The sequence below is a fragment of the Streptomyces venezuelae genome, assembly GCF_008642315.1.
Lineage (GTDB): Bacteria > Actinomycetota > Actinomycetes > Streptomycetales > Streptomycetaceae > Streptomyces > Streptomyces venezuelae_D.
Genome location: NZ_CP029192.1, coordinates 7,443,238 through 7,498,548, shown reverse-complemented (window position 1 = coordinate 7,498,548; position 55,311 = coordinate 7,443,238). Strand labels below are relative to the sequence as shown.

Sequence of the window (55,311 nt, the reverse complement as noted above, 5' to 3'; positions counted from 1 at the left end):
GGGCTTCTGTATGTCGGCGATTTTCAGCGGCTTCGGCTCGTTCCTCAGCGAGTTGTACCCGGCCGCCGTCCGCGGCACAGGGCAGGGCTTCACGTACAACACGGGACGCGCGATCGGTGCCGTCTTCCCCACCATGGTCGGATTCCTCGCCGACAGCTGGGGCGTCGGCGGAGCGCTGGTCTTCGGAGCCATCGGTTACGGACTTGCCGTCCTGGCACTCCTCGGTCTGCCGGAGACGCGCGGAAGGGAACTCCTGTGAACCGCGAGACGCGCGCCACGCCGTCGATCCGCAGCGCCAAGAAGGCGCGCGCCGCCTTCCGCGCGGGCGACACCAGCCCCACCTCGGGGTGGGCCGCGGGCTTCACGCAGGCCAACCTCATCTCGGTGCCCGCCGACTGGGCCTACGAGATGCTCCTGTTCTGCCAGCGCAACCCGAAGCCCTGCCCGGTCCTCGACGTCACGGACGCGGGCTCCTGGGCCACTCCGCTCGCCCCGGGCGCCGATCTCCGCACCGATCTGCCGCTCTACCGTGTGTGGGAGCACGGCGAGATGACCGCCGAGCCCACGGACGTGGTCGACCACTGGCGCGACGACCTGGTGACGTTCCTCATCGGCTGCAGTTTCACCTTCGAGTGGGCGCTCGCCGACGCCGGCGTCCCGCTGCGCCACATCGAGCAGGGCCGCAACGTCCCGATGTACGTCACCGACCGCCCCTGCCGCCCCGCAGGCCGCCTGCACGGCCCGATGGTGGTGTCGATGCGCCCCGTGCCGCCGGGGAGGCTCGCGGACGCCATCAGGGAGAGCTCGCTGATGCCCGCGGTGCACGGCAGCCCGGTGCACTGCGGCGACCCCGGCGGGCTCGGCATCCAGCACCTGGACCGCCCCGACTTCGGCGACGCGGTGACCGTCGAGCCCGACGACATCCCGGTGTTCTGGGCGTGCGGGGTGACCCCTCAGGCGGCGGTGATGGCATCACGGCCGCCCTTCGCGATCACCCACGCGCCGGGCCGGATGTTCGTCACCGACGCCCGGGACGAGCAGTACCGCGTGGTGTGACCGCCGAAAGCATTGGAGGCTTACGTCAAGCACTGGAGGCTTACGCCATGAACGCGCCCCTGATCGATCTCAACGCCGACCTCGGCGAGGGCTTCGGCCGCTGGCACCTGACCGACGACGAGGAACTGCTGTCCGTCGTCACCAGCGCCAACGTGGCCTGTGGGTTCCACGCCGGGGACCCGGCCACCATGCGCCGGGTGTGCGACCGCGCCGCCGAGCGCGGGGTGCGGATCGGTGCGCAGGTGTCCTACCGGGACCTGGCGGGCTTCGGGCGGCGTGCCATGGACGTGCCCGCCGCGGAGCTGGCGGCCGAAGTGGCGTACCAGATCGGCGCCTTGGAGGTGTTCGCCCGCGCGGCGGGCACGCGCGTGTCGTACGTGAAACCGCACGGCGCGCTCTACAACCGCGCCGTCCACGACGAGGAACAGGCCCGCGCGGTCGTCGAGGGCGTACTGCTCGCCGACGCCGCGCTGCCCGTCCTGGGGCTGCCCGGATCGTCTCTCCTGAAGACCGCGGACAAGGCCGGGCTGCCCGTCGTCACCGAGGCGTTCGCGGACCGCGCCTACACCGACGAGGGCACTCTGGTTCCACGCACCCAGGAAGGGGCGGTCGTCACGGACGCGGACTCCGTCGTCTCGCGGTCCGTCAAAATGGCCCGCTCCGGTGTCGTCACCACCCTCGGGGGCCGCCAGATCGAGGTCCGCGCGCGGTCGCTGTGTCTGCACGGCGACACCCCGGGCGCGGTGGAGCTGGCCCGTCGGGTGCGGGCCGAGCTGGCGGCGGCGGGCGTGCGCGTGGCGGCGTTCGCATGAGGGCCCTGCCGGTCGGCGAGCGGGCCCTGCTCGTCGAGCTCTCCGACGGCACCGAGGCCCAGGCCCTCCACGCGGAGCTGCTGCGCCGCCGCGCGTCGGGCGCCCTGCGGGTCCGGGAGATCGTTCCCGCGGCCCGTACGGTGCTCCTCGACGGTCTCGACGAGCCCGGCCGCGTCGGAGCGGAGCTGCCCGGCTGGGAGATCCCGCCGCTGCCCCCGCGCGCGGGAGACGTCGTGGAGATCCCGGTGAGGTACGACGGACCGGACCTCGCGGACGTGGCGGCGCACTGGGGCGTGCCCGTGGCCGAGGTGGCGCGCATCCACTCCGCCGCCGAATTCCGCGTCGCCTTCTGCGGCTTCGCACCCGGCTTCGGCTATCTCACCGGCCTGCCCGAGCGCTACGAGGTGCCGCGCCGGGCCACGCCCCGCACCGGCGTCCCCGCGGGCAGCGTCGCCCTGGCGGGCCCGTACACGGGCGTCTACCCGCGTGCGTCGCCCGGCGGCTGGCAGCTCATCGGCTCCACGGACGCCGTGCTGTGGGACCACGCGCGCGTGCCCGCCGCGCTGCTCTCCCCCGGCGTCCGCGTCCGCTTCGTGCCCCGTCCGGTAGTGGGGACGTGATGACCGACCACGCCCTCGCCGTCGTGCGCGCCGGAGCCCTGACCACCGTGCAGGACCTCGGGCGCCCCGGGCACGCCCACCTCGGGGTGCCCCGCTCCGGCGCCCTCGACCCGCCCGCCGCCCGCCTGGTCAACCGCCTGGTGGGCAATCCGTCCGACGCTGCCGTCCTGGAGACCACTCTCGACGGCTGTGCCGTGCGGCCGCGCAGGACCGTGACGGTCGCCGTCGGCGGCGCCCCCTGCCCCGTGGCCGTCGACGGCAGGCCCGCGCCCTGGGGAGCGCCGGTGCGCGTGCCCGCGGGCGCCCTTGTCGACATCGGATCGGCTGTCTCCGGAGTACGTTGCTACGTCGCGTTCGACGGCGGCGTGAGCGTCGACCCGGTGCTCGGCAGCCGCTCAACGGATCTGCTCTCCGGCCTCGGCCCGCCCCCGCTCGCGACCGGCGCCGTCCTTCCCCTGGGCCGGCCAGGCGGCATCCACGCACGCGTGGACGTCGTCCCGCAGCCCGCGCCGCCCCGGGAGCTGGTGCTCCGGGTGACGCTCGGGCCGCGCGCGGACTGGTTCACGGCGGCCGCGCTGGACACGTTCACCACGCGCGCGTACACGGTGTTCTCGGCGAGCAACCGGATCGGCCTGCGCACCGAGGGCCCGGCGCTGGAGCGGGCGTTCGAAGGGGAGCTGCCCAGCGAAGGCATGGTGCTCGGCGCCGTGCAGGTCCCGCCGGACGGCCGGCCCGTCGTCTTCCTGGCCGACCACCCGACCACCGGGGGCTACCCGGTGGTCGCCGTGGTCCGCGAGAGCGACCTGGCCGCGGCGGCCCAGGCCCGGCCGGGAACGCCGGTGCGTTTCGTCGCCGCCACGCGGCGGCAACCCCGGCCGAGTCCGTAGGCCGCCCGCTACACGGCCGCGTCCGGGCCGATCCTGCTGCGCACCGCGGTCTGTACCTCGTCCTCCTCGGCGGGGTCCGCGGCGAGCCTCCTGAGGCGGTTGACGACGCGGGCGTCACCGGTCTCTGCGTGCCGTGCGGCGACTTCGCGGGTGGACTCCTCGCAGTCCCAGAGGCACTCGACGGCGAAGCCGGAGGCGAAGGAGGGATCGGTGGCGGCCAGCGCGCGTGCCGCGCGGCCGCGGAGATGGGAGGAGGCGGTCTCTCTGTAGACGTGCCGCAGCACGGGGGCGGCGCAGGCGATGCCTAGGCGTCCCGCGCCGTCGACGAGGGTCCACAGCGTCGGCGCGTCCGGGCCCTCGCCGCGGACGGCCTCGCGAAGGGCGGCGAGGACCAGCTTGCTGTCCTGCGCGCCGCCCCGGCAGGCGAGCATGCGTCCGGCGGCGGCACCCAGGTCGTCGGGCCGGTAGGCCCAGCGTCGGGCGCGCTCGACGGCGGCGACGCTGCGCATCCGTTCGAAGGCGTCGATGGCGGCGTCCGTCACGGTCCGTGAGAGGCCTTCCGCGGCGAACTCGATGAGGTCGAGGGCGGCGGGGTCGTGGGTGTCCGCGAGGTAGCGCAGGGCAGTGCCGCGCGCCCCGTCCGAACCGTTGCGGGCGGCCTCGACGATCTCGGCGCGGTCCTCGGGTCCGGCGACCGCGGTCAGGCAGCGGGCGGCGGGCACGTACAGGACGGTGCCCCGTTCGAGGCCCTCCTGCGCCCAGGCGAAGACGGCCTGGACGCTCCAGCCGGGGCGCGGCCCCGAGGGCCGCATCTGGCGCTGCCACCGGTCGAAGGAGCCCTGTTCCCGCGCGGCTCGCACGCGGGCGCCGATGTCGGCGCGGGGGTCCTCCTCCCAGAGGCGCCAGGGCCGCGGTTCGTAGGCGTCGCGGACGGCGGCGGCCAGCTCGGCCTCGCCCTCCGCGTCGGGGCCGAACCTGGCGAGCACGGGGGCCGCGAGGGCCCGCAGGCCCGCGTCGTCGTCGCGCAGCGCCAGCTCGTCGAGGGCCCATGCCCAGTTGGAGCCGAACGCCGCGTACCTCCGCAGGAGTTCGAGGGCGTCCTGCCTGCCGTACGAGGCGAGGTGCCCGAGGACAGCGAGGGCGAGTCCGGTGCGCGAGTCGTCCGTGTTCAGGACGTCCTCGGCATCGAAGAGGTGGCGCTCGATCTCGCCGAGCCCGCCGTGCAGGTCGAGGTAGAGCCGGGCGTAGTACAGCGAACGGTTCTCCACCTGCCAGTCGTGGCGGGGATCGTTGAGCACGCAGTGGTCGAGGGCGGTGAGCGCCTCGGACCGTGGGGCGGTGAGCGCGTGCAGGGTGCCGTCGCCGCGGCCCCTCTGCAGCAGGCCGAGCAGCGTACCGCTGGGCGCTATGACCGGATCGAACATGGGAAACAGCCTCACATCAAGCGTCGACGCAACCGGGAATCACGCATTACCTGGCCGTGCGCCAACACGTCGGGCCGCCCGCCGTCTTTTGCTTGTCGAAGACCATCTTCCTCTGCCTCTCGTCGGTGGCCCGAGGGTTCCCGGACGGGAGGTCCGGGGGCGGGCCGCTCACGGTCCACGCGGTGCGGCAACATCTGCCCCACCGTCGCGTCCGTGAATCACGTCGTCATGATGACCCGGCGGTCAGGTCCGCCGCGACCACATTTCCAGCGCCCCCGTTGTTGCTGGTCAGGTACCCGGTTCAGGCGGCCCCGAACAGCTGCAGCAGCTCCGCCTTTCCGAACATGCGGGCCGTGTCGACCGCCGAGGGAGTGCCCGCGGCGGGATCCGCACCACCGTCGAGGAGGGCCCGGATCACCGCGTCCTCGCCCTTGAAGACGGCTCCGGCGAGCGGGGTCTGGCCCCGGTCGTTGGCGCGGTTGGTGTCGGCGCCGCGCTCCACGAGGGAGCGGACCGCGTCGGCGTGCCCGTGGTAGGCCGCCAGCATCACCAGCGAGTCGCCGCTGTCGTTCGTGAGGTTCGCGGGGACGCCCGCGTCCACGTAGGCGGCGAGCGCCGCGGCGTCGCCCTGACGTGCCAGATCGAAGATCTTGGTCGCCAGCTCCACGACCTCGGGGTCGGGGGCTTCGCTCATGGGGGCGTTCCGCCTTTCTGGCTTGCTGGTTATCCGAGTGCGTCTGCCTGTGCAGCCGTACGAGTGAATCGACAGGGTACTGCCCCGCCGGGCACATGACCCGGACCGCCCGAGGCAAAGATCACGCAGAGGCGCGGAGGTCTCCCCGAGGCGTCCGTCATGGCCCAACCGGACTCCACCGTTAGAGGGAAATCTCAAGAAATTGACCCATTTGCACCTTTTATCGTATGGATACATGCTGTGAACCTGGAAGAACTCATGGTGACTGTCCCCACCAAACCAGGAGAACCGTCATGGTCCTTTCCATCTCGGGCGTCGTACTGCTCGGAATCATCGTCTTCCTCTTCTTCCGCAAGGACGGACTCAAGGCGTCGCACGCGCTGGTCTGCGCCCTCTTCGGCTTCTTCATGGCGGGCACGGCGATCGCCCCGAGCATCAAGGCCGGCAGCGCGAGCCTGGCGAGCCTCCTCGGCGGGATCAAGTTCTGACCGTCCCGCTTTCGTACGCACCTCCAGGAGACAGACGTGGCCAGGCGCCCACTCCCCCGCATTCTGAGCAACGGCACCGCATCCATCGCCCGGAGCAGGGAGCTGGCACGGTCGGCGGCCGACAGCGCCACGGATGTCCTCCATCCGCTGATCACGATCACCCGCGGACTGCGCCGGCTGGCCGCCGCCGGACGGCGCAGGTGGGCCGACACCCCCAAGGACAAGCGCGGGCCGCTGCTGTTCCTTGCGGCCTCCGTGGTCCTGGTCGTGGCGCTCGTGCCGTTCGGACCGCTGCTCGCCCTCATCTCCCTGATGGCGGCGGCGGCCTGGACGGGCCGCGAGCGCACCGCTCCGGAGCCGACAGGACCGGACGAGGCACAGGTACAGCGACTTCAGTCCCTCTACGAAGCGCTCGTCCCGTACTTCTCGGTCCCCGAGGACCCCGCCCCGCTCTTCGCGCACGGCGGTGAATGGGACAAGGCGTTCGTCGAGCACGACTTCGACGACACCGGGCGGATCTCCCGGCTCGTGGTGCGCTACCCCGCGTACTTCACGGACGGCGAGGCCGAGTCCCGCGCGCGGATCGAGCAACTGCTGCACGCCAAGGCGGGTCGCGGCCGCGAGTACCACTTCCTGTGGGACGAGGAGGGCAACCAGCTCACCGTCACGGTGCTCTCCCCGCTCCCCACCGACATCGCGGCCCAGCGTTTCGTCACCGCCCCGGGAGAGACCGTCCTCGGCTTCACCGACGAGACCGGCGTCCAGCGCACCCTGCCGCTGTCCGACGGCGCGGAACAGCGCGACGTACCCCCCGTCGTGTGGCGCACCGGCATCCGCTCCACCGAGCCCCACCTGCTGATCGCCGGTCAGCCGGGCAGCGGCACGACGACACTGCTGCGCTCCATCGCCCTCCAGGCGCTGCAGTACGGCGATGTGCTCATCGTCGAGGGCAGCGGCACCGGCGACTACGCCTGCCTGACCGGGCGCGACGGGGTCCTCGCCATCGAGTGCGGGCTCACCGGGGCGCTCGCGAGCCTCGAATGGGCGGCGCACGAGACCGAACGCAGGCTCATCGCGGCGAACCGCGCGCGGCAGGCGGGCCACCCGCCGCCGGAGGACACCAAGCGCCCCCTGTGGCTCCTCCTCGACCGGCCGAGCGCGCTCGGTCACCTCGCCGCGGCCGACGGCCGCACGGACCCCCAGTCGCTGCTGCAGGTCCCGCTGCGGCACGGCAGGGCGGCGAACGTGACGGTCGTGGTCGCCGACCAGCTGGACGGCCTCGACGCGCTGAGCGAAGCCGTGCACCAGCACACCCGCGCGCGCGTGGTGCTGGGGTACGCCACGGTCGACCAGTTGGAGGACGTCCTCGGGGCGCCTCCCCACACGACGCCCACGACGGACGTGCCGCCCGGCCGCGGCTACGCCAGGCTCGGCGCGGGTCAGGTGCACCGCCTCCAGGTGCCCGCGACCCCCGATCCGTACGACGACGCGACCAGCGAGGCACACCGCACGGCCGTCATGGAGCTGCTGCCGGAGCGGAGCACTCCGCCTGACGAGACGGAGGCCGCCGCCCCGGAGGCCACGGAGGCGGAGCCGGTCCCCGCCGAAAACTGACCGCCGCCCTTGGGGAGCCGGTGCCCGACTACGGAGAGGCGCGTCAGGCGACGAACGGGTGCGCTGCCTGCGCGCCCGCGCCGACGCCCGTCTCGACCAGCCGGGCCGCGGCCGCGAGGCGCACCGCCGCCTCGTCGGCGAGCGCGCCCCCCACGGTGAACGGCAGCCGCACGTACCCCTCGAAGGCTCCGTCCACTCCGAAGCGCGGCCCGGAGGGGACCCGGACGCCCACCCGCTCGCCCACCTCGGCGAGCCGCGACCCGGACACGCCCCCGGTGCGCACCCACAGGGTGAGGCCGCCGCGCGGCACCTCGAACTCCCAGTCGGGCAGCTCGCGGCGGACCGCGGCGACCAGCGCGTCACGGTTCTCCCTGGCCTGCTCCCTGCGCACGTCCACGGCGGCCTGCCAGCCGCCGGTGTTCAGGAGCCAGTTCACGGCGAGCTGTTCGAGGACCGGGGTGCCGAGGTCGGCGTACGCGCGCGCGGCGACCAGGCTGCGGATCACGTCGGGGGCGGCCCGCACCCAGCCGATGCGCATGCCGGCCCAGAAGGCCTTGCTGGCGGAGCCGACGGTGATGACGGTCGATCCCGCCGGGTCGAAGCCGCAGACCGGGCGCGGCATGGCCAGGTCCTCGTCGAGGCCCAGCTCGCTCATCGTCTCGTCGACGACGAGGACCGTGCCCGCGGAGCGGGCCGCCTCGACGAGCTGCCTGCGCTGGTCCTCGTCGGCGAGCGCGCCCGTGGGATTGTGGAAGTCGGCGACGACATAGGCGAGCCGGGGCGCGGCGTCGCGCAGGACCTGGCGCCAGCGGTCCATGTCCCAGCCCCTGAGGCCTTCGTCCATGGCGACGGGGACGAGGCGGGCGCCCGCCTCGCGCATCAGCTGGAGGATGTTGGCGTACGACGGCGACTCCACGGCGATGCGTTCGCCGCGGCCCGCGAAGAGGTGACAGATGGCGTCGATGGCGCCCATCGCGCCGGTGGTCACCATGATCTGTTCGGGCATGGTGGGGATCCCGCGCGCGGTGTAGCGCTCGGCGAGCATCTCGCGCAGGGCGGGCAGGCCCGCGGGATAGTCGCCGTGCGTGTGGGCGTACGGCGGGAGGGCTTCCAGGGCGCCCTGGACGGCGCGGGTGAGCCAGGGTTCGGGCGCGGGCAGCGCGGCGCAGCCGAGGTCGATCATGGAACCGAGCGCCTCGGGGGGCAGCGGTTCGAGCCCGCGCGCGGGGAGGGGGTTTCCGGCGGGGACGGCGGTCCAGCTGCCCGCTCCCCTGCGGGACTCCAGGAACCCTTCGGTGCGCAGCGCTTCGTAGGCGGCGGCGACGGTGGTGCGGCTGACGGCGAGGGCGAGGGCGAGTTCGCGCTCGGCGGGCAGGCGCGCGGCGACCGGGACGCGCCCTTCGAGGACGAGGAGCCGGATGCCGTCGGCGAGGGCGCGGTAGGCGGGCGGGCGGCGCGAGCCCGTGCCGAGGGGGCGGTCCTGCTGGGAGGCGAGGAGACGGGCGAGCTGCGTCGACCCCATCGCCGAAGTCCACTGAGCCATGATTCCCAGTCCACCTTCCCCGGATTGGCCATGGTTGGCTGCTCTGTACAAGCCACAGAGTGTCATGCGTCAGGCCACTACCACCACCGACGGGGGCACCTCTTGTCCGGCACGGCATCCGGGGCGACGCCCGGCACGGCACCGCGGGCGATCCGGCGGCGACTGCCGCGGAGACTCACGCAGCTCTACGCGGGCCTCACCCTGTACGGCGTGAGCTCCGCGCTCCTCGTGGTGTCCGGCCTCGGCCTGGAGCCGTGGAACGTGCTGCACCAGGGGCTCGCCGAGCTCACCGGTCTGTCGATCGGCGCCGTGTCCATCGTCGTGGGCGCCGCGGTCCTGCTCCTGTGGATCCCGCTGAGGCAGCGTCCCGGCCTCGGCACGGTCTCCAACGTCTTCGTCGTCGGCCTGGCGATGGACGCCGCGCTGGCGCTGCTCCCGGACGCCGAGGGCTGGGCCGTGCGCATCCCGCTGATGGTGTGCGGGATCGTCCTGAACGGCGCGGCGACCGGCCTGTACATCGCGGCCGCGTTCGGGCCCGGCCCCCGGGACGGACTGATGACGGGCCTGCACCAGCGGACCGGGCGCTCCATCCGGCTGATGCGGACGCTCATCGAGGTGGCGGTGGTCGTGACCGGCTTCGCGCTCGGCGGCACCGTGGGGGTCGGCACGGTCCTCTACGCGTTGGCCATCGGCCCGCTCGCCCAGTTCTTCCTGCGCCGGTTCGCCGTCCCCGCGACCGCCACAGGTGGCGTCGTGGCCTCCGGCGGCCCGCCGGAGCAGGCGATACTGCAGCCGTGACCACGCGCGTACGCCACCCCTACCTCGATCACCCCGGCCCGCTCGCCCTCGCCCACCGAGGCGGCGCGGCGGACGGCCTGGAGAACACCGCGGCGGCCTTCCGGCGCGCCGTCGACCTCGGCTACCGCTACATCGAGACCGATGTGCACGCCACCGCCGACGGCCGCCTCGTCGCCTTCCACGACACGACGCTGGACCGGGTGACGGACGCGGCGGGACGCATCATCGACCTCCCGTGGAGCGAGGTGCGCCACGCGCGCGTGGCGGGCAGCGAACCGGTGCCCCTCTTCGAGGAGTGCCTCGAAGCCTTCCCCGACGTGCGCTGGAACGTGGACGTGAAGGCGGAGCCCGCTCTGCTGCCGCTGCTCGACCTGATCCGCCGCACCAACTCCTGGGACCGCGTCTGTGTCGGCTCGTTCTCCGAGGCGCGCGTGGCCAGGGCCCAGCGCCTCGGAGGCCCGCGCCTGGCCACCTCCCTGGGCACCCGGGGCGTGGCGGCGCTGCGGATGCTGTCCTACGGAGTGCCCGCCGCCCTGCGCCGTTCCGCGGTCTGCGCCCAGGTGCCCGAGACGCACGGCAGGATCAGGGTGGTGGACCACCGCTTCGTGCGCGCCGCCCACGCGCGCGGACTGCAGGTCCACGTGTGGACGGTCAATGACGCGGACCGGATGAGCGCCCTGCTCGACCTCGGGGTGGATGGCATAGTTTCCGATCACATCGAGACGCTGCGCGGGGTGCTGAAGGACCGGGGGACCTGGGTCTGACCGCTCCGGGTCGGCGCCGCACCACGGGGAACAGCGAGGTCACGGGTGAGCACCGACACCGTGAGGAGAACAGCGTCCGACGACTCCGACGCCGCGGAACGGCGGCGCGAGCAGCGGGGCTGGTACGTCTACGACTGGGCGTGCTCGGTCTATTCGACGAGCGTTCTGACCGTGTTCCTGGGGCCCTATCTGACCGAGATCGCGAAGGCGGCCGCGGATCCCGAGGGTCATGTGCATCCGCTGGGCCTCCCGGTCCGCGCGGGCTCGTTCTTCGCGTACACGGTCTCCTTGTCGGTGCTCGTGTCGGTCTTCGTCATGCCGCTGGCGGCTGCCGCCGCCGACCGGACGGGCCGCAAGAAGCCGCTCCTCGCCGTCGCCGCGTACCTGGGGGCTGCGGCCACGGCGGGCATGTTCTTCCTGGAGGGCGAGCGGTATCTCCTCGGCGGTCTCCTGCTGATTGTCGCCAACGCCTCGCTCGCCGTCTCGATGGTGCTCTACAACTCCTACCTGCCGCAGATCGCGCCTCCTCAGGAGCGTGACGCGGTCTCCTCGCGCGGCTGGGCCTTCGGATACGCGTCGGGCGCCCTGGTTCTGGTGGCGAACCTCGTCCTCTTCCTCGCGCACGACAGCTTCGGCGTCTCCGAGTCGACCGCGGTCCGCATCTGTCTGGCGTCGGCGGGGCTCTGGTGGGGCGCCTTCACCCTCGTCCCCCTGAAGCGGCTGCGGGACCGCGGGACGCCCGCGCACGAGGCCGGCACGGCACCCCGTGGCGGGTGGCAGCAGCTGCGGTCGACCGTGCGGGACATGCGGCGCCACCCCCACACGCTCGCGTTCCTGCTCGCCTACCTGGTCTACAACGACGGCGTCCAGACGGTGATCTCCCAGGCCTCCGTCTACGGCTCCGAAGAGCTGGGCCTCGGTCAGTCCACGCTGATCGTCGCGGTCCTGCTGGTCCAGGTGCTGGCGGTCGCGGGCGCCCTCGCCATGGGGCGCCTCGCCCGGACGTACGGCGCCAAGCGGACCATTCTCGGGTCGCTCGTGGCCTGGACGGTGACGATCGGGGCCGGGTACTTCCTGCCCGCCGGCGCGCCCGCGTGGTTCTTCGTCCTGGCCGCGGGGATCGGCCTGGTCCTCGGCGGCACCCAGGCCCTGTCCCGTTCGCTCTTCTCGCACCTGGTGCCGCACGGCAAGGAGGCCGAGTACTTCTCCGCGTACGAGATCAGTGACCGCGGGATGGCGTGGCTGGGACCGTTGATCTTCGGCCTCACCTACCAGCTCACGGGCAGCTACCGGGACGCCATCGTGTCGCTCGTGGCGTTCTTTTTGCTCGGTTTCGCCCTGCTCGTACGGGTACCCGTACGGCGTGCGGTGCGCGACGCGGGAAATCCCGTACCCGACAGGATTTAGCAACTGAAGCCAAAGGCCGGTAGTGTACGCCTTTGGCCTGCCAGGCGGACCGTTACTGCGAGCTGAAGAATCAGAAACGCTGGGTGACATCTGCTGCCAGATGTGACAAACCGGGCACTGGTGGGTACAACAAGGGGCGGCATACGACGGCGACGCATAACCCTGAACGGGAATCTTTACCGCCGACCGGACGTTGACCGGATGACGACGACAGCGACACCTGTCCTGTGGGCGACAAGCCCGGGAGGCACGATTCATGAGTGAGCGAGCTCTTCGCGGCACGCGCCTCGTGGTGACAAGCTACGAGACCGACCGCGGCATCGACCTGGCACCTCGCCAGGCCGTGGAGTACGCATGCCAGAACGGACATCGTTTCGAGATGCCGTTCTCGGTCGAGGCGGAGATCCCGCCGGAGTGGGAGTGCAAGGTCTGCGGGGCCCAGGCACTCCTCGTGGACGGCGACGGACCTGAGGAGAAGAAGGGCAAGCCGGCGCGTACGCACTGGGACATGCTCATGGAGCGCCGCACCCGAGAGGAGCTCGAAGAGGTCCTCGAGGAGCGTCTCGCGGTTCTCCGGTCCGGTGCCATGAACATCGCGGTGCACCCGCGTGACAGCCGCAAGTCCGCCTGACGGCGAACGCTGCGGCACACCGCACAACGCAGTACACAGCGCAACGCAGTACAAAAGGGCCGGGGCCACTGCTCAGCAGTGGCCCCGGCCCTTTTGTGTCTCGTCCCGTCCCCGTGTCTCGTCCCGCTCTCAGTGCGGGAGCTGCGGGTCGTCCCGACGCGGGTCGCGCCTCGGCGGCTCGTCGTCCCTGATGACCTCGCCCTGCACGACCTTGCCGTCGGGGCGGTGCATCCGCGCCTGCTGATAGGCGTCGCCCAGCCCGCCGGGCGTCGCCTCGCGCACCTTGCGCTCGAAGGTCCGCTCCGCATACCTGCTCAGCGCCTTCTGCACCGGCGGGACCAGCAGGATCAGCCCCAGGGCGTCCGAGATGAGCCCCGGCAGGATGATCAGCAGGCCGCCCAGCATCGTCAGGGCGCTGCCTCCCCCGGTCTCCCGGGCGGGCGTCTCGCCGCGCTGCTGCTGTTGCACCGCCTCGCTGAGCTTGCGGAACGCCCGGCGCCCCGCGCGCTTGATCACCGCGGAGCCGAGCAGCAGGCCGCCCACCAGGAGCAGGAAGACCACGAGCCCGCTCGTGGCTCCCGCCACGACGGTCAGCAGCCAGATTTCCAGGACCAGCCACGCGGCGATGCCGAGCGGCAGGAACCTCAGGGGCCCGGAGCGCCGGGGCCGGGCGGGTCGGATGGGAGGCGGTGCGCCAGTCGTCATGCTCCCAGTGTGCCTGGGCCCGCCTCAGTCCGGCATAAGGGGATGATCAAGACGGCGCCCGGCCCGGTCCCGGCGGACGGCCGCCACCGGACCCCACGCTCAGTCCTGCTTGCGCCCGATGGCCTTGCCGACCTTGCCGACCCGCTCGCCCACGCCCCAGGCGGTGACCCGCCACAGCGCCTCGACGACGATGTTCTGGCTCATCTTGCTGTCGCCGAGCTCCCGCTCGACGAAGGTGATGGGCACCTCGACGACGTGGTAGCCCGCCTTGACCGCGCGTCGGGCCAGGTCGACCTGGAAGCAGTACCCCTGTGACTCGACCTCGCCGAGTCCGAGGCCTTCGAGGGTCTCGCGGCGGAAGGCGCGGTAGCCGCCCGTCACGTCGCGGATCGGCACGTCGAGCAGGAGGCGCGAGTACGTGCTGCCGCCGCGGGAGATGAACTCGCGGTGCTTGGGCCAGTTGACCACCCGTCCGCCCGGCACCCAGCGCGAGCCGAGCACGAGGTCGGCGCCCTTCAGGGCGGTGAGCAGCCGGGGCAGCTCCTCCGGCTGGTGGGAGCCGTCCGCGTCCATCTCGACGAGCACGCCGTAGTCGTTCTCCAGGCCCCAGCGGAAGCCCGCGAGATAGGCCGCGCCGAGCCCCTCCTTGCCCTTGCGGTGCAGGACGTGGACCTGCTCGTCCTCTGCCGAGAGCTCGTCGGCGATCTTGCCGGTGCCGTCGGGGCTGTTGTCGTCGGCGACCAGAATGTGCGCGTCCGGCACGGAGGCGCGCACCCGGCCGACGATGGCCTGGATGTTCTCCGCCTCGTTGTAGGTCGGAATGATCACCAAGGCCGTGCCGAGCGAGCCGAACTGCCTCCCCTGGTCCCCTGCTTCGGAGACCCCGCCGCCGTCGTTCACTAATGCCCCTTCGTTCGTACGCAGAGGACCACCATAATGGCCGCTGCCTGCGACGCCGCGACGGCACGGGACGTACTGCGGATCGGGGCCCGGCGCCCTTCGGGCCGGCCCGGGACCCGCTGGCTGCGGATCGACCGAAAGCCGTTGTCTACTGAGCGTCCGGGCCCCACCCGGGTCACACCTGCCGAGTCGGCTGATACGTTCCCTCGCCTCCGCGTCGCGGGCGCTGGACCTGGCTCCCAGTGGTGGTGCGCCGGTGCGGCACACCACCCGTGACCCAGCGGCGTTCGACGACTGCGTGGAGGTTCGCCGGTCGGACGTCCTGTGGTGGACCCGGCCGAACCTACCGGCCCACGGCGGCTCTCTGTCAATACCCGGCTGAGCTGCGGCGACTTAACGGACCGCCAGGTCAGTGCAGAGGATTCCCAGGTCGTACGGAGCCGTGACCGGCCACGATCGGCTGCGCGCACCGCCGGGACATCACTCGTCCGGCCCCACGAACACGGCCCTTCCGCCCACCACCGTGCGCAGACAGACGGGGAGTTCGGCCCCCGGCGAGAGGTCCGGCAGGCCGGGCGTGCCGGACCGCGGATCGGTCGACCAGCGGGCCACGCGGTCGTCCGGGGCCTGCACCACCAGATCGGAGGTGCGCCATACGGCGTAGTCCGCGGGTGCGCCCGGCACCAGGATGCCCGCGTCGTCCCTGCCGACGGCCCGCCAGCCGCCGCGGGTGTGGGCGGTGAACGCGGCCCGTACGGAGACCCGGTGTTCCGGCGTCCGGTGGAAGGCGGCGGCGCGGACGGTGCCCCACGGGTCGAGGGGCGTGACGGGGCTGTCGGAGCCGAAGGCCAGCGGCACACCGGCGCGCAGGAGGGCCGCGTACGGATTGAGGGTGCGCGCGCGCTCGACGCCGAGGCGCTGGGCGTACATGCCGTCCTCGCCGCCCCACAGCGCGTCGAAGGCCGGCTGGACGGACGCGGTGAGGCCGAACTCGGCGAAGGCGGCGATCGTCTCCGGGGCGAGCATCTCGGCGTGCTCGACGCGGTGCCGTGCGGCGCGGACGCGGGCCGCACCGACCTTCTCGGCAGCCTGGCGCATGCCGTCGACCACGGAGGCCACCGCGGCGTCCCCGATGGCGTGGAAGCCCGCCTGGAGGCCTTCCTCCGTGCACGCCACGACGTGGGCGGCGACGGCCGCGGCGTCCAGGTACGCGGTGCCGGTGTGCGCCGCGTCGGCGTACGGCTCGTGCAGGCAGGCCGTGTGCGAGCCGAGGGCGCCGTCGACGAAGAGGTCACCGGCGGCGCCGACCGCGCCGAGTTCCTTCGCGCGGCGCACGTCCTGCTCGGCCCAGTAGCCGACGACGCGCGGGCCGGGCTCGTCGGCGGCGAGCCGCAGCAGCCCGGTGAAGTCGTCCTCGTCGGAGATCTCGGGGCCCGCGCACTCGTGGACGGAGCCGATGCCGAGCGAGACGGCGTGGCGGAGCGCGGCGCGCTGGGCCTCCGTGCGCTGCTGCGGGGTGATCGCGCCGAGCGCCGCGGCGCGCACGCCGTGGTGGGCGTCGGCGGTCAGCGGGGCTTCCGGGTGGTATCCGGCACGGTCGGTGACGCCGGGCACCAGGTCGAGCAGCGCGGTCGTGACGACCGCCGAGTGGACGTCGATGCGGGAGAGGTAGAGGGGCCTGCCGCCGGCCGCCTCGTCGAGTTCCGCGCGCGTGGGCGGGCGGCCGCCGGGCCAGCGGGCCGCGTCCCAGCCGTGGCCGAGGAGGACGGTGTCGTGCGGCCGCGCGGTGGCGTGTTCGCGTACGAGAACGAGTGCGTCGGCCAGCGAGCGGGCCCCCGTGAGGTCCAGGCCCGTCAGGGCGAGGCCGGTGGCCGTGGTGTGCACATGGGCATCGGTGAACGCCGGGGTGACCAGGGCACCTTCGAGGTCGACCACGTCGTCGACACCGTCGGCGAAGGCGTCGGCAGCGCCCTCGGAGCCGACCCAGGCGACATGTCCGCGCTCGACGACCATTGCGGTGGCGAACGGGTCGGCGGGGCTGTGGACGTCGCCGCCGCGCAGCAGCACGGTGCGGTGGTTCGATGGATCCTGGGGGTCGTTCCCGGGGGCGGTGCTCTGGCTCATGGGACCAGTCTCGCCCCTGCCGGCGGGCGGCCGGCGCGGGGGTCACACCTGGGGCGGGCGCGCCTCGTACGGAGTGGAGAGGACGACGGTCGTGCGCGTGGAGACACCGGCGAGCGCCCGCAGGCGGCTGAGCAGGTGCTCCAGCTCCAGCGGGGTGGCCACCCGGACCTTGAGGATGTAGTTCTCGTCGCCGGCGACGCTGTGGCACGCCTCGATCTCCGGGACGCCCGCGAGGCGGTCGGCGATGTCGTCGGGGGCACTGGGGTCGAACGGTTTCACCGAGATGAAGGCCGTGAGCGGCAGCCCGACGGCCTCGGGGTCGACCACCGCGGCATAGCCGCGGATGACACCCCGCTGCTCCAGCCTGCGCACGCGCTGGTGCACGGCCGAGGTGGACAGGCCCGTGGCCTTGCCCAGGTCGGTGTAGCTCATCCGCCCGTCCTTGACGAGCAGCTGCACGATCTGTCGGTCCAGCTCCTCCATGCGCCGAACCTACAGGGCTCTTGATCCGTTCGGGTAGCCGACTCGTCTCCCCGCTCGGGGGCAACTTTATTTGGCATGTGACGAACGACACACCCCTGTGGCCGTGTCCGACGGGATGCAACGATTACCTCCACGACGGGACGGGAAGTGCTTGCTGTGGTCGAGGCCGCAGCGCCTTGTCGGCCCACCCGAGGGGGAGATTCCCATGCAGAATTTGAAGCGCCCCGGCCGGTCTGCCCGCGCCAAGCAGCAGCCGGTCGCCGAGCCCGAGCCGGAGGGCGTCGAACCGGCTGACGCCTTTCTCGACTCCTACGACACTTTCGAGATGTACCGGGTGAACTGCCCCGACTGCGGGCAGCCCATCGCGCTCCTCGCGGACGAGGACGTGCTGCCCGAGCACGCACTGTGCCCCACGCCCTGGAACCCGTTCGGGCTCACGGTCTGTGTGGGCACCGGCCGCGCGGCCACCGACGCCGTGCCCGCCGACGAGTCGATGGAGGCTCAGGAGCAGGACACCGCCCTGCTCCTGACGCTCCCTCAGGGCCTCGACTGGCGGACGCAGCCCTTCTCGCACGTGGGCGGTCCCGGCTCGCGCCCCATCCGGGTGCCGCAACAGCACCGGCCCGCCGCCTGATTCACCAGTAGGTGCCCTGCACCATGGCGGCCAGGCTGTCGTGGTGCAGGATCAGCGTGTCCGCGGCCTTCTCGTCCGCCGGAACAGCCGCCTCCCCGAAGTGGACCTGCCGGTAGGCGACGCGCAGCATGACGATCGCGTGCCGCAGGGCCGCGTAGAGCGTGTAGAAGTCCATGTCGCGCGGCGTGTGCCCGGTGAGCCCGGCGTACGCCGCCTCGACGCGGTCTCGGCGCTGGAACTCGGGCAGCCCCGGCTGACCGAAGCTCACCGTCAGGTCCTGGAAGAAGCGGTGGAGGTAGACCGTCCAGCCGAGGTCGACCTCGCGCGGGGCGAGCGCCGCCATCTCCCAGTCCAGGACGGCCGCGGGTTCGAAGCCGTCGTAGATGATGTTCCCGATGCGTGCGTCGCCCCAGTTGAGCACGGCGTCGCCCTCGTGACGGGGCCACATCTCCTCGAGACGGTCGAAGGCGCTCTCGATGAGTGGTGAGCGGGGCAGTCCGTCCACCACCCAGGCGTAGTAGGCGCGTTGGGCGGCCACATGGCGTCGCAGCGGGCTGCCTTCGCCCGGCAGCGCGAGGAAGGCGGCGGTCTCCGGTGGTGCTTGGTCGTGCAGGTGGGCGAGGACGCGGACCGAGGCCTCTTCGAGGCGCGCCCGTTCGGCGTCCGACGCCGCGTGCAGCCAATTGCCGTCATACGTATAGGGCATGACGTCCGGCGGTACGCGGCCCTCGATCCGTTCCATGACGAAGAACGGCGCCCCGAGCGGACCCGGGTCCTCCTCGAGCCACAGCACCCGCGGCACCGGCACGTCGGTGTGTTCGGCGACGAGCCGCATCGTGCGGTACTGACGCGGCATGTCGTAGACAGGGAAGATCGTGTACGCCGCGGGGTCGGCCGCGAGCCGCAACGCGCACTTGCCGAGCGGCGGTTCGGGGTGTTCGACGGTGAAGAGCAGGGTCTCGCTGGACATGCCGTTGGACTCTGGGACGGTCATGTCGGCCGCCTTCGCGCCGGGCAGCCGGGCGTCGAGCCAGGTGCTGAGGCGGCGGGCGAGGTCTTCCGGGTCGCGCGTGGTGGTGCGGGGGCGGGGTGCCGTTGCCATGTCCGTGCTCCTTCCTCCGGGCAGGCCGCGCTCTCAGGGCGCCACGGAGTCGAATCCGGTGAAGCCGCTCGGGTCGTGGCGGCCGAAGCTGCCGTGCTCGAAGATGCCGTAGCCGGTGCGGCCTTCGAGGGTGAAGCGTGCGGCGTGGTCGATGACGCCGTACGCGGCGAGGGGGTGGGCCGCGGGGTCCGACAGGTCGTAGCTGCGCCGGTCGGTCCACTCGCGGCCGCGCCAGGTGCCGTGCTGCCAGTCGTCGGCGGGCGGGTATCCGGCGCCCACGGCCAGGGGCAGCGAGGCGAGCACCTGCACGCCGACCTCCACGGGCTTGTGGCCGTCCGGGTCGGTGAGGTGGATGACGGCGTGGTCGGGGTGGCGGGTGCCGGAGCGGTAGGTGATATCGGTGCGGGGCCAGCCGAGTTGGCGGTCGGGCCGGCCGGGACGGACGAGGGTGGCGTCGTTGAGGGTGCGGTAGCCGTCCGCGTCCTCCTGGGCGATGACCATGAGGAAGCGGTCCTCGAAGTGGACCGGGCACCAGATCCAGTGGAAGCCCTCGGTGGCGAACTCCTCCTCCAGACGCCCGCGTTCCTCGCCGGGTACTGGTCGTACGCCCCAGCTGCGGTCGCGGGTCGCGGTCCACTCCCCCGCCGTCACGGCGATCTCCTCGCCGCCCGCCCGGATCACTCCGGCGGGCCGGCCCGCCTGCACGAAGCGGCGCCCTTCGAGGGTGAGCCGGTCGCCGCGGCGCTGGACGTGGTGCGGCTCCCACAGGGCGGGGAAGTCGGCGGTCCAGGTCAGGTCGTACGAGAGGGACGCGGGGTCGTCCGGGTCGGCGGCGCACGAAAGGCGGATGCGGTGCAGCGGCTCGTCGACGGTGATGCGCAGCGGGCCGACGCCGAGGTCCATCCGGTCCTCGCCCAGGGCGTCGCTGGCGCGTACGGCATGGAGCGTGTCCCCGATGCGCAGGGTGGCGTACGCGTCGATGACGCCGAGGTTCGGATAGACGCCGAGCCCGAGAATGAGCAGGGCGCGGCCCTGGTGGTCGAAGAGGTGGAAGATGCACCGGTCGTAGGCGTTGCGGTCGCCCGTCGCGACGTACTTCATGGAGAGGGGGACCTGGTGCACGGGGTACTCGTCGAGCGGGACCGGACGGTCGTCTGCCACGGCAAACCTCCCTGGTCGCACGGCAGTTCAGGGTGGCGGGAGGCAGGTGACCCTCCGGCGCGGAGTTGACGGTACGTCAGTTCGCGAGGCGGAGCCAGACACATGTCAGACCCGGAACAGACGCACGATTCCTCGCGGCGGTGTCCTGTGGGGGGTGAGGGGCGTTGCCCCTGTATGACCCCCACGGACATGGGACCGGCGCACTTCCCCACCGGACATCGACGGCGCACCCTCGTGACGGTGCCCGCCTCCGCAGAATCGGTTCCCCAGAACTCCCAGAGACCTCAGGAGCCCCAGCAGCACCAGGCTCCGTACCCGTACGCACACCACCCGCAACACGCGCACCAGCAGCATGCACATCACCAGCAACAGCAGCCGCACCAGGCCTACGCGCAGCCGTACCAGCAGCCGCCCGCGCCCTACCAGCAGCCCCACGTCCAGGACCCGCCGATCTACCGCGCCCTGATCCGCCACTGGGCGGACCGGGGCCGCACGCTGCCGGGGCACCACGACGCCGAGTGGGTCAGGCTCGTGGCGCCGCCGGTGCGGCACGGCCAGTTCAGCGCGAGTCGGGACCCGCGAGGTGACGTGCGATGACCATGCGCTGGATCTGATTCGTGCCCTCGACGATCTGCAGCACCTTGGCCTCGCGCATGAGGCGCTCCACCGGGAAGTCCGCCGTGTAGCCGTACCCGCCGAGGACCTGCACGGCGTCCGTCGTCACCTTCATCGCGGCGTCCGTGCACAGCAGCTTGGCCATGGCCGCCTGCTTGGCGAAGGGCCGTCCCGCGTCCCGGAGCCGGGCCGCGGAGAGGTAGAGCGCCCGGCCCGCCTCGATCTGCGTCGCCATGTCCGCGAGCATGAAGCGCAGGCCCTGGAAGTCCGCGATGGGCCTGCCGAACTGCCTGCGCTCGGTCGCGTACCCGACGGCCTCGTCGAGAGCCGCCTGGGCCACCCCGATCGCGCAGGCCGCTATGCCGAGGCGGCCCGAGTCGAGCGCGGAGAGAGCGATGGCAAAGCCCTGGCCCTCGTCCCCGAGGCGACGGGAGTCGGGAATGCGTACGCCGTCGAAGTTGATCTGGGCGGTGGGCGAGCCCTTCATGCCCATCTTCTTCTCGGGCACCGCGGCGCTCAGCCCCTTCGCGTCGCCCGGCACCAGGAAGGCCGTGATGCCGCGGGCGCCGTCCGCGCCCGTGCGGGCCAGCACGGTGTAGAAGTCGGCGACGCCGCCGTGCGTGATCCAGGCCTTGGTGCCGCTGATCACCCAGTCGTCGCCGTCACGGACAGCCTTGGTGCGCAGCGACGCCGCGTCCGATCCGGCCGCGGGCTCGGAGAGGCAGTACGCGCCGAGGAGACCGCCGCCGAGCATGGCGGGCAGGTGGTCCTTCCGCTGCTCCTTGGTGCCGTACCCGGCGAGGGCGTGACAGGAGAGGGAGTGGACGCTGACGCCGAGACCGACGGTGAGACGTGCGGCGGCGAGCTCCTCCAGGACCTGGAGATAGACCTCGTACGGCTGGTCGCCGCCGCCGAACTCGGAGTCGTAGGGCAGTCCGAGCAGGCCCGACTCGGAGAGCAGCGTGAAGAGCTCGCGGGGGAAGCGCCCGGCGTCCTCTTCCTCCGCCGCCTTCGGGACGATCTCGCGCTGGGCGATGTCCCGGACCAGCGAGAGCAGATCCCTGGCCTCATCCGTGGGCAGCTGACGCTCCACCGACTGCGTGATGTGGTCGGGCATGACGCTCTCCTCCCTGTGGGGCTGCGGCGGACGCCCGCGCTGGGTAGGGGCGGCGCCGCCGGGAAACGTGCCGAGCCGTGGTGGTCTTCCGGGTCACGAAAGCAGCTGACCAGCGGCTCCGGCGCGTTGAGTATGCCCGATCGGCGGCGACCCGTCACTAGTTAACGACCGCTTACTCGAAAGATAGCTGAAGATCGCCGGTGACCGCCGACGGCCGCGGCCGGGGCGGGCCGACGGGTACGGCTGATTGGTACGAACCATTGACCGCACTGGTCTAGTCCTCCTACTGTTCCCCCGAACGTCTTAACGCGTTCATGCCAAGTCGCACTTCGCAGGTCCACAGCAGCACTTTCCCCCTCCCGGTTTCCCCCCACGAGGAGTCACGATGCTCAGACCGCACACCTCCCGCGCCTCCTTCAGGGCGCTCGTCGCCACCACCTGTTGCGCCGTCCTCGGCGCCGGCCTGCTGGCGGGCGCGGGCTCCGCGTCCGCCGAACAGGACAAGGGCACCGCGACGAAGGCCGCCGCCGGCTCCAAGGTCGTCGGATACTTCACCGAGTGGGGCGTCTACGACCGGAACTACCACGTCAAGAACATCGAGACGTCGGGTTCGGCCAACAAGCTGACGCACATCAACTACTCCTTCGGCAACGTCCAGGGCGGCAAGTGCGCGATGGGCGACGCCTACGCGGCCACGGACAAGGCCTACACCGCCGACCAGTCCGTGGACGGCGTGGCGGACACCTGGGACCAGCCCCTGCGCGGTAACTTCAACCAGCTCCGCAAGCTGAAGAAGAAGCACCCGAACCTCAAGGTGCTGTGGTCCTTCGGCGGCTGGACCTGGTCGGGCGGGTTCACCGAGGCGGCGAAGAACCCCGCGGCCTTCGCCCAGTCCTGCTACGACCTGGTCGAGAACTCCAAGTGGGCCGATGTCTTCGACGGCATCGACATCGACTGGGAGTACCCGAACGCCTGCGGTCTGACCTGCGACACCAGCGGCCGTGACGCGTACAAGAAGCTGATGTCCGCGGTCCGTTCGAAGTTCGGCAGCGGCAACCTGGTGACCTCGGCGATCCCGGCCGACGCCTCGGCCGGCGGCAAGCTCGACGCCACCGACTACGCGGGCGCCGCCCAGTACGTCGACTGGTACAACCCGATGACGTACGACTACTTCGGCGCCTGGGACGCGAAGGGGCCGACCGCCCCGCACTCACCGCTCACGTCCTACACCGGCATACCGAAGGACGGCTACAACTCCGACGCCACCATCAAGAAGCTCAAGGGCCTCGGCATCCCCTCGAACAAGCTGCTGCTCGGCATCGGCTTCTACGGCCGCGGCTGGACGGGCGTCACGCAGAAGGCGCCCGGCGGCACCGCGACGGGCCCGGCGGCGGGCAAGTACGAGCAGGGCATCGACGACTACAAGGTGCTCAAGACCAAGTGCCCGGCCAACGGCACGGTCGGCGGGACCGCGTACGCGCACTGCGGCAACAACTGGTGGAGCTACGACACCCCGGCCACCATCGCGGGGAAGATGAACTACAAGAACCAGCAGGGCCTCGGCGGCACGTTCTTCTGGGAGCTCAGCGGTGACACGTCCAACGGTGAGCTGATCAAGGCCATCAACTGACGTTCCGCACGCGCGGGTCGGGGCGGGAGCCGATGCGGCTCCCGCCCCTTCGCGTACGCCCTGCCACGCACGCCCCGCCACGCAAGCCCCGCCGCATGAGCCCGTTCAGGGCCTGGCGGGCGCCGGGTACGACGGCTCGAAGTCCTCGATCACCCGCAGCGTGTCCCCGAGCGTCCGCACCAGGAGGCAGCCGACCGTCTCCCGCGTCAGGCCGGGGCGGTCGATCCAGTCCAGCGTGATGCCCTCCACGCTGCACAGCCAGCCGATCAGCGCCGTGCGCGCCAGCTGCGGGATGTCCTTGCGGCCGTACGCCCCCTCGGCGATCGCACCGATCAGCGCCTCGCGCACACCGTCCCGTATCGCGTGCACCTCGGCGTCGAAGCCGACACCGCCGCTGATGATGGTGCGGTACGCGGCCTGGTGGTGCTCGGCGTAGCGGAGGTAGCCGTCGACGGTGCGCTGCACCCGCTCCACGGGCGGCAGGTCGTCGTGCCGGCCCGCACGGGCCACCAGGTCGGCGACGGAGTCCTCGATGATCGCCAGGTAATAGCCGCGCTTGGACTTGAAGTAGTAGTAGATCAGCCCCTTGGCGACGCCCGCGTGCTTGGCGATGTCGTCCATCGACAGCGCGTCGTAGGACGTGTCGGCGAACAACTTCCGTCCGATGGCGATGAGTTCGGCACGGCGCGCCGCCGAGCGGTCGGTGCCGCGCTGTTGACTATTATTCAATTTGAGCCCTAGTCTCCAACTGCCTCGGAATCGTCCGCAGTATGGCAGAACGGTGCCACCCTCCGGCCGCCCTCCGACGGCTCTTCACGCACTCCCCTTACGCACGCTTGGCGACGCGGAACGACGTACGGGAGGAAGACAGTGAGCGCAGCACGCACCGCGTTACGCGAAGGCAGAACGTCCTGGAAGAAGACGGCCGCGATGGCCCTGCCGGCCGTCCTGGCCGTCGGTGTGATGGCCTCCGTGATGGCCGAGGGCGCGCTCGCCGCGTCCTTCGCGGTCTCCGGGACCAGCTTCCAGGTGTCCTCCGGAAAACTGACCAGCCAGGGCCTCTCCTCCTACGTACAGACGGACCGGGACATCGACGGCAAGGGGCACCCGGTGGCGCTCCTCGGGATCGGTGACGCGACCCTCTCCGACATCTGCCAGGCCGCCGAGGTCAAGACCCCGGTGGGCACAGTCGTCTTCAAGCTGACCGCGGGCGGCGACGCGGGCAACGTCACCGCGAGCAACCTCATCATCGACGGCGAGGACCTGGTGGGCGACGCCCGCTTCGGCACCGCACAGATCGGCCGGGACGCCTCGACGCTCGACGAGGTGCCGGGCGTCAAGGGCGAGCGGGGCAAGTTCGGACTGCAGGCCGGGGACATCACGGTCTCCGGGGTGAAGTCGCACGCCTGGTCGGCGACCGGCGGCAACTTCCGGCTCAAGGGCATGCGCCTCGATGTCAGCCTGGGTGGCAAGAAGTGCTTCTGACCGGCGGCGGCAGGAGCGGCGTCCGACCGTTCCGTACGGACGGCGGCGGCTGGCTCGACCGGCGGCTGCCGTGGCCCGACCAGCGCCGCGTCGTCCGCAGATGGCGGCGCACCCGGCCGTTCTGGGCCGGGCTGCTGCTGCTCCTCGGCGGCGCCGAGCTGCTCCTCATCCCCCTCTCCCCGCTGACCGTGCTCGTCAGCCTGGGGCTCGGCGGCATCGCGGCCCTCGGCATCGGGATCGCGCTGGTCGTGGCGGGCCTCTTCCTCTGGCTGCTGCCGCACACGCACCACTACGTGAGCGTCAACGCCATGATCCTCTCGGTGCTCTCGTTCGCGGCCACCAACCTCGGCGGGTTCCTCGTCGGCATGCTGCTCGGCATCGCGGGCAGCGCCATGGGGTTCGCCTGGACTCCGGTGCCGCGGGACGCCGAGGAGGATCCGGCGCGGCCCAGGGTGCGCGACGGGCAGGGCACGCGGACGCTGGCCGTCCTGCTGCCCGTGGCGTTGGCCGCCGGGCTCGTCTCGCACGGCGGCCGGGCGGAGGCGGTCCCGGCGGACGCGGCCGCCGCGGACGCGATCGTGGCGCCGCGCGTGCCGCCGACCGTCACCACGACGCTCTTCGCGCCGCAGGGCTTCCTCCTGGCCGGGGTCCGGGAGATCCCGACCGCGGACGGGCCGCTGAAGGTGATGGTGCTGCGGATGAAGGCCGCCTCGCTCACCGACTACCGGCTGAAGACCCGCGACGGCAGCAACGAACTGGCCCTCGGCGCCGACACGTTGGACCTCAGCGGCGAGGTCACCCTGTACCTGACCAAGTTCCGGGGATGCCTGGAGGGCATCCTCTGTCTGACCTTCACGCCCGACAAGCTGCCGGTGCCGCCCGTGGTGCCGCCCTTCGTCTTCATGACGGACGTGAGCGCCGAGCAGGCGCTGGTCACGTCGGACTCGATCGTGGCGGGCGGTCTCAGTCTGCGGGCGTCGGCGTGAAGGGCGCGCGCCACCCGGGGGGCATCGGGTGATCCAGATCCAGGCGGCGCTGTTCTGGGCGTACGCGATCGGCGCGACGTTCGCCCTCTCCGCCGGGCGGCAGCTCCAGGTGTGGGAGCGGATCAACGCGGGCGAGGGCCCGCGCACCCGCAGCCGAGCCGCCAACCCGTACCTGGCGCTCACGGCGCTCTTCGCCTCCGTCCTCATGGTGCCGACGGGGCTCTTCCTGCTGTGGCAGAACCCGTCCTGGTCGACCATGCACGTGGCGGACGGCCACGACGGCGTGTGGGCGGGGTTCGTCCTCTTCTACGCGGGCGGGATCCCCGTGGCCGCGATCCTCGGGTTCCTCGTGGCGCAGGGCCTCATGCTCGTGGGCGCCGGCTACTGGGCGTACCTGAACTGCGTCGGAGGGTACTTCCTGCTGTTCGGGACGCTGATCCACGGGTGGGACGGCAGGGGGTACGAGCGCCTCTTCTCGTCCGGCACCGGGGACTTCGCGGACTGGCGGCGGGACAGCGTCGTCAACCACGTCCTGGACTTCGTGACATCCGGGACGTTCCTCGCGCTGCTGCTCTTCGGCGCCGCCGTGATCGGCGTCATGCTGATGACGGAGATCGGCTGGCTCATGGAGGGCTGGTCGCTGCCCGGCGCGGACGAGGACCGCAAGGTGCCGCGGCTGCTCGCCGTCGCCATCGCGGGGGCGGGGGTGTACGGCCTGCCGTTCGTGGGCGCGCTCTTCGCGAGCGTCCTGGTGCGGCTGGTCGGCGGGTGGCTCGGGCTCCCGCTGTTCGCGGTCGTGGCGGGCCTGACGCTGCTGCACGGGCGCTCGCCGGTGCGGTGGCTGTACGGCCTGGTGGGCGTGCCGGGGCGGCACTGGCGGGCCGGCCTCGAGGAGACCGGCCGCGATCAGGAGACGGGCGTCACAACAGACCGGTCTGCGTGACGAGCATCGCGAGGACGACGACGAGGGCCCAGCCGGCGAAGTGCTCCAACAGGTTCGGCCCGTCGTCCTCGGGGCCGCCGGTGCGGGCCTTCGCGCGGATGGCGGTGGCAGAGGTCGCGGTCATGTCCTTCTCACTGACGTTCGTCCGGCATGGCTCCCCCACGAGGCCCCGGTGACGATTCCACCCCACGGGACCCCTCTACCTTGCCAGCAGAAAGCGCCCTCGCGGGCGAGACCTTGGTCACCCCGGCCCGCCCCACAACTCCGCCGTCGCGCCGCGCGTCTAAGTACCGACGGCGGGGTGTCCCCCTGTCCGTCCGCCCGTGCACCGTACGACCGAGAGGTTCCCGATGAGCACGAACCGGACGATGCCCCGCCGCAGGGCGCGGCTCGCCCTCGCCGCCGCGATCACCGCGACGGTCGCCCTCAGCGCCCCGGTCTCGCAGGCCGCCCAGTCCCCCGCGGAGAAGCCGACGCCGGGTGCGCCGGGACTCGGCGACCCGATGTTCCCGCTGGACGGGAACGGCGGATACCAGGTGGAGCGCTACTACCTGGACTTCGACTGGCAGGCACCGAAGACCCCCTTCGAGGCGACGACGACGATCAAGGCCCGGTCCACCCAGGCGCTCTCGCGTTTCAACCTGGACTTCGGCGGCAACACCCTGCACAAGGTCACCGTCGACGGCTCCGCGGCGGCTGCGTCGCGCGAGGGCGACGAGCTGACGGTCACCCCCAAGGCGCCGATCGCCAAGGGACGTTCCTTCACCGTCAAGGTCACCTACACCGCCGACCCGACCCAGACCCGGCACCGCGACGACGCGATCGAGGACTACGGCTGGATACCCACGCCCGACGGCACGGTGGTCTATCCGCAGCCGAACGGCGCGCGGCTGATCTTCCCGGCCAACGACCACCCCAGTCAGCGGGCGCCGATCACCTTCCGGATCACGACGCCGGCCGACCGCACGGCCGTCGCCAACGGGAAGCTGGTCTCGCGCGCGGAGCGCCCCGACGGCCGGGTGCGCTGGACGTACGACTCGGAACAGCCGCTCTCCACGCAGCTGGTGCAGCTGGCCGTCGGCAAGTTCCAGCTGGTCGACGGCGAGGGCCCCGGCGGCATCCCGCTGCGCGACGTCGTCCCGGACGCGCTGGTCGAGCCGACGGCCGCGTACCGCAAGCTCACCCCGGACCACCTGAAGTGGCTGCAGGACAAGCTCGGCCCGTACCCCTTCAACCGCTACGGCCTGCTGGTCGGCGACACCGACCTGGGGGTGGCGCTGGAGACGCAGACGCTGTCGCTCGTCCCGAAGGCGGACCTGCTCGGCACGAAGGTCGACGCCGAGCGGAACATGGTGCACGAACTGACCCACCAGTGGTTCGGCGACAGCGTGGCCCTCGACAGCTGGTCCGACCTGTGGCTGAGCGAGGGGCACGCCCGCTTCTACGAGAGGGAGTACTCCGAGCAGCACGGCGGCGACAGCTTCGAGGCCGCCATGAAGACCGCCTACCAGGCCCACGACCAGTGGCGCAGGGACTACGGCGCCCCCGCCGAGCCGACCGAGCCGAACCTCTTCAAGCGCATGCGGTACGACGGTTCGGCCCTGGTCCTGTACGCGCTGCGCGAGAAGGTCGGCGACACGACGTTCCAGAAGATCGAACGTGCCTGGGTGAGCGGGTTCAAGGGACGCACGGCGAGCACGCGGCAGTTCGTCGACCTCGCGTCGAAGGTGGCGGGCGAGGACCTGGAGGGCTTCCTGCACCCCTGGCTGTACGGCAGCAGGACGCCGCCGATGCCCGGGCACCCCGACTGGGTGGTGGATCCGGCCGCGTGACCCCGCATGTCGCCCGAGATGCGCCCTTCGTCCCCCGCTCATAGCGTGGAGGCATTCCTACCGAAGGAGTTGTCATGGGCGAGAACGCCATGGACAAGGCAAAGGGCAAGGCCAAAGAGATGATGGGCAAGGCCTCCGGCAACGACCGCATGGCGGCCGAGGGCAAGACCGATCAGGCCAAGGGCAAGGCGAAGGACGCCGCGGACGGCATGCGCGACAAGGCCGAGGGCATGCGCGACTCGTTCCGCGAGGACCGCTGACCCCACGCCGTGTGCCCGCCCCCACGAGGGGGCGGGCTCACACGTGTGCGATCCAGGGCGACTCCACATGCCCTACAGACGCGGTGGAGAGCGCGTCAGGGCACCGGCCACCTCCGTACGAACGCTGGTTAGGCTTGCGTCACGAGTGGTGATCGCGTTGGGGCCGACCTGCGGGCGACACGAAGGGGACGGGCAAGTGCAGCCGGACGAGCGGGACTTGGATGGTTGGACGCCGATGGGTGCGGTCTGGCGGACGGTCGTCGAGGGAGTCACCGGTTCAATGGCCTACCTCGCCGACAAGCACTGGAACGTCGTGGCGTGCAACGACGAGTTCAGAGCGCTCATCCCGGACGGCAGACCGCCGTCCAACATCATGCGGTGGATGCTCCTGGACGACCGGGCCCGCCACGACGTCCTGATGAACTGGACCGAGGACTGGGCGCGCGGCGCCTGCCCGGCCCTGCGGCGGGCCGTCACGAACCACCCGGCCGACCCGGCGCTCATCGACCTGGCGAGCGACGTGCGGAGCGATCCGCTCGCGGGGCCCATCTATCTGGCGACCGCGAGCTCCCACCCCCTGCACCCCGACGGCGTCGTGCGGCAGGTCAACCACCCGACGAAGGGCCCCGGTTGGGTCACCGCAACGGCCGCGAGCCCCCTTCCCACGATCGACGCCATGTTCGTGATGATGCGGTACCGGCCGGGCGAGGTCCGCCCGCACCAGCCGCCACCGCTGAGCACGAACGCCCTCTGACGGACGCGCCCGGCACGACCGGGCGGTCAGCGGATCCCGACCGCGGCCAGCGCGGCGCGCTGACGCTCGGAGAGTTTCGTCGGGAAGTACAGGTAGCAGACGCCACCCGTGCCCGAGACGACCTTGCCCGAGGCGTTGTAGCGCTTCGTCCGCAGCCAGATGTTCTCCCACTCGCGCCGCTTGTAGACGCGTCGCACCGCCTCGTTGCTCGACGACGCCGGGTCGTTGGCGATCACGTCGCCGTCCGCGGTGAACCCGATGACGGTCATCAGGTGGCCCGCCGTGCCGTAGCCCGCGCCGGTCAGCTCCTCCTTGAGGAACGACTGGGACGTTATGGCCGGCAGGCCCGCCGCGATCAGGGCCTCCAGCTCCGTGAGCGAGGCGAGGCGGGTCACCACGCCCTGGAGGTCCTTGTACGTCGAGGCGTACGCGGCGTTGAAGGGCCAGTTGCCGCAGCCGTTGTACTGGTAGTCGAACGTGTACCGGGCCGCGTGGCACACCTGCGGGTCCTCGTAGGAGGGGTCGACCCAGGACAGGTCGTCCGCCGTCGGCTCGCGTCCCCAGAACTCGATGATCATCTGTGACGACGTGGGGCTGCACCAGGCCTCGCCCCCGTTGTCGTACTCCGGGTACTGGCCCGCGTGGATCTCCTGCGAGTACCGCGGGACGGCCAGCTCCTTGGCCAGGCCCGGCTTCGACGCCGGGACCGTGAAGCGGTCGGGGACCGCGGAGGCCATCGCGCCGATCCGCCACACCGTGGGGGTATGGGCGGAGCCGGGCTTGCGGTAGAGGGTCAGGCGCAGCTGGTACGAGACGACGCGCAGGCCCGTGGTCGTGTCGTCGAGGGAGAGCGTGTCGGTCCAGACCGTGGACTTGTCGTCGGTCTGGTCGTCGACCGAGGTCCGCCTGATGTCGGCCTCCTTGTCGTCCCCCGAGGTCCAGCGGCCCATCACGTACCACGGCGTCTTCGTGTCGTCCGAGTACGTGCCGCGCAGCTCGACCTGGAGCCAGGTGCCGGTCGGGGTGCGTGCGTTCCAGGACGCGATCAGCTCCGTGGCGGGGACGGTGGAGCGGTGCGTCGGCGTGGTCCAGCGGGCGTACTCCCAGGTGGCGGTCTTGCCGGTGTGCGGGTCCGCGTAGTCGGTGCGGCCCGCGGGCTTCGCGATCCGCAGGCCGGGGCGGGCTCCCGCGACGACGGACGTGCCCTGGTGGGTGCCGGAGCTCCAGTCCTTGTGCGAGGTCCAGAAGCGGTTGTCCACGAGACGGTCCGCCTTGGGCCCGCGGGCCGCGGAGCCGGTGGCGGCCAGGGCGGGCGCGGCGGCGGTGGCCGCGAGGGCGGCTGCCGCGGCCGCGGTGGCGAGCACGGTTCTGCGGGACATGTCATCAGCTCGGTCTGATCGCTGCGGTCGGTCGGTGCGGCCGGTGCGGTCGGTCTGTCCGGTGCGGTCGGTTCGGTCAGCTCGGTCCATGGAGGGGACCCCCAGTCGACATGGTTTCCGGCGGGATCCGGAAAGTCGGGTCAGGTGCACGGAAGTGGGCCAACTATGGCCGGTCCCCGCCGACTTCTGCCAGCGCTTCGGGCACTGCCGTACGCATCAATATTGGCCTCAACCAATGGCATGACCTGCGACGGCGCGCGGAACACATCGTTCCGTGAGCCGTACCCTTGCCGTGATGACCGCACACCCGCACACCCCGCTCCCCCGCCTCGCCGACACCCTGCGCCGCCTGCCGCCCTCCTGCGGCCCCGTCCGGCTCGTCGCCGTCGACGGGCACGCGGGCTCCGGCAAGTCGACGTTCGCCGCCCGCCTGGCCGAGGCGCTCGGCGGCGCGCCCGTCCTGCGCCTCGACGACATCGCGAGCCACGACCGGCTCTTCGACTGGACGCAGCGGCTGCGGGAGCAGGTCCTCGAACCCCTCTCCCGCGGCGAGAGCGCGCACTACGCGGCGTACGACTGGCACGCGCGCCGCTTCGGCCCCACCGACCGGCCGCTGCCGCCCGCCCCCGTGGTGATCGTCGAGGGCGTCGGCGCCGGCCGCCTCGCGCTGCGCCCGCACCTCGCCGCCGTGCTGTGGATGGACGTGCCGCACGAGGAGGCGTGGCAGCGGGGACGCCGAAGGGACGGAGCGGTCCAGCGTGATTTCTGGGACGGCTGGGAACCGGAGGAACTCCAGCACTTCACCGGGGACCCCTCCCGGCCCTTCGCGCACCTTTTGGTGCGCCAGTGTCCGGAGGGGTACGAGGTACTTCCGGGGCCCGATGTGACACTTACAGAGGCCTGAATCATCACGCTGAGTGAGCGATCATCGGCGGTCCGCTGAACCTCCGGAAACTCGCTTCCACTGGGCCCGACGAGTTTTGTCGAGTGCCTCAACTCTGCTTGACCCAGGGCCCGTACAGGACTTACGTTCTGAATGTGCGGTCTTGCGATACCGCCCGCAGACGCGAAGCCCCCGGTTGTTCCCCCGTGATCGGGGGCTTCGTTCTGCCTTCCTGGCCCCAATTCCGGCCGCTGCGCGCCCCCGTCCGCTCACCGTCGGTCACCAACGGGTGGATCCCTCACCGTCGCTTTCCGGCCGATCGTCCGGTGCGGCACCCTACGGCCGACCGCTCCCCCGCAGGTACGATGCATCTCGGTGCGCCTTTTCGGACGAGTGCTCTGCGCATCGGAACAACTGCCGTCCGCAGCACGATGGTTCAGCGCAGTCGCCGGCGGGCACCGGTCCGGCGGTACGCAAACGGGGGCACGGTTTGTGGGGGACCTGATGGACTTCGACGCGGTGGGCTCACCCGCCCCGGCCGACCTCGCCTGGCTGAGGGGCGTCGACGCCTACACGATGGGCGCATATCCGCAGGCGGAGGACGAATTCCGGACGGCGGTACGGATGGACCCCGGGATGGCCGACGGCTGGCTCGGGCTGCACGCGCTGCGCATCGACACGACGACGGCGCTGCTGCGGATGTTCCAGCACCGGGACCGGTTCGGCGAACAGCGCACCCGGCACGGCCGCGCCCTCAACTCCTGGTACTGGCTTGGCTGGTGGGTGCAGCCCGTCCTGGAGAGCACGCGCGACCTGCTGCTCGCGCACGCCTCGCACTGGCTCGACGGCCGCCATGTCCCCGAGCTCGACCGGGCGCTGGCGGGCCTTCCGCCGGTCGACGCGGACCCGCAGGTGCGCTTCCTGCACGCCTGCCGCTCCTACCTGGTCAAGGACTGGGAGCAGCTGGTGCGGCACACGGACCCGCTGATCGACGACCCGATGCTGGGCATCGAGGCCGGACTCTTCGGCGGCATGGCGCGGGTCCGCCTGGAGACGTACGGCCAGGCGGAGCCCCTGCTCTCCGCCGCGCTCATGCGCTGCCGCAGCGAACAGCCGCAGCGCAAGGAGCTGCGCTACTGGCTGGCCCGCGCGCACGAGGGCACGGGCCGCTCGGCCGCGGCCCTGCCGCTGTACCGCGCGGTGCACCGGGTCGACGCCTCCTTCATGGACACCTCCGCGCGGCTCGCCGCGATCTCCGAGGGCGACGGGTACGACGAGGCGGCCGACCTCGCCGCCGCGATCAGCCTCACCGGGGCGGGCCAGGACGTGCTGGAGGGTCCCGACGGCATCGACGTGCTGTTCGGCCCCGAGGGACGTGACGTGAAGGTCACCGGACCCGACCTCCCCTCGAACGCCGGCCCCTCGGCCCCCAACGGTCCCGGCGCGCCCCCGGGCACCACCGGCCCCGCGGGCTCCCCGGGAGCCTCCGGGTCCTCGGTGCCTGCCGACCCCGAGGCCGTCCGCGAGAAGGCGATCATCCCCATCAAGGCGGGCCCGCCGCAGCTGCCCCCGGGCCCCACCGACCCCGCGCTCCTGGAGGCCGCGCTCTCCGAACTGGAGGGCATGGTGGGCATGGAGCCGGTGAAACGGCAGGTCAAGGCGCTGTCGGCGCAGCTGAACATGGCCCGTCTGCGGGCGGCGCAAGGGCTTCCGGTGCAGCCGCCGAAACGACACTTCGTCTTCTCCGGCCCCTCGGGCACCGGCAAGACCACCGTGGCCCGCATCCTCGGCCGGGTCTTCTACGCGCTCGGGCTGCTCGGCGGCGACCACCTCGTGGAGGCGCAGCGCGCCGACCTCGTCGGCGAGTACCTGGGCCAGACCGCCGTGAAGGCCAACGAACTGATCGACTCGGCGATCGGCGGGGTCCTCTTCGTCGACGAGGCGTACTCGCTCTCCAACTCCGGCTACGGCAAGGGCGACGCGTACGGCGACGAGGCCCTGCAAGTCCTCCTCAAGCGCGCCGAGGACAACCGCGACCACCTCGTCGTGATCCTCGCCGGATACCCCGAGGGCATGGACCGGCTCCTCGCCGCCAACCCCGGTCTGTCCTCCCGCTTCACGACGCGCGTCGACTTCCCCTCGTACCGTCCGCTCGAACTCACCGCCATCGGCGAGGTCCTCGCGGCCGACAACGGCGACGTGTGGGACGAGGAGGCGCTCGAAGAGCTGCGCTCCATCGCCGGGCACGTCGTCGACCAGTCCTGGATCGACGAGCTCGGCAACGGCCGCTTCCTGCGTACGCTGTACGAGAAGAGCTGCGCCTACCGCGACCTGCGGCTCTCCGGCTACCCCGGCGAGCCGGGCCGCGACGACCTGTCGACCCTGCGGCTGCCCGACCTGATGCAGGCGTACGGCGAAGTCCTCTCGGGCCGCGGACCGCAGGACGCCCCGGGGATCTGACGACCCCCGGGGCATCCTGGCCCGGATCAGCCCGCGCCGCTGACGGCGAGCGCGGGATCCCTTGCGCCCTCCGGCGGGGTCCTCGGCACCGTGACCCGGTGCGCCGGGTCACGGACCTCCCCCACCAGGAGTTCGAGGACGTCCTCCAGGGCCACCAGGCCGAGCACCTTCCCCGACGCGTCGGCGACCTGCGCCAGGTGCGTCGCGGCGCGGCGCATCACGGTCAGGGCGTCGTCCAGCGGGAGCTCGGCGCCCAGCATCGTCATCGGCCGCCACACCTGCTGCGGCACGGCACGCTCGGTCTCCTCCAGGTCCAGTACGTCCTTGACGTGGAGGTAGCCCATGAACGCGCCGTTCTCCGCGCGGACGGGGAAACGGGAGTAGCCCGTGCGGCCGGTGAGCTCGATGACCCCGGCGGGGGTGACCGAGGGGCCGACGGTGATCAGCGACACCGGATCGAGCAGGACGTCGGTGACCGGGCGCGAGCCCAGCTCCAGGGCGTCCTCCAGGCGCTCCTGCTCGACGGGGTCGAGCAGTCCCGCCTGGCCGGAGTCCTCGACGAGACGGCCCAGCTGCACACTGGTGAACACCGCCTCGACCTCGTCCTTGGGCTCCACCCTGAAGAGCCGGAGCACGACCCGCGCGCACGCGCCGAGGGCCACGGTCACCGGGCGGCACAGCCGCGCGAAGGCGACCAGGCCGGGGCTGAACCAGAGGGCGGTCCTCTCGGGCGCCGCCATCGCGAGGTTCTTCGGGACCATCTCGCCGATGACGAGGTGGAGGAAGACGACGACGGCGAGCGCGATCACGTAGCCGAGGGGGTGGATCATGCCCTCCGGCAGGTGGACCGCCTCGAAGACCGGCTCCAGGAGGTGGGCCACGGTCGGCTCGGCGACCGCGCCGAGCGTCAGCGAGCAGACGGTGATGCCGAACTGGGCGGCCGCCATCATCTGCGGCAGGTGCTCCAGGCCGTACAGGACCTGGCGGGAGCGCTTGGTGTCCAGGGGCTCGATCTGGCTGCGGCGCACGGACACGAGCGCGAACTCGGCCCCCACGAAGAAGCCGTTGGCGAGCACGAGGAGGAGGGCGAAGAGGAGCTGCAACATGCTCATCGGAATGCCTCCGCGGTTTCCATGACGGCGAACGCCTCCTGGGTGCGCACGATCCGCACCCGCTCCGCTCGGTAGTGCCCCACCTGGCGCACCGAGAGCCGCAAGCCCGGGAGTTCGGCCCGGTCACCGGGTGCCGGGATGCGGCCGAGCAGGTCGGCGACGAGTCCGGCCACGGTCTCGTACGGCCCCTCGGGCACGTCGAGGCCCATGCGCCGGAGCGTGTCGACGCGGCAGCTGCCGTCGGCGTCCCACGCCGCGTGGCCGTCCTCGGCCGGCGCGGGGCAGAGCTCGGGCAGATCGAGGTGGTCGTGCTCGTCGCGGACCTCGCCGACGAGTTCCTCCACGATGTCTTCCAGGGTGACGACGCCCGCCGTGCCGCCGTACTCGTCGACGACGACGGCGATGGGCTGCTCGCTGCGCAGCCGTTCCAGGAGGGGCTGCACGGGCAGCGTCTCCGGGACGAGCAGCGGGGACTTCGCGATCCGGCCCACGGGCGTCCTGAGGCGTGCGTGGGCGGGCACCGCGAGGGCGTCCTTGAGGTGGACCATGCCGATGATCTCGTCGATCCGCTCGGTGTAGACCGGGAAGCGGGACAGACCGGTGGCGCGGGTCAGGTTCACGACGTCCTCGGCGGTCGCCGACGATTGCAGCGCGCTGACCTTCACCCGCGGGGTCATCACGTGCTGTGCGGTCAGCTCCCCGAGGGAGAGGGTGCGTACGAACAGGTCGGCGGTGTCCTGTTCCAGGGCACCGGCCTGGGCCGAATGCCTGGCCAGGGAGACCAGTTCGCCGGGGGTGCGGGCCGAGGCCAGCTCCTCGGCGGGTTCGACGCCGAGCGTGCGCACCAGACGGTTGGCCACGGCGTTCAGGAGCGCGATCACGGGCCGGAAGAGCCGCGCGAAGACGTGCTGCGGGCCCGCGACGAACCGCGCGACCTGCAGCGGCCTCGACACGGCCCAGTTCTTGGGCACGAGCTCGCCGACCACCATCTGCACGGCGGACGCGAGCAGCATGCCGACCACCACGGAGACACCGCCGACGGCTCCCTCGGGGACGCCGACGGCCGTGAACGGGCCCGCGAGCAGGTGCGCGAGGGCCGGTTCGGCGAGCATGCCGACGACGAGCGAGGTGATGGTGATGCCGAGCTGGGTGCCGGAGAGCTGGAAGGACAGCTCCTTGAGGGCGTCGACGACCGTACGGGCCCTTCGGTCGCCGTCCGCCGCGGCCTTCTCCGCGTCCGGCCGCTCGACGGTGACGAGGCCGAACTCGGCCGCCACGAAGAAGCCGTTGGCGAGAATCAGCAGGAATGCCGCCCCGAGAAGCAGCAGGGGCACTGTCATGCCGCCGCCTCTCCGGTCGTGCCGGTCCCGGTATGTCGGGAGGGGGCGGCGCAGGTACTACAGGACGATCCGTCCATCGCCGGAGGGAGTCACTCCTCGGGTAGCAGGAGCCCCTGGGAGCCGGGCGGGCCCGTCAGGGGCGGGGCGACACTCCATGTGCGCCCCGCCACCAGATTAATCAAGACCGGGCGCGGGACGTCCAGTGGCGCGGGCGTCCGCGAGGGCACGCAGGGCGCGGGCGTCGCCGATGGCCTGCTGCTTGGCGATGCCCGGCTGGATGCCCAATGCGGGCAGGCTGGTGCCGTCGCTGAGGTTCAGGAACACCCAGGGGTCGCCGGGGCGGAGGTTGACCTGCACGATCTCGGCCCAGGCGAGGCGGCGCCTGGTCGCGATGTTGACGACGGTGACGCCGGACTCGTCGGCGACGACCTTGGGCCTGCTGAGCAGCACGAGCACGCCGCACAGCAGCGAGCCGGTGAAGACGAAGCTGGTCCGCTCCCCCGGGCTGAGCGTGGGCAGCAGGAACGCGATCGCCGTGATGACCACGAAGATCGCGACGCCCGCGGTGAGCAGGACGGCCCGGGTGCGCGTCGGCCGGAAGGTGACGGGCAGGTCGGGGGCTGCGGGGCTGTCGGGGGTGTCGGACATGCGGCGGGTGCTCCTGCCGGGTCGGGGCCGGTCAGAGGCGGCAGGCGTGGATGGCCGTGGTCAGGATGGCCCGCGCGCCGATGGCGTACAGGTCGTCCATGATCCGCTGGGCCTCCTTGGCGGGGACCATCGAGCGGACGGCGACCCAGCCCTCGTTGTGCAGCGGGGAGATCGTCGGCGACTCGAGACCCGGGGTGAGGGCGACGGCCTGCTCCAGGTGCTCGGCGCGGCAGTCGTAGTCCATCATCACGTACGACCTGGCGACGAGGACGCCTTGGAGGCGGCGCAGGAACTGCTGCACCTTCGGGTTGTCGGTGTCGGCGCCGGTGCGCCGGATCACGACGGCCTCGGACTTCATGATCGGGTCGCCGAAGACCTCGAGGCCGGCGTTGCGCAGGGAGGTGCCGGTCTCGACGACGTCCGCGATGACCTGGGCGACGCCCAGCTCGATGGCGGTCTCGACGGCGCCGTCCAGGTGCACGACGGAGGCGTCGACGCCCTGCTCCGCGAGGTGCTTGGCGACGATGCCCTCGTAGGAGGTCGCGACGGTCTTGCCCGCGAGGTCCTTGATGTCGCTCGCCGTGCCGGGCTTCGCGGCGAAGCGGAAGGTGGAACGGGCGAAGCCGAGCGGCAGGATCGCCTCGGCGTCGGCTCCGGAGTCGATCAGCAGGTCCTCGCCCGTGATGCCGATGTCGAGCCTGCCGGTCGCGACGTAGATCGCGATGTCCTTGGGCCGCAGGTAGAAGAACTCGACCTCGTTGTCGGGGTCGACGAGGACGAGCTCCTTCGACTCCTTGCGCTGCTGGTAGCCGGCCTCATGGAGCATCGCCGACGCAGGTCCGGACAGTGAACCCTTGTTGGGGACGGCGATGCGCAGCATGAGGTCAGCTTCCTTAACTGGTGGGTTACGGGGATGAGTTGAGCGTACGGCTCAGAGGTGGGCGTAGACGTCGTCGAGGGAGATGCCGCGGGCGACCATCATCACCTGTACGTGGTACAGGAGCTGGGAGATCTCCTCGGCGGCGGCTTCCTTGCCCTCGTGCTCGGCGGCCATCCACACCTCGGCGGCCTCTTCGACGACCTTCTTGCCGATGGCATGGACGCCCTTGTCGACCAGCTCGGCAGTGCGGGAGGTCGCGGGGTCGCCGTTGGCGGCCTTGTGCTGGAGCTCGGCGAAGAGCTCCTCGAAAGTCTTCTTGGACATGATGGTCGCCACTCTACGCGGCCGGGCGGTCCCCCTCAGCGCCAGGGTTCGGAGACGGTACGGAGCGTGGTCGCGGTGGCGACGGCCGCGGTGACCGCTTCGTGGCCCTTGTCCTCGCTGGAGCCCTCGATGCCCGCGCGGTCCAGCGCCTGCTCCTCGGTGTCGCAGGTCAGCACGCCGAAACCGATCGGGACGCCGGTGTCGACGGAGACCTGGACGAGGCCCTGGGTGACGCCCTGGCACACGTACTCGAAGTGCGGGGTGCCGCCGCGGATGACGACGCCGAGCGCGACGATCGCGTCGTATCCGCGTCCGGCGAGGACCTTGGCCACGACGGGCAGCTCGAAGCTGCCGGGGACGCGCAGCACGGTCGGCTCGCTGATGCCGAGCTCGTTCAGGGCGCGCAGGGCGCCGTCGACGAGGCCGTCCATGACCTTGTCGTGCCACTGCGCCGCGATGACCGCCACCCGCAGGTCGCCGCAGTTCTTCACACTCAGTTCGGGTGCACCCTTGCCGCTCACGTGCTTCTCCTCAAGGTGTTCTTGAATTACTGGTTGCCGCAGGCGGACACGTCGGTGGCGTCCAGCCAGGGCAGGTCGTGCCCCATCCGGTCCCGCTTGGTGCGCAGGTACCGAAGATTGTGTTCGCCGGCCTCGACGGGCATGGGCTCGCGTCCGGTGACCTTCAGGCCGTGCCGCTGGACCGCGTCGGTCTTGTCAGGGTTGTTGGTCATCAGCCGGACGCCGCGGACGCCGAGGTCGCGCAGGATCTGCGCGCCCGCGCCGTAGTCACGGGCGTCGGCGGGCAGGCCGAGCTCCAGGTTGGCGTCGAGGGTGTCGCTGCCCTGCTCCTGGAGGGCGTACGCGCGCAGCTTGGAGAGCAGGCCGATGCCGCGGCCCTCGTGGCCGCGCAGATAGACGACGACGCCGCGGCCCGCGTCGGTGATGCGCTGCATGGACGCCTCCAGCTGCGGGCCGCAGTCGCAGCGCAGCGAGTGGAAGACGTCGCCGGTGAGGCACTCGGAGTGGAGGCGGACCAGGACGTCCTCGCCGTCGCCGAGGTCGCCGTGGACGAGGGCGACGTGCTCGACGCCGTCGACGGTGGAGCGGTAGCCGTGCGCCGTGAACTCGCCGAAGGCGGTGGGCAGGCTGACCTCGGCCTCCCTGCGGACGGTGGGCTCCTCGGAGCGGCGGTAGGCGATGAGGTCCTCGATGGAGATGATCGTCAGGCCGTGCTTGCGGGCGAAGGGGATCAGCTCGGGCAGGCGGAGCATCTTCCCGTCCTCGCCGGCGATCTCCACGATGGCCCCGGCGGGGCGCAGTCCGGCGAGCCGGGCGAGGTCGACGGCGGCCTCGGTGTGGCCGTTGCGGGAGAGCACACCGCCGGGCTTGGCGCGCAGCGGGAAGATGTGCCCGGGGCGCACGAAGTCGTCGGCGCTCGCGGCGCCGCCCGCGAGGAGCCGGAGCGTGGTGGCGCGGTCGTCGGCGGAGATGCCGGTGCTCACGCCGTGCGCGCCGGACGCGTCGACGGAGACGGTGAAGGCGGTGCTCATCGACTCGGTGTTGTGCTCGACCATCTGCGGGAGGCGGAGCCGGTCGAGCTCCTCGGACTCCATGGGTGCGCAGATCAGGCCGCGGCACTCGCTCATCATGAACGCGACGATCTCGGGGGTCGCCTTCTCGGCGGCGACGACGAGGTCGCCCTCGTTCTCGCGGTCCTCGTCGTCGACGACCACGACGGGGCGGCCCGCTGCGATGTCGCGGACGGCCTGCTCGACGGGGTCGAGGGAGAGGTCGAGGGTGTCTTCTTCGCTGGCGGTGCCGTGCCAGACGGGTGCCACAGTCATGCCGGGGCTCCTTCCATGACGGGCTGCGAGGCGGCGGTGCGGGAGCGCAGCCACCAGTCGCGCATGCCCCAGAGGACGAGGGCGAGGTAGACGACGTACACGAGTCCGGAGAAGGCGAGGCCGCTGCTGAAGGCGAGCGGCACGCCGACCACGTCGACGAGCAGCCAGGCGAACCAGAACTCGACGAGCCCGCGGGCCTGGGCGACCATCGCGGCGAGGGTGCCGACGAAGATGTACGCGTCGGGCCAGGGGTTCCAGGACAGGTCCGGGACGGCGCTGAACAGGGCGCCGACGGCGAGGGTGCCGACCGCGGTGCCCGCGACGAGGACGCCCCGCTCCTTCCAGGTGGCGAACCGGATGGCGATGGAGCCGTCCTGCGCCTGCTGCCTGCCGCGCGTCCACTGCCGCCAGCCCCACAGCGCGACGCCGATGACGAGGAGCTGCTTGCCGACGCCGCCGGAGAGCTGCGCGGACGCGTACGCGGCGACGAGGATGACGCCGGACAGGAACTGGGCGGGCCAGGTCCAGATCGAGCGCCGCCAGCCGAGCGCGAGGGCGATCAGGCCGACGGTGTTGCCGATCATGTCGGACCAGAGGATGTGCTGGTCGAAGGCCGTGAAGGCTTCGGAGTTGAGCCAGTTCACTGTGCGGCCCCCTGCTGGTGTGCGCGGTCGCCGAGCAGGCGCTCGACGTACTTGGCGATGACGTCGACCTCGAGGTTGACCGGGTCGCCGGGCTGCTTGATGCCGAGCGTGGTCAGCGCGAGGGTCGTGGGGATGAGGCTGATGGTGAAGTAGTCGGGGCCCGCGTCGACCACCGTGAGGCTGACGCCGTCGACGGTGATGGAGCCCTTCTCGACGACATAGCGGGCGAGGCCGTCGGGGAGCGAGATCTTGACGATCTCCCAGTTGTCGGACGGCTTGCGCTCGACGATCTCGCCGGTTCCGTCGACGTGTCCCTGCACGATGTGTCCGCCGAGGCGGGCGCCGACCGAGGTGGGGCGCTCCAGGTTGACGCGGGAGCCGACCGCGAGCGCGCCGAGGCTGGAGCGGTTCAGGGTCTCGGCCATGACGTCGGCGGTGAATTCGTCGCCCTCGTGCTCCACGACCGTCAGACAGACGCCGTTGACCGCGATGGAGTCGCCGTGCTTCGCACCGTCGGTGACGACGGGGCCGCGCAGACGGAAGCGGGAGGCGTCGGGGAGGTTCTCGACGGCGGTGATCTCGCCCAGCTCTTCGACGATTCCGGTGAACACTCAGTGCTCCTTCGCTACGAGGGTCGCGGTGATGCGCAGGTCGGGGCCGATGCGGACGGTCTCGCTCACGTCGAGCCGCAACGCTTGGGCGATGGTGGTGATTCCGCCGCCGTCCAGGGCGGCGGGGCCCGCGCCGAGGAGGACAGGGGCGAGGTAGCCGACGACGCGGTCGACGCAGCCGGCGGCGACGAAGGCCCCGGCGAGGGTCGGGCCGCCTTCGAGGAGGACGGAGCGCACGCCGCGCGCGTGGAGCGCGTCGAGGAGGGTCCGGATGTCCAACCCGCCTTCCGCGCGCGGGAGTCGGACGGTCTCGCCCTCGTGGGCGGGGGCGGCGTCGTCGGCGACGGCGATCAGGGTGGGTGCCGCGTCGTCCAGGACGCGGGCGCCCGGCGTGACGGCGGTGCCGCGGGTGTCGACGACGACGCGCAGCGGCTGCACGACGTTCTCGATGTCCCGCACAGCCAGATGGGGATCGTCGGCGCGCTGGGTGCCGGAGCCGACGACGACGGCGTCGCACTCGGCGCGCAGCCGGTGCACGTCGGCGCGGGACTCGGCGGAGGTGATCCAGCGGCTGGTGCCGTCGGCGGCGGCGATGCGGCCGTCGAGCGTGGCGGCGTACTTCCAGGTGACGTGCGGGCGGCCGAGCCGGACCGAGGTCAGCCAGGCGGCGTTCCCCTCGGCGGCCTCGGCCTCCAGGAGGCCCTGTTCGACCTCGATCCCGGCCGCGCGCAGGGTCTGCGCGCCGCCGGTCGCCGCGGGGTTGGGATCGGCCACCGCGTAGACGACGCGGGTGACGCCCGCGTCGACGAGGGCCTGGGCGCACGGTCCCGTGCGGCCGGTGTGGTTGCAGGGTTCGAGGGTGACGAGGGCGGTGCCGCCGCGGGCCCGCTCGCCGGCCGCGCGCAGGGCGTGGACCTCGGCGTGGGGGCCGCCCGCGCGCTGGTGCCAGCCCTCGCCGACGGGCTCACCCGCGGCGTCGAGGACGACACAGCCGACGACGGGGTTGGGGCTGGTGGAGCCGAGGCCGCGGGCGGCCAGCGTGATGGCGCGCCTCATGGCGGTTGCTTCGGCTGCGGCGGTGGCCACCGGGTCCTCCTGCCTCTTCGGGCACGGACTCCGGGGCGCTGTCGAGAACGACAGAACGTACGGACGAGAACACCTGCGGCAACGCCTGCGCCGGATGACACCTGTCCCCGGAAACCCGGAGACCGTTCCGGGCCGAGGCCGGGAACGAGCCAAAACGACGGCGTGCACGGATGCCCGCCCGCCGCGCACTGCCTCCCATCCGGACTTTCACCGTCGGTCCAGGAATTTCACCTGGTCAACCGGTCACTGGAGGTGACCGGGTCGCGGACTGTAACCGCCGGTTCGGAATTACACCGACCCCGGAGTGCGCTGCTTCTGGTACGAGGCCAGTGTGCCATGACCGGATGCGGGCCATATGGGTGAACGTGTGTGGGCTGACTCACAGCATGACCATTCAACATCACATTCAACCAACTTGGTCCAGACCTATTGACGCACTGGTCTAGTCCTCTTAATCTCACCGACACCTCCGAGGAGCAGGAGCCGACGGCGTGCACGCCCGGGGCCCCAGAACGATCCACATCTGTGCCAGTTGTGCTGTTCCGCCCCGCTCGTGTTCCGCACCCGCCCAGGAGGCTCCCCTTGCCGTCCCTCAACCGCGCGAGACCCACGCTGCTCGCGTCCGGCGCAGCCGTCGCAGGTCTGCTGCTCAGTCTGGTCTCCGGCGGCGCCGCCCCGGCCGCCGCCGCCGACGACGCGTCCTGTCGCCCCGACGGCCTCTACCAGACGCCAGGGGTGAACGTCCCCTACTGCACCGTCTACGACAGCGACGGCCGCGAGAAGATGGGCGCCGACCACAAGCGCCGCACCATCGGCTACTTCACCGGCTGGCGCACCGGCAAGAACGGCGAGCCCGCCTACCTCGCCAAGGACATCCCGTGGGACAAGATCACCCACATCAACTACGCCTTCGCGCACGTCGACAAGGACAACAAGCTCTCCGTCGGCTCCGACAGCGAGAAGAACGCCGCCACCGGCATGACGTGGCCGGGCGTCGCGGGCGCCGAGATGGACCCGGCGCTGCCCTACAAGGGCCACTTCAACCAGCTCACCAAGTTCAAGAAGCAGCACCCGGACGTCAAGACGCTGATCTCGGTGGGCGGCTGGGCCGAGACCGGCGGCTACTTCGGTGACGACGGCAAGCGCGTGAACTCCGGCGGCTTCTACTCGATGGCCACCAACGCGGACGGCTCCGTCAACCAGGCGGGCATCGACACGTTCGCCGACTCGGCGGTCTCCTTCATAAAGAAGTACGGCTTCAACGGCGTCGACATCGACTACGAGTACCCGACGACGATGAAGGACGCGGGCAACCCGCTCGACTACTCGCTCTCCAACGCCCGCCGCGGCGGCCTCGTCAAGGGCTACGCGGCGCTCATGAAGTCCCTGCGCCAGAAGCTCGACAAGGCGGGTGCGGCCGACGGCAAGCACTACATGCTGACGGTGGCGGCCCCCTCCTCCGGCTATCTGCTGCGCGGCATGGAGACCTTCCAGGTCCAGAAGTACCTGGACTACGTCAACATCATGTCGTACGACCTGCACGGCGCCTGGAACGAGTACGTGGGCCCGAACGCCTCGCTCTTCGACGACGGCAAGGACGCCGAGCTCGCGGCCGCCAACGTCTACGGCAGCTCCCAGTACGGCGGCATCGGCTACCTCAACACCGACTGGGCCTACCACTACTTCCGCGGCTCGATGCCGGCAGGCCGCATCAACATCGGCCTGCCGTACTACACCCGCGGTTTCAAGAACGTGCAGGGCGGCACCGACGGACTGTGGGGCAAGGCGGCCGCGACCAGCTGCCCGGCGGGGTCCGGCCTGACCAAGTGCGGTGACGGCGCGGTCGGCATCGACAACCTCTGGCACGACAAGGACGACAACGGCAAGGAGTCTCCGGCGGGCTCCAACCCGATGTGGCACGCCAAGAACCTGGAGAAGGGGATCGTCGGCGACTACGTCACCAAGTACGGCTTCCCCGCCGACACCAAGCTGACCGGCACCTACGCCCGCAAGTACAGCTCCACGCTCGTCGCGCCGTGGCTGTGGAACGCCGACAAGAAGGTCTTCCTGTCCACGGAGGACGAGGAGTCGGTGGCGAAGAAGGCCGACTACGTGGTCGACCGGGGCATCGGCGGCACGATGATCTGGGAGATGGCGGGCGACTACCGCTGGAACGCCACCAAGGGCCAGTACGAGATGGGCGACACGCTCACCTCGCTGATGCACGACAAGTTCAAGAACGCGAAGCCGTACGGCGCGAAGGTCTCCAACAAGGAGCTGCCCACCAAGGCCGTCGACATCGGTGTGGAGTTCGGCGACTTCAAGCTGGGCGACTCCAACTACCCGATCACGCCCAAGGTGAAGATCACCAACAACACGAAGACGGCGTTGCCGGGCGGCACCGAGTTCCAGTTCGACTACTCCACCGCGGCCCCGGGCAACGCCTCCGACCAGTCCGGCTTCGGTACGAAGGTGATCAGCAGCGACCACACGGGCAGCAACGTCGGCGGCCTGAAGGGCGACTTCCACCGGGTCTCGCTGAAGCTGCCGGCCTGGCAGTCGCTCGCGCCCGGCGCCTCCGTGGACCTCTCCTTCAACTACTACCTGCCGGTGTCCACCCCCTGGAACTGGACGGTGAACATCAGCGGCACGACGTACGCGCTCGCCGGTGACCTGGCGCGCGGCACCACGGTCGTCGAGCCGGGCGGCGGCACGAACCCGACCGACCCGCCGGACCCGACCGACCCGCCGACGCCCGGCAAGTGCACGGCGCCCGCGTGGGGTTCGGGCACCGAATACGGCGGCGGGACCACCGTGTCCCACAAGTCCCACACCTGGAAGGCCAAGTGGTGGACGAAGGGCGATGAGCCCGGTGCCGGCGGCGAATGGGGCGTCTGGCAGGATCTCGGCGCCTGCTGACCGTCCGAAGTGCTCACGCCCGTAGGATCTGGCAGCCTACGGGCGTGAGCGGGGCGGGGGCGCCGCATGACGACGAAGGAGCCCTGTGATGAGCACGATCCTGGTGACCGGTGGTACGGGAACCCTCGGCCGACTGGTGACGGAGCGGCTGCGCGCGGACGGTCACGAGGTACGGGTGCTCAGCAGGCACACCCAGCCGTACGCCGTCGACCTGCGCGAGGGCACGGGCCTGGACGCGGCCGTCACCGGGGTGGACGTGATCGTGCACTGCGCGAGCAGTGTGCGCGGCGGGGACGAGCGTGCCGCCCGCAATCTGATCGCGGCCGCCGAGAAGGCCGGCGTCGCCCATCTGGTCTACATCTCGATCGTCGGCATCGACCGGGTGCCGATGGGCTACTACAAGACGAAGCTCGCGGTGGAGCGGCTCATCGAGGAGTCCGGGCTCGGCTGGACCGTGCTGCGGGCCACCCAGTTCCACGACCTGGTCCTGCAGATCATGGAGGCCTCGGCGAAGCTTCCGGTCATGCTGCTGCCCGGCGGGGTCAGCGACCAGCCGATCGAGGTCGGTGAGGTCGCGGACCGCCTCGCGGAGCTGGCGGCGGCGCCTCCGGCGGGGCGCGTCGAGGACATGGGAGGCCCCGAGGTCCGCACCTTCCCCGAACTGGCCCGCGCCTACCTGCGGGCGAGCGGCAAGCGGCGCCGGGTGCTGCCGGTGCGGCTCGCGGGCCGCACCTACCGTGCGGCACGGGCGGGCGGCCTTCTGACGCCGGACCGGGCCGTGGGCAAGCGGACGTTCGAGGAGTACCTGGCGGTGCGGTCCGGGGCCGCAGGCCAGTGAGGCGGCGCCGCGGTCAGTGACCCGTCCGCGGTCCGAACAGCTCGTCCTGCGCCGCGTCGCGGGCCGCGAGCAGCGCCCCGCGCAGCACCGCGGCCCCGCCGAGCGTGCCGGCCCGCACTTCCGTGCGCAGGGGCGACATGGCCGCGACGCGGTCCGTGACGCGGGCGGCGAGCTCGGAGCCGCCCGCGCGGCCCACCTCGCCGCCGAGGACCACACAACCGGGGTCGAGGATCGCGGCCATCGCCGCGGCGCCGACGGCCACCCGGTCGGCGACGGCGTCCAGGAAGGCGTACTCGCCGGTCTCGACGGCGTGCCGCACCACGTCGGCGGCGGACCCGCCGGGCTCCAGGATGCCGTGCTCCGCGCCGAGTTCGCGCAGGGCCGCCGCGCAGGCCAGCGAGTGGAAGCCGCCCTCGCAGCCGGTCGCCGACGGCAGCGTGCTCGTGCCGGGCACCGGCAGGAAGCCGATCTCGCCGGTGCCGCCCGAGGCGCCCCTGCGCAGCACGCCGTCGAGCACGACGGCCGCGCCGACGCCGTCGCCGAGCCAGAGCAGCACGAACGTGTCGCGGTCGTGCGCGGCGCCGTCCCTGCGTTCGGCGCGGGCCGCGAGGTTGGTCTCGTTCTCCACGAGGACGCGCGCGCCGAGCCGCTCGTGGAGGGCGCCGGCGAGGCGGCGGTGCCAGGCGGGCAGCGAGGACGTGTCGTGCAGGTCGCCGGTGGCCGGGTCGATGAGTCCCGGGGCGCCGATGCCGACGGTGTGCAGGCGCTGCACTCCGCCCTCCGCGGCCGTGCGCTCGACGAGGGCGACGGCCTGTTCGACGGCGGTGCCGGTGCCGGTTCCGCCGCCGATGGGCGCGGACGCCTCGGCGAGCACCGCGCCGAGCAGATCGGTGACGACGACGGAGACGCTCTCGGTGCGCACGTCGAGCGCCGCGAGGTGGGCGCGGTCGGCGACTATCCCGTACAGGCGCGCATTCGGGCCGCGCCGCCGGGCACCCGCCTCGCCGACGACCGTGATGAGCCCGGAGCCCTGGAGCCGCTCGACGAGATCGGCGACCGAGGGCCGCGACAGGCCGGTGAGCTGCTTCAACTGGTTCGCGGTGAGCGGCCCTTCGCTCTGCAGGAGCCCCAGCGCGAGCCGGTCGTTGATGGCTCGGGCGGTACTCGGTGAGGCAGGCGACACAGGCATGGCCGGATCCTCCCACAGGAATCTTCTATTTATCAGGCAGGGTTCCTGATAGTTTACGTCGCCGGATCGAGACAGCACTCGGGAGGGGCGGAACGGATGAGTGAAGTGGTCTACGACGAACAGCGGTTGAAGCGGGCGCGGCTCGCCGTCGCGGCCGTGTTCTGCGTGCACGGTTCGGTCGCCGGATCATTCGCGACCCGGGTGCCGTGGATCCAGGACCACGCGGACGTCAGCGCGGGCATGCTCGGCCTCGCCCTCGCCTTCCCCGCGGTCGGCGCGTCCGTCGCGATGCCGCTCGCGAGCCGCATCAGCCACCGCTTCGGGGCCCGCAACGCCCTGCGCGGCCTCCTCGTCATGTGGACGCTCGCCCTGGTCCTGCCGTCCCTCGCAACGAACCTGCCCACGCTCTGCCTGGCCCTCTTCGTGTACGGCGCGACCTCCGGCATGTCCGACGTGGCGATGAACGCGCTCGGCGTCGAGACCGAGACCCGCATGCGGAAGTCGATCATGTCGGGGCTGCACGGCATGTGGAGCGTCGGCGCCCTGATCGGCTCCGCGGCCGGCACGGTCGCCGCCCACCTCGGCTCGGACGCCCGCCTGCACCACGTGCTCGCCGCCGCCGCGCTGACGACGCTCGGCCTCGTCGCCTGCCAGGGCGTCCTCGACCTGCAGCCGGAGCCGGAGGAGGAGGCGCCGCCGCGGTTCTCGCTGCCGCCCAAGTCGGCGCTGCTCATCGGCGCCGTCGGCTTCTGCGCGGTCTTCGCGGAGGGCGCGAGCCTGGACTGGTCGGCGGTCTACCTGCGGGACGTCCTGGACACGTCGGCCGGTGTCGCCGCCGCCTCCACGACCGGCTTCACGCTCACCATGGCCATCGCCCGGCTCGTGGGCGACGCGGTGGTCAACCGGTTCGGCGCGGTGCGCACGGTGCGGGCCGGCGGCATCCTCGCGGCGCTCGGCGGCCTGCTCGTCGTCCTCGCCACGCATCCCGTGATGGCCATGGGCGGGTTCGCGCTGATGGGCCTCGGCATCGCGGTCGTTGTGCCGCTCGCCTTCGCCGCGGCCGGGCACAGCGGTCCCAACCCCAGTCAGGCCATCGCGGGCGTCGCCACCATCACGTACACCTCCAGCCTGATCGCCCCCTCCGCGATCGGCGCCCTCGCGGAGGCCACGAGCCTCGTGACCTCCTTCGGCCTGGTGACGCTGCTCGCCTGCGGCCTCACGGTCTTCGCGGGCGTCCTGCGCACGGGCGGGCGCAAGGCGGCGCAGGGCGCGCCCGCGGACACGGCGGCCCACGGACCGAGGTCCTGACCCACCAGGTCGTCCGACCCGATCCCGACCGGAACACCGCGCACACGCGAGAACCCGCACTTACGTCGCATTAACATGGCGTCGATCATTTCCGGCCACCAGACCGGGCCCGGTTCGGCGCACAGAAAGCGACTAACTCACCATGGATCTCGGCGTGCGCTGGAAGCTGCACGGCGACGGGCGCACCCCCGCGCCCGGAGCCGTCGTCCGTCCCGACGAGCGGCTCTCCTGGCCGCGCACCTTCGGGCTCGGCGCCCAGCACGTGGTCGCCATGTTCGGCGCGTCCTTCGTGGCCCCCGTGCTCATGGGTCTCGACCCGAACCTCGCGATCATGATGTCGGGCGTCGCCACCATCATCTTCCTGCTCGCCACGCGCGGCCGGGTGCCCAGCTATCTGGGCTGTTCCCTCTCCTTCGTGGGCGTCGCCGCGGTCATCCGCGCGCAGGGCGGCTCCAGCGCGACGGTGACCGGCGCGGTCCTCGTCGTCGGCGCCGCGCTGTTCCTGGTGGGCCTCGCCGTGCAGAAGTTCGGGGCACGGATCATCCACGCCGCGATGCCGCCGATCGTGACGGGCGCAGTCGTCATGCTGATCGGCTTCAACCTGGCACCGGTCACGGCATCGACGTACTGGCCGCAGGACCAGTGGACGGCGCTCCTGGTGATGCTGTTCACCGGCCTCGCCGTGGTCTGCCTGCGCGGCTTCTGGTCGCGCGTCGCGATCTTCCTGGGCCTGATCTTCGGCTACGGCATCTCCTGGGTCTTCGACCAGGTCTTCGGCAAGATCCACTCGGCGGACGCCTCGGGCAAGGTCGTCGACCACTGGCGCCTGGACCTGTCCGCCGTCGGCCACGCCGACTGGATCGGCCTGCCGTCCTTCCACGCGCCGAGCTTCGAGTGGTCGGCGATCCTCGTGGCGCTGCCCGTCGTCATCGCGCTGATCGCCGAGAACGCCGGCCACGTCAAGGCCGTCGGCGAGATGACCGGCGACAACCTCGACGACAAGCTCGGCACGGCGATCTCCGCCGACGGCGCCGCGTCCGTGCTCTCCACCGCGGTCGGCGGCCCGCCCAACACCACGTACTCCGAGAACATCGGGGTGATGGCGGCGACCCGCGTCTACTCGACGGCCGCGTACTGGGCGGCGGCCTGCTTCGCCCTGCTCTTCGGGCTCTGCCCCAAGTTCGGCGCGGTCGTGGCCGCGATCCCCGGCGGCGTGCTCGGCGGCATCACCGTCATCCTGTACGGCATGATCGGCCTGCTCGGCGCCCAGATCTGGATCAACGCCAAGGTCGACCTGCGCAATCCGCTGAACCTGGTGCCCGCCGCGGCGGGCATCATCATCGGCGTCGGCGGCGTCTCCCTGAAGTTCACCGACAACTTCCAGCTGAGCGGCATCGCGCTCGGCACGATCGTCGTCATCACGGGCTACCACGTGCTGCGCGCCTTCGCCCCCGCCCACCTCAAGTCCCAGGAACCGCTCCTGGATTCGGGCACGTCCACCTACGACGAAGAGGACCGCGAGCGCGGCTGACAGCCTGTCCGCAAATCGTTGGACGTGGTGCGTCACGCCTGATTAGGGTGCGCACCATGTCCACTCCCGAGTCCGACAGACTCACGCCACCGGTTGTCCGGTGGCTTCTCGCGCCACAGCGCTGACGTGCCGGCCCACGGGCCGCCGCCGCCACCGGATCACCGCCCCGTGCCCTGATCCTGTCGATCCACATCGTGGTTGCGGAGTCCCGCTGTGCCCTTTGCCCTGTACCTCCTCGGGCTTGCCGTCTTCGCGCAAGGAACCTCCGAGTTCATGCTGTCGGGACTGATCCCCGACATCGCGCGCGACCTGTCCGTCACCGTTCCGGCCGCGGGCCATCTGACCTCGGCGTTCGCCGTGGGAATGATCGTCGGCGCGCCGCTCATGGCCATTCTGAGCCGCCGCTTCTCGCGCCGCGGCGCGCTCCTCGTCTTCCTCGTCACCTTCCTGCTCGTCCATGTCGTCGGCGCGCTCACCACGAGCTTCGCTGTGCTCCTGGTGACCCGTGTCGTCGGCGCGCTCGCCAACGCCGGCTTCCTCGCCGTCGCACTGGTCACCGCCACGAGCATGGTCGAGCCCGACGCGAAGGGACGCGCCACGTCCGCCCTGCTCGGCGGCGTGACCGTCGCCTGTGTCGCGGGCGTGCCCGCGGGCGCGCTGCTCGGCGAGGCGTGGGGCTGGCGCTCCGCGTTCTGGGCGGTGGCCCTGCTCTCACTGCCCGCCGTGCTCGCCATCGCGCGGGCCGTTCCCGCGGGGACGCCCGAGGCCGGGAAAGCGGGTGTGCTCGGGGAGCTGGGCGCGCTGCGCGGTCCGCGGCTCCTGGTGACGCTGCTGCTCGGCGCGCTGGTCAACGGCGCGACGTTCTGCACGTTCACCTACCTCTCCCCCGTCGTCACCCATGTCGCCGGTCTCGGCTCCGGCTGGGTGCCCGCGATGCTCGCGCTGTTCGGCGTCGGCTCCTTCGTCGGAGTCGCCGCGGCCGGGCGCCTCGCCGACGTCAGGCCCCTGCCCGTCCTCGTGTTCGGCTCGCTCGCGCTGCTCGCCGGGTGGGTCCTGTTCGCGGTGACGGCGGCGCATCCGGCGGCGGTGGTCGTCCTGGTCCTCGTCCAGGGCGCGCTGTCGTTCGGGGTCGGCTCCACGCTGATCGCGCGGGCGCTGTACGCCGCGGCCGACGCGCCCCACCTGGCGGGCGGGTTCGCGACGGCCGCGTTCAACGTGGGCGCCGCGCTCGGCCCGTGGCTCGGCGGCCTCGCGATCTCCGCCGGGCTCGGCTACCGCGCGCCGCTCTGGTTCAGCGCGGCGCTGGTGGCTTCGGCGCTGGTCATCGGGGGTACGGCGCTCGGGCTCGGCAAGCGGCGTCCCGCGCAGGTTCCGCCCTCGGTCGCGGCTCCGGAGCCGGCCGACTCACGCGCCCACCCGTAGGCGTACACGGGAGAGGGTGTGCACAGCCATGCGCGGGGAGTGGGCGCGCCGAGCCGCGTCCACTCCCCGCCCGCCCCGCACGCCGTGCGTTCCCTCGTTTCGGGGAAGTGCCCGGTGCGCTGGCGTCCGGGGCGGGCCGGGGCTGGGACCCTGCCCCCATGGCGCAGGTGGAGCGTTTCGCAGAGTTCAGGACCCGGGCCCGAGGGGCCGACGACGTCGACGGCGTGCTGGCGCGGATGCGGGCGCTCGGCGCCGACTGGCCGCCGCGCGACGGGGTCGCCGTCTTCAACCGCGTCTACCTCACGGTGACCGACGAAGTCGCCCGGCGCCTCGGCCGGGGCGCCTTCCCCGACACCCACGCCGCGAGCACCCTGGCCGTCCGCTTCGCCCATCGGTACCTCGCGGCCGTCGACGCGGCGGCCGAGGGGCGCCGCCCGCCCGCCTGCTGGCGCCCGCTGTTCCAGTACCGCCGCCATCCCGGAATCCACCCCCTGCAGTTCGCGCTCGCCGGCATCAACGCGCACATCGGGCACGACCTCGCGCTGGCCGTCGTCGACAGCTGCCGGGCACTCGGGTGCGAACCGGCCGATCTGGAGGACGAGTTCGACCGCGTGGGCGACTCGCTCGTCTCCCTGGAGGAGCGCATCCGCGAGGAGCTGATGCCGGGCCCCGACCTCCTCCAGGTCGGCGACCCGCTGACACACCTCGCCGGTTCCTGGAGCCTGGAGCGGGCCAGGGACGGCGCCTGGGCGTCGGGGCGGGCACTGTGGGCGCTGCGGGAACTGCCGTGCGTGGCGGAGGAGTTCGGGGAGCGGCTGGACGGGGCGGTGGGTCTGGTGGGCCGGATCCTGCTGACGCCGCTGCCGGACTGACAGCGATCGTTGTACGTTGAAACGACCGTTCTCGGCGTACCCGACGCAAAGGAGCACCGGTATGGCGACCCCTCTCGGACTGGGCCTGCCCCAGGGCAGTCAGTACGACATCGGACGCGACGTCCCCGCGGTGGCACGGGCCGCCGAGGACATGGGCTACGAAAGCCTGTGGGTCCACGAGCGCATCCTCTACCCCGAGCCCGCCACACAGGGCCTGTACGGAATCCCGGGCCGCCCCTGGCCCGACGCGTACCGCTCGGTCGCCGACCCGCTGATCGCCCTGACGCTCGCCGCGGCGGCCACGGAACGGGCCCGGCTCGGCACCAGCGTACTGGTCGCCCCGCTCCACATCCCGTTCCAACTGGCGCGCTCGCTGGCCTCGTTGGACGCGGCGAGCGGCGGCCGGGTCGTCGCGGGCTTCGGCACGGGCTGGTCCCGCGACGAGTACGCGGCCGCCTCCGTCGCCCCCTACGAGCGGCGCGGCAAGGTCCTGGACGAGCTGCTCGACGTCTGCCGTGCGGTGTGGGGCCCCGACCCGGTGGCGTACGAGGGTGAGCTGACCACCATCGCGCCGTCCGTGGTCGGACCCAAGCCCGCCGGGCCGATCCCGGTCCTGCTCCCCGCCAACAGCCCCCGCGCCCTGCGCAGGCTGGTGGACCGTGCGGACGGCTGGATGCCGGTGGCGGCGGGCCCCGAAGCCCTCGCCGAACAGGCCAAGACCCTGAAGGAACTGGCCACCGAGCGGGGCCGGACGCGCCCGCTCCACACCGTCCTGCGGGCCAACACGCGGTACACCCCCAAGGCACACGAGGGCGCCCGACGCGCCCCCTTCCAGGGCAACGTCGCCCAGATCGTCGAGGACCTCGCAGCGCACGCGTCCACGGGCGCGGTGGACGAGATCCTCATCGACCTGGCGGGCAGCACGGGGGACGCGGAGGAGCTGAGGGACGTGGCGGCGGAGGTGTACGGGGCGGTGAGGGCGGCAGGGGTATAGACGTCGCCCCCAGCCCGCGGGGGTGCGGGCTGGGGGCGTAGGCGTGGGCCGCCCCGCAGGGGCCGGCCCACGGGCGCGGGGCTGTGTCGTCTGCGGCTCCGCCGCGTGGGCGCGACCAGCCACGACGGGCCGTCAGGTGCCCACCGCCCCGGGCGAAACGGCGTGCTCAGTCCTCAGGCAGCTCGACGGGAGCAATCGAGTCGTACACATCCCCCGGACCGGGGTTCGTCGCGTCCGTCGCCCCACCGAAGTGGTGCATGACGCCCCACACCGCGTTCAGAGCGGTCTGCACCGCACCCTCGGCCCACCCCGCCGTCCAGGAGATGTCATCGCCCGCGAGGAAGATGCCCCGCTTGTCCTCGGGCAGCGACTCCTGCATGAAGTGGGTGAACAGACGCCGCTGGTAGCGGTAGTGGCCCGGCAGGTTCGCCTTGAACGCGCCCATGAAGTAGGGCTCGTTCTCCCACGACACGGTCACCGGGTTGCCGATGATGTGCTTCCGGATGTCGACCTTCGGGTAGATCTCGCCGAGCGACTTGAGCATGACCTCCATGCGCTCGTTCGCCGACAGCGGCAGCCACTTCAGGCTGTCGTCGCACCAGGTGTAGGAGAGGCAGATGACGGCGGGCTTGTCCGGCCCGTCGTCCAGCAGGTAGGTGCCGCGCGTCATCCGGTCGGTGAGCGTCATCGACATGACGTCACGGCCGGTCTCCTCATCCTTGTCCAGCCAGAACGGCCGGTCCACCGGCACGAACAGCTTCGAGCTCTCCATGTAGTGGGTGCGCTCCATCGCCGTCCAGTGGTCGATGGGGAAGAGCGAGTCGTCGCACTCGATCTTCGAGAGCAGCAGCCACGACTGGGCCGTGAAGATCGCGGCCTGGAAGGTGCGGATGTCGCCGGAGGCGTCCGTGACCGTCACGCGGTTCCCGGCGGTGCGGTTGAGACGGGTCACGGCGGGCTTCGGCGCGCCGCCCTCGTGCAGCGACGACAGGGACGTGCCCGGCTCCCAGTGCACGATCTTCTGCGGCTCGCGGTCCCACAGGCGCAGCGGCAGCTGCTGGCTGCCGCCGACGATGCCGCGGTGGTGGTCGTCGGCCTCGGTGTAGACGACGCGCAGGATCTCCAGGATGGAGTTCGGGAAGTCCGTGTCCCAGCCTCCCGTGCCGAAGCCGACCTGGCCGAAGATCTCGCGGTGCCGGAAGGACTTGAACGCCTCGGAGTCGCAGAGGAAGCCGTAGAACGTCTGGTTGTCGAGCTTCTCGACGAGCTTCGCCCAGATCTCGCGGATCTTCGGCACGTCGCGCTCGCGCAGGGCGCGGTTCATGTCGGAGAAGTCCGCACCCTCTTCGAGGCAGTCGTTCCACGCCTTCGCGACGTCACGGTAGACCTGCGGCAGGTCCTCGACCGTCTCGGCGTAGTGCGACTCGCCCTTGAGGTCGACGACTGTGGAGGGGGTCGACTCGGCGAGCGGATTGGGGAACGCGCTGGTCTTCAGGCCCACCAGGTCGATGTAGTGCTGCAGCGCCGTCGACGACGGCGGGAAGCGCATCGCGCCC

General features: G+C 71.7%; 54 protein-coding genes and 1 riboswitch (2 of these 55 cut by a window edge). Of the genes, 29 read left to right on the top strand and 25 right to left on the bottom strand.

Annotated elements, in window-relative coordinates:
* The 5 genes in view from DEJ48_RS33195 to DEJ48_RS33175 are tightly spaced (at most 47 nt apart) and all read left to right on the top strand, a layout consistent with a single transcriptional unit that may run on beyond the window.
* Window positions 1–259, top strand: partial view of an MFS transporter gene (locus tag DEJ48_RS33195; protein ID WP_150219839.1) — the 3' end only. The gene continues 1,046 nt to the left of window position 1, outside the view; the window shows 259 of its 1,305 coding nt (coding positions 1,047–1,305); its start codon lies beyond the left edge, outside the window; the stop codon is at window positions 257–259.
* Window positions 256–1,056, top strand: coding sequence for a putative hydro-lyase (locus DEJ48_RS33190; protein WP_150219838.1), 801 nt, complete (start codon window positions 256–258; stop codon window positions 1,054–1,056). Before DEJ48_RS33195 ends, DEJ48_RS33190 begins: the two co-directional genes overlap by 4 nt.
* Window positions 1,057–1,103: 47 nt before the next feature.
* On the top strand, window positions 1,104–1,868 hold the full coding sequence (locus DEJ48_RS33185; RefSeq protein ID WP_150219837.1) for a LamB/YcsF family protein: 765 nt from the start codon (window positions 1,104–1,106) through the stop codon (window positions 1,866–1,868).
* Window positions 1,865–2,488: a 5-oxoprolinase subunit B family protein gene (locus DEJ48_RS33180; RefSeq protein WP_150219836.1), complete on the top strand. Its 624-nt coding sequence runs from the start codon at window positions 1,865–1,867 to the stop codon at window positions 2,486–2,488. Before DEJ48_RS33185 ends, DEJ48_RS33180 begins: the two co-directional genes overlap by 4 nt.
* The gene (locus DEJ48_RS33175) at window positions 2,488–3,375 is read left to right on the top strand and encodes a biotin-dependent carboxyltransferase family protein (protein ID WP_150219835.1); all 888 of its coding nucleotides are present in this window, start codon (window positions 2,488–2,490) and stop codon (window positions 3,373–3,375) included. Before DEJ48_RS33180 ends, DEJ48_RS33175 begins: the two co-directional genes overlap by 1 nt.
* Before the next feature lie 8 nt (window positions 3,376–3,383).
* Here DEJ48_RS33175 and DEJ48_RS33170 read toward each other — a convergent pair whose 3' ends face one another.
* Window positions 3,384–4,799, bottom strand: a complete 1,416-nt coding sequence (locus DEJ48_RS33170) for a HEAT repeat domain-containing protein (protein ID WP_150219834.1) — start codon at window positions 4,797–4,799, stop codon at window positions 3,384–3,386.
* Between the two features lie 301 nt (window positions 4,800–5,100).
* Window positions 5,101–5,493 (bottom strand): ankyrin repeat domain-containing protein, encoded by a 393-nt coding sequence (locus DEJ48_RS33160; protein ID WP_150219833.1) that lies wholly within the window; start codon window positions 5,491–5,493, stop codon window positions 5,101–5,103.
* Between the two features lie 293 nt (window positions 5,494–5,786).
* On the opposite strand from DEJ48_RS33160, the gene DEJ48_RS33155 reads away from it, so the two are divergent.
* Both DEJ48_RS33155 and DEJ48_RS33150 read left to right on the top strand, forming a co-directional pair.
* Window positions 5,787–5,981, top strand: a complete 195-nt coding sequence (locus tag DEJ48_RS33155; protein WP_055567030.1) for a hypothetical protein — start codon at window positions 5,787–5,789, stop codon at window positions 5,979–5,981.
* A 36-nt stretch (window positions 5,982–6,017) separates the two neighbouring features.
* Window positions 6,018–7,595, top strand: a complete 1,578-nt coding sequence (locus DEJ48_RS33150) for a hypothetical protein (RefSeq protein ID WP_150219832.1) — start codon at window positions 6,018–6,020, stop codon at window positions 7,593–7,595.
* A gap of 43 nt (window positions 7,596–7,638) precedes the next feature.
* Here DEJ48_RS33150 and DEJ48_RS33145 read toward each other — a convergent pair whose 3' ends face one another.
* Entirely contained in the window at window positions 7,639–9,138 is a 1,500-nt protein-coding gene (locus tag DEJ48_RS33145) for a PLP-dependent aminotransferase family protein (protein ID WP_150219831.1), read from the bottom strand.
* Between the two features lie 102 nt (window positions 9,139–9,240).
* On the opposite strand from DEJ48_RS33145, the gene DEJ48_RS33140 reads away from it, so the two are divergent.
* The 4 genes from DEJ48_RS33140 (at window position 9,241) to DEJ48_RS33125 (ending at window position 12,738) form a co-directional block, all read left to right on the top strand.
* On the top strand, window positions 9,241–9,936 hold the full coding sequence (locus DEJ48_RS33140; protein ID WP_150219830.1) for a YczE/YyaS/YitT family protein: 696 nt from the start codon (window positions 9,241–9,243) through the stop codon (window positions 9,934–9,936).
* The gene (locus DEJ48_RS33135; RefSeq protein ID WP_150219829.1) at window positions 9,933–10,700 is read left to right on the top strand and encodes a glycerophosphodiester phosphodiesterase; all 768 of its coding nucleotides are present in this window, start codon (window positions 9,933–9,935) and stop codon (window positions 10,698–10,700) included. Before DEJ48_RS33140 ends, DEJ48_RS33135 begins: the two co-directional genes overlap by 4 nt.
* Before the next feature lie 45 nt (window positions 10,701–10,745).
* Window positions 10,746–12,107, top strand: a complete 1,362-nt coding sequence (locus DEJ48_RS33130; RefSeq protein WP_150219828.1) for an MFS transporter — start codon at window positions 10,746–10,748, stop codon at window positions 12,105–12,107.
* Window positions 12,108–12,363: 256 nt separating this feature from the next.
* On the top strand, window positions 12,364–12,738 hold the full coding sequence (locus tag DEJ48_RS33125) for an RNA polymerase-binding protein RbpA (RefSeq protein ID WP_030360404.1): 375 nt from the start codon (window positions 12,364–12,366) through the stop codon (window positions 12,736–12,738).
* Between the two features lie 129 nt (window positions 12,739–12,867).
* On the opposite strand, the gene fxsA is transcribed toward DEJ48_RS33125, so the two are convergent.
* The 4 genes from fxsA to DEJ48_RS33105 form a co-directional block, all read right to left on the bottom strand.
* Entirely contained in the window at window positions 12,868–13,443 is a 576-nt protein-coding gene (gene fxsA, locus DEJ48_RS33120) for an FxsA family membrane protein (RefSeq protein ID WP_150219827.1), read from the bottom strand.
* Between the two features lie 99 nt (window positions 13,444–13,542).
* Complete coding sequence (locus DEJ48_RS33115; protein WP_150219826.1) at window positions 13,543–14,343, bottom strand: polyprenol monophosphomannose synthase; 801 nt, start codon at window positions 14,341–14,343, stop codon at window positions 13,543–13,545.
* A gap of 480 nt (window positions 14,344–14,823) precedes the next feature.
* Window positions 14,824–16,467: an amidohydrolase gene (locus DEJ48_RS33110; protein WP_150219825.1), complete on the bottom strand. Its 1,644-nt coding sequence runs from the start codon at window positions 16,465–16,467 to the stop codon at window positions 14,824–14,826.
* Window positions 16,468–16,509: 42 nt separating this feature from the next.
* Entirely contained in the window at window positions 16,510–16,950 is a 441-nt protein-coding gene (locus tag DEJ48_RS33105; RefSeq protein ID WP_150219824.1) for an Lrp/AsnC family transcriptional regulator, read from the bottom strand.
* Between the two features lie 205 nt (window positions 16,951–17,155).
* On the opposite strand from DEJ48_RS33105, the gene DEJ48_RS33100 reads away from it, so the two are divergent.
* On the top strand, window positions 17,156–17,584 hold the full coding sequence (locus DEJ48_RS33100) for a hypothetical protein (protein ID WP_150219823.1): 429 nt from the start codon (window positions 17,156–17,158) through the stop codon (window positions 17,582–17,584).
* A 1-nt stretch (window position 17,585) separates the two neighbouring features.
* Here DEJ48_RS33100 and DEJ48_RS33095 read toward each other — a convergent pair whose 3' ends face one another.
* Both DEJ48_RS33095 and DEJ48_RS33090 read right to left on the bottom strand, forming a co-directional pair.
* Entirely contained in the window at window positions 17,586–18,686 is a 1,101-nt protein-coding gene (locus tag DEJ48_RS33095; RefSeq protein ID WP_150219822.1) for a phosphotransferase family protein, read from the bottom strand.
* 33 nt (window positions 18,687–18,719) lie between these two features.
* Entirely contained in the window at window positions 18,720–19,847 is a 1,128-nt protein-coding gene (locus DEJ48_RS33090; protein WP_150219821.1) for a hypothetical protein, read from the bottom strand.
* A 174-nt stretch (window positions 19,848–20,021) separates the two neighbouring features.
* On the opposite strand from DEJ48_RS33090, the gene DEJ48_RS39900 reads away from it, so the two are divergent.
* Entirely contained in the window at window positions 20,022–20,444 is a 423-nt protein-coding gene (locus tag DEJ48_RS39900; protein ID WP_190538126.1) for a hypothetical protein, read from the top strand.
* Here DEJ48_RS39900 and DEJ48_RS33080 read toward each other — a convergent pair.
* Entirely contained in the window at window positions 20,407–21,579 is a 1,173-nt protein-coding gene (locus DEJ48_RS33080; RefSeq protein WP_150219820.1) for an acyl-CoA dehydrogenase family protein, read from the bottom strand. The two genes, DEJ48_RS39900 and DEJ48_RS33080, sit on opposite strands and share 38 nt — an antisense overlap.
* 385 nt (window positions 21,580–21,964) lie before the next feature.
* Here DEJ48_RS33080 and DEJ48_RS33075 point away from each other — a divergent pair, with 385 nt between their 5' ends.
* A complete protein-coding gene (locus DEJ48_RS33075) occupies window positions 21,965–23,209 on the top strand; it encodes a glycoside hydrolase family 18 protein (RefSeq protein WP_150219819.1) in 1,245 nt (414 codons plus the stop codon).
* A gap of 105 nt (window positions 23,210–23,314) precedes the next feature.
* Here DEJ48_RS33075 and DEJ48_RS33070 read toward each other — a convergent pair whose 3' ends face one another.
* Window positions 23,315–23,938 (bottom strand): TetR/AcrR family transcriptional regulator, encoded by a 624-nt coding sequence (locus DEJ48_RS33070; RefSeq protein ID WP_150219818.1) that lies wholly within the window; start codon window positions 23,936–23,938, stop codon window positions 23,315–23,317.
* A gap of 201 nt (window positions 23,939–24,139) precedes the next feature.
* Between DEJ48_RS33070 and DEJ48_RS33065 the strand changes: the two genes are divergently transcribed.
* From DEJ48_RS33065 to DEJ48_RS33055, 3 genes are read left to right on the top strand one after another with little or no spacing between them, the layout of a single operon-like run.
* The gene (locus DEJ48_RS33065) at window positions 24,140–24,694 is read left to right on the top strand and encodes a DUF6230 family protein (protein WP_150221541.1); all 555 of its coding nucleotides are present in this window, start codon (window positions 24,140–24,142) and stop codon (window positions 24,692–24,694) included.
* Window positions 24,685–25,680 carry a DUF6114 domain-containing protein gene (locus DEJ48_RS33060; RefSeq protein ID WP_411757504.1) on the top strand — a complete coding sequence of 332 codons (996 nt, stop codon included), beginning with the start codon at window positions 24,685–24,687 and terminating at the stop codon, window positions 25,678–25,680. The genes DEJ48_RS33065 and DEJ48_RS33060 overlap by 10 nt, the downstream gene beginning before the upstream one ends.
* 28 nt (window positions 25,681–25,708) lie before the next feature.
* On the top strand, window positions 25,709–26,623 hold the full coding sequence (locus DEJ48_RS33055; RefSeq protein ID WP_150219817.1) for a hypothetical protein: 915 nt from the start codon (window positions 25,709–25,711) through the stop codon (window positions 26,621–26,623).
* On the opposite strand, the gene DEJ48_RS33050 is transcribed toward DEJ48_RS33055, so the two are convergent.
* A complete protein-coding gene (locus tag DEJ48_RS33050; RefSeq protein ID WP_150219816.1) occupies window positions 26,601–26,747 on the bottom strand; it encodes an SCO1431 family membrane protein in 147 nt (48 codons plus the stop codon). The genes DEJ48_RS33055 and DEJ48_RS33050 overlap by 23 nt on opposite strands.
* A 226-nt stretch (window positions 26,748–26,973) precedes the next feature.
* Between DEJ48_RS33050 and DEJ48_RS33045 the strand changes: the two genes are divergently transcribed.
* The 3 genes from DEJ48_RS33045 (at window position 26,974) to DEJ48_RS33035 (ending at window position 29,469) form a co-directional block, all read left to right on the top strand.
* The gene (locus DEJ48_RS33045; RefSeq protein WP_190537745.1) at window positions 26,974–28,455 is read left to right on the top strand and encodes a M1 family metallopeptidase; all 1,482 of its coding nucleotides are present in this window, start codon (window positions 26,974–26,976) and stop codon (window positions 28,453–28,455) included.
* A gap of 74 nt (window positions 28,456–28,529) precedes the next feature.
* Window positions 28,530–28,715, top strand: coding sequence for a CsbD family protein (locus DEJ48_RS33040; protein ID WP_150219814.1), 186 nt, complete (start codon window positions 28,530–28,532; stop codon window positions 28,713–28,715).
* A 67-nt stretch (window positions 28,716–28,782) separates the two neighbouring features.
* Complete coding sequence (locus DEJ48_RS33035) at window positions 28,783–29,469, top strand: hypothetical protein (RefSeq protein ID WP_317850941.1); 687 nt, start codon at window positions 28,783–28,785, stop codon at window positions 29,467–29,469.
* Window positions 29,470–29,495: 26 nt separating this feature from the next.
* On the opposite strand, the gene DEJ48_RS33030 is transcribed toward DEJ48_RS33035, so the two are convergent.
* The gene (locus DEJ48_RS33030) at window positions 29,496–30,848 is read right to left on the bottom strand and encodes a peptidase C39 family protein (RefSeq protein ID WP_223832277.1); all 1,353 of its coding nucleotides are present in this window, start codon (window positions 30,846–30,848) and stop codon (window positions 29,496–29,498) included.
* Window positions 30,849–31,143: 295 nt separating this feature from the next.
* Here DEJ48_RS33030 and DEJ48_RS33025 point away from each other — a divergent pair, with 295 nt between their 5' ends.
* On the top strand, window positions 31,144–31,752 hold the full coding sequence (locus DEJ48_RS33025; protein WP_150219809.1) for a uridine kinase: 609 nt from the start codon (window positions 31,144–31,146) through the stop codon (window positions 31,750–31,752).
* 483 nt (window positions 31,753–32,235) lie between these two features.
* The gene (locus DEJ48_RS33020) at window positions 32,236–34,191 is read left to right on the top strand and encodes an AAA family ATPase (RefSeq protein WP_150219807.1); all 1,956 of its coding nucleotides are present in this window, start codon (window positions 32,236–32,238) and stop codon (window positions 34,189–34,191) included.
* Window positions 34,192–34,217: 26 nt separating this feature from the next.
* On the opposite strand, the gene DEJ48_RS33015 is transcribed toward DEJ48_RS33020, so the two are convergent.
* The 10 genes from DEJ48_RS33015 to ribD form a co-directional block, all read right to left on the bottom strand.
* A complete protein-coding gene (locus tag DEJ48_RS33015) occupies window positions 34,218–35,303 on the bottom strand; it encodes a hemolysin family protein (RefSeq protein WP_150219805.1) in 1,086 nt (361 codons plus the stop codon).
* Window positions 35,300–36,643 (bottom strand): hemolysin family protein, encoded by a 1,344-nt coding sequence (locus DEJ48_RS33010; protein WP_150219804.1) that lies wholly within the window; start codon window positions 36,641–36,643, stop codon window positions 35,300–35,302. Before DEJ48_RS33010 ends, DEJ48_RS33015 begins: the two co-directional genes overlap by 4 nt.
* 174 nt (window positions 36,644–36,817) lie before the next feature.
* The gene (locus DEJ48_RS33005; protein ID WP_150219803.1) at window positions 36,818–37,291 is read right to left on the bottom strand and encodes a PH domain-containing protein; all 474 of its coding nucleotides are present in this window, start codon (window positions 37,289–37,291) and stop codon (window positions 36,818–36,820) included.
* A gap of 31 nt (window positions 37,292–37,322) precedes the next feature.
* Window positions 37,323–38,171: an ATP phosphoribosyltransferase gene (gene hisG, locus DEJ48_RS33000; RefSeq protein ID WP_150219802.1), complete on the bottom strand. Its 849-nt coding sequence runs from the start codon at window positions 38,169–38,171 to the stop codon at window positions 37,323–37,325.
* Between the two features lie 51 nt (window positions 38,172–38,222).
* A complete protein-coding gene (locus DEJ48_RS32995; RefSeq protein WP_135330016.1) occupies window positions 38,223–38,495 on the bottom strand; it encodes a phosphoribosyl-ATP diphosphatase in 273 nt (90 codons plus the stop codon).
* Between the two features lie 35 nt (window positions 38,496–38,530).
* The gene (gene ribH, locus DEJ48_RS32990; RefSeq protein ID WP_150219801.1) at window positions 38,531–39,016 is read right to left on the bottom strand and encodes a 6,7-dimethyl-8-ribityllumazine synthase; all 486 of its coding nucleotides are present in this window, start codon (window positions 39,014–39,016) and stop codon (window positions 38,531–38,533) included.
* 26 nt (window positions 39,017–39,042) lie between these two features.
* Entirely contained in the window at window positions 39,043–40,341 is a 1,299-nt protein-coding gene (locus tag DEJ48_RS32985) for a bifunctional 3,4-dihydroxy-2-butanone-4-phosphate synthase/GTP cyclohydrolase II (protein WP_150219800.1), read from the bottom strand.
* Window positions 40,338–40,925 carry a nicotinamide riboside transporter PnuC gene (locus DEJ48_RS32980; RefSeq protein WP_150221538.1) on the bottom strand — a complete coding sequence of 196 codons (588 nt, stop codon included), beginning with the start codon at window positions 40,923–40,925 and terminating at the stop codon, window positions 40,338–40,340. Before DEJ48_RS32980 ends, DEJ48_RS32985 begins: the two co-directional genes overlap by 4 nt.
* A 56-nt stretch (window positions 40,926–40,981) precedes the next feature.
* On the bottom strand, window positions 40,982–41,596 hold the full coding sequence (locus DEJ48_RS32975; RefSeq protein WP_150219799.1) for a riboflavin synthase: 615 nt from the start codon (window positions 41,594–41,596) through the stop codon (window positions 40,982–40,984).
* Complete coding sequence (ribD, locus tag DEJ48_RS32970) at window positions 41,597–42,652, bottom strand: bifunctional diaminohydroxyphosphoribosylaminopyrimidine deaminase/5-amino-6-(5-phosphoribosylamino)uracil reductase RibD (protein ID WP_150221537.1); 1,056 nt, start codon at window positions 42,650–42,652, stop codon at window positions 41,597–41,599.
* A 211-nt stretch (window positions 42,653–42,863) separates the two neighbouring features.
* Window positions 42,864–42,994, bottom strand: a riboswitch (FMN riboswitch).
* 270 nt (window positions 42,995–43,264) lie between these two features.
* Between ribD and DEJ48_RS32965 the strand changes: the two genes are divergently transcribed.
* On the top strand, window positions 43,265–45,601 hold the full coding sequence (locus DEJ48_RS32965; protein ID WP_190537740.1) for a chitinase C-terminal domain-containing protein: 2,337 nt from the start codon (window positions 43,265–43,267) through the stop codon (window positions 45,599–45,601).
* 88 nt (window positions 45,602–45,689) lie between these two features.
* Window positions 45,690–46,439 (top strand): SDR family oxidoreductase, encoded by a 750-nt coding sequence (locus DEJ48_RS32960; protein ID WP_150219798.1) that lies wholly within the window; start codon window positions 45,690–45,692, stop codon window positions 46,437–46,439.
* Window positions 46,440–46,452: 13 nt separating this feature from the next.
* Here the strand turns inward: DEJ48_RS32960 and DEJ48_RS32955 are convergent, their stop codons facing one another.
* The gene (locus DEJ48_RS32955; RefSeq protein ID WP_150219797.1) at window positions 46,453–47,628 is read right to left on the bottom strand and encodes an ROK family transcriptional regulator; all 1,176 of its coding nucleotides are present in this window, start codon (window positions 47,626–47,628) and stop codon (window positions 46,453–46,455) included.
* Window positions 47,629–47,724: 96 nt separating this feature from the next.
* On the opposite strand from DEJ48_RS32955, the gene DEJ48_RS32950 reads away from it, so the two are divergent.
* From DEJ48_RS32950 to DEJ48_RS32930, 5 genes are all read left to right on the top strand, one after another.
* Entirely contained in the window at window positions 47,725–48,936 is a 1,212-nt protein-coding gene (locus tag DEJ48_RS32950) for an MFS transporter (RefSeq protein WP_150219796.1), read from the top strand.
* A 142-nt stretch (window positions 48,937–49,078) separates the two neighbouring features.
* A complete protein-coding gene (locus DEJ48_RS32945; protein WP_150219795.1) occupies window positions 49,079–50,467 on the top strand; it encodes a uracil-xanthine permease family protein in 1,389 nt (462 codons plus the stop codon).
* A gap of 213 nt (window positions 50,468–50,680) precedes the next feature.
* A complete protein-coding gene (locus DEJ48_RS32940; protein WP_150219794.1) occupies window positions 50,681–51,889 on the top strand; it encodes a Cmx/CmrA family chloramphenicol efflux MFS transporter in 1,209 nt (402 codons plus the stop codon).
* Between the two features lie 158 nt (window positions 51,890–52,047).
* Entirely contained in the window at window positions 52,048–52,761 is a 714-nt protein-coding gene (locus DEJ48_RS32935; RefSeq protein WP_150219793.1) for a DUF5995 family protein, read from the top strand.
* A gap of 61 nt (window positions 52,762–52,822) precedes the next feature.
* Window positions 52,823–53,755, top strand: coding sequence for a TIGR03619 family F420-dependent LLM class oxidoreductase (locus DEJ48_RS32930; RefSeq protein WP_150219792.1), 933 nt, complete (start codon window positions 52,823–52,825; stop codon window positions 53,753–53,755).
* A 166-nt stretch (window positions 53,756–53,921) separates the two neighbouring features.
* Here the strand turns inward: DEJ48_RS32930 and DEJ48_RS32925 are convergent, their stop codons facing one another.
* Window positions 53,922–55,311 carry the 3' portion of a flavin monoamine oxidase family protein gene (locus tag DEJ48_RS32925; RefSeq protein ID WP_150219791.1) on the bottom strand. It continues 305 nt past the right edge of the window, so 1,390 of the gene's 1,695 nt are visible here — the last part of the coding sequence; the start codon falls outside the window, past its right edge; its stop codon occupies window positions 53,922–53,924.

Bases quoted from the DNA above. Each gene is read 5' to 3' on its own strand.
- DEJ48_RS33185 (WP_150219837.1), top strand. From the start codon at position 1,104: ATGAACGCGCCCCTGATCGATCTCAACGCCGACCTCGGCGAGGGCTTC.
- DEJ48_RS33180 (WP_150219836.1), top strand. From the start codon at position 1,865: ATGAGGGCCCTGCCGGTCGGCGAGCGGGCCCTGCTCGTCGAGCTCTCC.
- DEJ48_RS33175 (WP_150219835.1), top strand. From the start codon at position 2,488: ATGACCGACCACGCCCTCGCCGTCGTGCGCGCCGGAGCCCTGACCACC.
- DEJ48_RS33170 (WP_150219834.1), bottom strand. From the start codon at position 4,799: ATGTTCGATCCGGTCATAGCGCCCAGCGGTACGCTGCTCGGCCTGCTG.
- DEJ48_RS33160 (WP_150219833.1), bottom strand. From the start codon at position 5,493: ATGAGCGAAGCCCCCGACCCCGAGGTCGTGGAGCTGGCGACCAAGATC.
- DEJ48_RS33155 (WP_055567030.1), top strand. From the start codon at position 5,787: ATGGTCCTTTCCATCTCGGGCGTCGTACTGCTCGGAATCATCGTCTTC.
- DEJ48_RS33145 (WP_150219831.1), bottom strand. From the start codon at position 9,138: ATGGCTCAGTGGACTTCGGCGATGGGGTCGACGCAGCTCGCCCGTCTC.
- DEJ48_RS33125 (WP_030360404.1), top strand. From the start codon at position 12,364: ATGAGTGAGCGAGCTCTTCGCGGCACGCGCCTCGTGGTGACAAGCTAC.
- fxsA (WP_150219827.1), bottom strand. From the start codon at position 13,443: ATGACGACTGGCGCACCGCCTCCCATCCGACCCGCCCGGCCCCGGCGC.
- DEJ48_RS33110 (WP_150219825.1), bottom strand. From the start codon at position 16,467: ATGAGCCAGAGCACCGCCCCCGGGAACGACCCCCAGGATCCATCGAAC.
- DEJ48_RS33105 (WP_150219824.1), bottom strand. From the start codon at position 16,950: ATGGAGGAGCTGGACCGACAGATCGTGCAGCTGCTCGTCAAGGACGGG.
- DEJ48_RS33100 (WP_150219823.1), top strand. From the start codon at position 17,156: ATGCAGAATTTGAAGCGCCCCGGCCGGTCTGCCCGCGCCAAGCAGCAG.
- DEJ48_RS33095 (WP_150219822.1), bottom strand. From the start codon at position 18,686: ATGGCAACGGCACCCCGCCCCCGCACCACCACGCGCGACCCGGAAGAC.
- DEJ48_RS39900 (WP_190538126.1), top strand. From the start codon at position 20,022: ATGACCCCCACGGACATGGGACCGGCGCACTTCCCCACCGGACATCGA.
- DEJ48_RS33080 (WP_150219820.1), bottom strand. From the start codon at position 21,579: ATGCCCGACCACATCACGCAGTCGGTGGAGCGTCAGCTGCCCACGGAT.
- DEJ48_RS33075 (WP_150219819.1), top strand. From the start codon at position 21,965: ATGCTCAGACCGCACACCTCCCGCGCCTCCTTCAGGGCGCTCGTCGCC.
- DEJ48_RS33065 (WP_150221541.1), top strand. From the start codon at position 24,140: ATGGCCCTGCCGGCCGTCCTGGCCGTCGGTGTGATGGCCTCCGTGATG.
- DEJ48_RS33050 (WP_150219816.1), bottom strand. From the start codon at position 26,747: ATGACCGCGACCTCTGCCACCGCCATCCGCGCGAAGGCCCGCACCGGC.
- DEJ48_RS33045 (WP_190537745.1), top strand. From the start codon at position 26,974: ATGAGCACGAACCGGACGATGCCCCGCCGCAGGGCGCGGCTCGCCCTC.
- DEJ48_RS33040 (WP_150219814.1), top strand. From the start codon at position 28,530: ATGGGCGAGAACGCCATGGACAAGGCAAAGGGCAAGGCCAAAGAGATG.
- DEJ48_RS33035 (WP_317850941.1), top strand. From the start codon at position 28,783: ATGCCCTACAGACGCGGTGGAGAGCGCGTCAGGGCACCGGCCACCTCC.
- DEJ48_RS33030 (WP_223832277.1), bottom strand. From the start codon at position 30,848: ATGTCCCGCAGAACCGTGCTCGCCACCGCGGCCGCGGCAGCCGCCCTC.
- DEJ48_RS33025 (WP_150219809.1), top strand. From the start codon at position 31,144: ATGACCGCACACCCGCACACCCCGCTCCCCCGCCTCGCCGACACCCTG.
- DEJ48_RS33020 (WP_150219807.1), top strand. From the start codon at position 32,236: ATGGACTTCGACGCGGTGGGCTCACCCGCCCCGGCCGACCTCGCCTGG.
- DEJ48_RS33015 (WP_150219805.1), bottom strand. From the start codon at position 35,303: ATGAGCATGTTGCAGCTCCTCTTCGCCCTCCTCCTCGTGCTCGCCAAC.
- DEJ48_RS33010 (WP_150219804.1), bottom strand. From the start codon at position 36,643: ATGACAGTGCCCCTGCTGCTTCTCGGGGCGGCATTCCTGCTGATTCTC.
- DEJ48_RS33005 (WP_150219803.1), bottom strand. From the start codon at position 37,291: ATGTCCGACACCCCCGACAGCCCCGCAGCCCCCGACCTGCCCGTCACC.
- hisG (WP_150219802.1), bottom strand. From the start codon at position 38,171: ATGCTGCGCATCGCCGTCCCCAACAAGGGTTCACTGTCCGGACCTGCG.
- DEJ48_RS32995 (WP_135330016.1), bottom strand. From the start codon at position 38,495: ATGTCCAAGAAGACTTTCGAGGAGCTCTTCGCCGAGCTCCAGCACAAG.
- DEJ48_RS32985 (WP_150219800.1), bottom strand. From the start codon at position 40,341: ATGACTGTGGCACCCGTCTGGCACGGCACCGCCAGCGAAGAAGACACC.
- DEJ48_RS32980 (WP_150221538.1), bottom strand. From the start codon at position 40,925: ATGATCGGCAACACCGTCGGCCTGATCGCCCTCGCGCTCGGCTGGCGG.
- ribD (WP_150221537.1), bottom strand. From the start codon at position 42,652: ATGAGGCGCGCCATCACGCTGGCCGCCCGCGGCCTCGGCTCCACCAGC.
- DEJ48_RS32960 (WP_150219798.1), top strand. From the start codon at position 45,690: ATGAGCACGATCCTGGTGACCGGTGGTACGGGAACCCTCGGCCGACTG.
- DEJ48_RS32955 (WP_150219797.1), bottom strand. From the start codon at position 47,628: ATGCCTGTGTCGCCTGCCTCACCGAGTACCGCCCGAGCCATCAACGAC.
- DEJ48_RS32950 (WP_150219796.1), top strand. From the start codon at position 47,725: ATGAGTGAAGTGGTCTACGACGAACAGCGGTTGAAGCGGGCGCGGCTC.
- DEJ48_RS32945 (WP_150219795.1), top strand. From the start codon at position 49,079: ATGGATCTCGGCGTGCGCTGGAAGCTGCACGGCGACGGGCGCACCCCC.
- DEJ48_RS32935 (WP_150219793.1), top strand. From the start codon at position 52,048: ATGGCGCAGGTGGAGCGTTTCGCAGAGTTCAGGACCCGGGCCCGAGGG.
- DEJ48_RS32930 (WP_150219792.1), top strand. From the start codon at position 52,823: ATGGCGACCCCTCTCGGACTGGGCCTGCCCCAGGGCAGTCAGTACGAC.